This is a genomic window from Phnomibacter sp., from assembly GCF_036803085.1.
Taxonomy (GTDB): Bacteria; Bacteroidota; Bacteroidia; order Chitinophagales; family Chitinophagaceae; genus Phnomibacter.
In genome coordinates this window covers 1-57671 of the sequence record NZ_DAIRUZ010000010.1, presented here as the reverse complement: position 1 = coordinate 57671, position 57671 = coordinate 1, and the positions used below count along the sequence as shown (strand labels likewise).

At 47.2% G+C, this 57671-nt stretch carries 44 protein-coding genes (1 of these 44 running past the window's edge); 25 read left to right on the top strand and 19 right to left on the bottom strand.

What is annotated here, in order from left to right; genetic code table 11:
* Window positions 1–1548, top strand: partial view of a family 10 glycosylhydrolase gene (locus V7Q13_RS16615; protein WP_333801794.1) — the 3' end only. The gene continues 2979 nt to the left of window position 1, outside the view; the window shows 1548 of its 4527 coding nt (coding positions 2980–4527); the start codon falls outside the window, past its left edge; its stop codon occupies window positions 1546–1548.
* Between the two features lie 65 nt (window positions 1549–1613).
* Here V7Q13_RS16615 and V7Q13_RS16610 read toward each other — a convergent pair whose 3' ends face one another.
* Together V7Q13_RS16610 and alaS are read right to left on the bottom strand one after the other, a co-directional pair.
* Window positions 1614–2192: a hypothetical protein gene (locus V7Q13_RS16610; RefSeq protein WP_333801793.1), complete on the bottom strand. Its 579-nt coding sequence runs from the start codon at window positions 2190–2192 to the stop codon at window positions 1614–1616.
* Between the two features lie 79 nt (window positions 2193–2271).
* The gene (alaS, locus tag V7Q13_RS16605; protein ID WP_333801792.1) at window positions 2272–4902 is read right to left on the bottom strand and encodes an alanine--tRNA ligase; all 2631 of its coding nucleotides are present in this window, start codon (window positions 4900–4902) and stop codon (window positions 2272–2274) included.
* 162 nt (window positions 4903–5064) lie between these two features.
* Here alaS and V7Q13_RS16600 point away from each other — a divergent pair, with 162 nt between their 5' ends.
* Both V7Q13_RS16600 and V7Q13_RS16595 read left to right on the top strand, forming a co-directional pair.
* On the top strand, window positions 5065–6036 hold the full coding sequence (locus tag V7Q13_RS16600; RefSeq protein ID WP_333801791.1) for a M23 family metallopeptidase: 972 nt from the start codon (window positions 5065–5067) through the stop codon (window positions 6034–6036).
* 124 nt (window positions 6037–6160) lie between these two features.
* Window positions 6161–6664 carry a hypothetical protein gene (locus V7Q13_RS16595; protein WP_333801790.1) on the top strand — a complete coding sequence of 168 codons (504 nt, stop codon included), beginning with the start codon at window positions 6161–6163 and terminating at the stop codon, window positions 6662–6664.
* A gap of 3 nt (window positions 6665–6667) precedes the next feature.
* Here V7Q13_RS16595 and V7Q13_RS16590 read toward each other — a convergent pair whose 3' ends face one another.
* On the bottom strand, window positions 6668–7150 hold the full coding sequence (locus V7Q13_RS16590; RefSeq protein WP_333801789.1) for a hypothetical protein: 483 nt from the start codon (window positions 7148–7150) through the stop codon (window positions 6668–6670).
* 171 nt (window positions 7151–7321) lie between these two features.
* Between V7Q13_RS16590 and trmB the strand changes: the two genes are divergently transcribed.
* From trmB to V7Q13_RS16575, 3 genes are read left to right on the top strand one after another with little or no spacing between them, the layout of a single operon-like run.
* Complete coding sequence (trmB, locus tag V7Q13_RS16585; protein ID WP_333801788.1) at window positions 7322–8050, top strand: tRNA (guanosine(46)-N7)-methyltransferase TrmB; 729 nt, start codon at window positions 7322–7324, stop codon at window positions 8048–8050.
* Window positions 8047–8253 (top strand): DUF5522 domain-containing protein, encoded by a 207-nt coding sequence (locus tag V7Q13_RS16580; RefSeq protein ID WP_333801787.1) that lies wholly within the window; start codon window positions 8047–8049, stop codon window positions 8251–8253. Before trmB ends, V7Q13_RS16580 begins: the two co-directional genes overlap by 4 nt.
* Entirely contained in the window at window positions 8171–8605 is a 435-nt protein-coding gene (locus V7Q13_RS16575) for an MGMT family protein (protein WP_442958265.1), read from the top strand. The genes V7Q13_RS16580 and V7Q13_RS16575 overlap by 83 nt, the downstream gene beginning before the upstream one ends.
* A gap of 3 nt (window positions 8606–8608) precedes the next feature.
* On the opposite strand, the gene V7Q13_RS16570 is transcribed toward V7Q13_RS16575, so the two are convergent.
* Both V7Q13_RS16570 and V7Q13_RS16565 read right to left on the bottom strand, forming a co-directional pair.
* Window positions 8609–9310, bottom strand: a complete 702-nt coding sequence (locus tag V7Q13_RS16570; RefSeq protein WP_333801785.1) for a LolA family protein — start codon at window positions 9308–9310, stop codon at window positions 8609–8611.
* A gap of 97 nt (window positions 9311–9407) precedes the next feature.
* The gene (locus V7Q13_RS16565; RefSeq protein WP_333801784.1) at window positions 9408–10460 is read right to left on the bottom strand and encodes a hypothetical protein; all 1053 of its coding nucleotides are present in this window, start codon (window positions 10458–10460) and stop codon (window positions 9408–9410) included.
* Window positions 10461–10623: 163 nt separating this feature from the next.
* Between V7Q13_RS16565 and V7Q13_RS16560 the strand changes: the two genes are divergently transcribed.
* On the top strand, window positions 10624–11106 hold the full coding sequence (locus tag V7Q13_RS16560) for a hypothetical protein (protein WP_333801783.1): 483 nt from the start codon (window positions 10624–10626) through the stop codon (window positions 11104–11106).
* Window positions 11107–11273: 167 nt separating this feature from the next.
* On the opposite strand, the gene gpmI is transcribed toward V7Q13_RS16560, so the two are convergent.
* Window positions 11274–12797, bottom strand: a complete 1524-nt coding sequence (gene gpmI, locus V7Q13_RS16555; protein WP_333801782.1) for a 2,3-bisphosphoglycerate-independent phosphoglycerate mutase — start codon at window positions 12795–12797, stop codon at window positions 11274–11276.
* Between the two features lie 580 nt (window positions 12798–13377).
* Here gpmI and V7Q13_RS16550 point away from each other — a divergent pair.
* The 6 genes from V7Q13_RS16550 to V7Q13_RS16525 all read left to right on the top strand — a co-directional run bounded on the left by V7Q13_RS16550 (window position 13378) and on the right by V7Q13_RS16525 (window position 18584).
* Complete coding sequence (locus V7Q13_RS16550) at window positions 13378–13992, top strand: YceI family protein (RefSeq protein WP_333801781.1); 615 nt, start codon at window positions 13378–13380, stop codon at window positions 13990–13992.
* 124 nt (window positions 13993–14116) lie between these two features.
* On the top strand, window positions 14117–14989 hold the full coding sequence (nadC, locus tag V7Q13_RS16545) for a carboxylating nicotinate-nucleotide diphosphorylase (protein WP_333801780.1): 873 nt from the start codon (window positions 14117–14119) through the stop codon (window positions 14987–14989).
* Window positions 14990–15124: 135 nt separating this feature from the next.
* Complete coding sequence (locus V7Q13_RS16540) at window positions 15125–15484, top strand: translation initiation factor (protein WP_333801779.1); 360 nt, start codon at window positions 15125–15127, stop codon at window positions 15482–15484.
* Entirely contained in the window at window positions 15484–15714 is a 231-nt protein-coding gene (locus V7Q13_RS16535) for a hypothetical protein (RefSeq protein WP_333801778.1), read from the top strand. Before V7Q13_RS16540 ends, V7Q13_RS16535 begins: the two co-directional genes overlap by 1 nt.
* A gap of 231 nt (window positions 15715–15945) precedes the next feature.
* Complete coding sequence (gene pckA, locus V7Q13_RS16530) at window positions 15946–17559, top strand: phosphoenolpyruvate carboxykinase (ATP) (RefSeq protein ID WP_333801777.1); 1614 nt, start codon at window positions 15946–15948, stop codon at window positions 17557–17559.
* Between the two features lie 95 nt (window positions 17560–17654).
* Window positions 17655–18584, top strand: coding sequence for a 1-acyl-sn-glycerol-3-phosphate acyltransferase (locus V7Q13_RS16525; protein WP_333801776.1), 930 nt, complete (start codon window positions 17655–17657; stop codon window positions 18582–18584).
* A 210-nt stretch (window positions 18585–18794) separates the two neighbouring features.
* Here the strand turns inward: V7Q13_RS16525 and V7Q13_RS16520 are convergent, their stop codons facing one another.
* The gene (locus V7Q13_RS16520; protein ID WP_333801775.1) at window positions 18795–20849 is read right to left on the bottom strand and encodes an OPT family oligopeptide transporter; all 2055 of its coding nucleotides are present in this window, start codon (window positions 20847–20849) and stop codon (window positions 18795–18797) included.
* Between the two features lie 89 nt (window positions 20850–20938).
* A complete protein-coding gene (locus V7Q13_RS16515; protein WP_333801774.1) occupies window positions 20939–22450 on the bottom strand; it encodes a peptide MFS transporter in 1512 nt (503 codons plus the stop codon).
* A 120-nt stretch (window positions 22451–22570) separates the two neighbouring features.
* On the opposite strand from V7Q13_RS16515, the gene purD reads away from it, so the two are divergent.
* Window positions 22571–23839, top strand: a complete 1269-nt coding sequence (gene purD, locus V7Q13_RS16510; RefSeq protein WP_333801773.1) for a phosphoribosylamine--glycine ligase — start codon at window positions 22571–22573, stop codon at window positions 23837–23839.
* A 212-nt stretch (window positions 23840–24051) separates the two neighbouring features.
* Here purD and V7Q13_RS16505 read toward each other — a convergent pair whose 3' ends face one another.
* A complete protein-coding gene (locus V7Q13_RS16505; protein ID WP_333801772.1) occupies window positions 24052–27171 on the bottom strand; it encodes a S41 family peptidase in 3120 nt (1039 codons plus the stop codon).
* A gap of 134 nt (window positions 27172–27305) precedes the next feature.
* Between V7Q13_RS16505 and V7Q13_RS16500 the strand changes: the two genes are divergently transcribed.
* Together V7Q13_RS16500 and V7Q13_RS16495 are read left to right on the top strand one after the other, a co-directional pair.
* The gene (locus V7Q13_RS16500) at window positions 27306–28862 is read left to right on the top strand and encodes a M20/M25/M40 family metallo-hydrolase (protein WP_333801771.1); all 1557 of its coding nucleotides are present in this window, start codon (window positions 27306–27308) and stop codon (window positions 28860–28862) included.
* A 141-nt stretch (window positions 28863–29003) separates the two neighbouring features.
* Window positions 29004–29927, top strand: a complete 924-nt coding sequence (locus V7Q13_RS16495) for a hypothetical protein (protein ID WP_333801770.1) — start codon at window positions 29004–29006, stop codon at window positions 29925–29927.
* A gap of 55 nt (window positions 29928–29982) precedes the next feature.
* On the opposite strand, the gene V7Q13_RS16490 is transcribed toward V7Q13_RS16495, so the two are convergent.
* Complete coding sequence (locus V7Q13_RS16490; RefSeq protein WP_333801769.1) at window positions 29983–32151, bottom strand: S9 family peptidase; 2169 nt, start codon at window positions 32149–32151, stop codon at window positions 29983–29985.
* A 153-nt stretch (window positions 32152–32304) separates the two neighbouring features.
* Here V7Q13_RS16490 and V7Q13_RS16485 point away from each other — a divergent pair, with 153 nt between their 5' ends.
* From V7Q13_RS16485 to uvrC, 7 genes are all read left to right on the top strand, one after another.
* Entirely contained in the window at window positions 32305–32826 is a 522-nt protein-coding gene (locus tag V7Q13_RS16485; RefSeq protein ID WP_333801768.1) for a heme-binding domain-containing protein, read from the top strand.
* Window positions 32827–32888: 62 nt separating this feature from the next.
* Window positions 32889–33368, top strand: coding sequence for a hypothetical protein (locus V7Q13_RS16480; protein WP_333801767.1), 480 nt, complete (start codon window positions 32889–32891; stop codon window positions 33366–33368).
* Window positions 33369–33488: 120 nt separating this feature from the next.
* Window positions 33489–35726: a TonB-dependent receptor gene (locus V7Q13_RS16475; RefSeq protein WP_333801766.1), complete on the top strand. Its 2238-nt coding sequence runs from the start codon at window positions 33489–33491 to the stop codon at window positions 35724–35726.
* A 170-nt stretch (window positions 35727–35896) separates the two neighbouring features.
* A complete protein-coding gene (locus tag V7Q13_RS16470) occupies window positions 35897–36469 on the top strand; it encodes an RNA polymerase sigma factor (protein WP_333801765.1) in 573 nt (190 codons plus the stop codon).
* 60 nt (window positions 36470–36529) lie between these two features.
* Window positions 36530–37930, top strand: a complete 1401-nt coding sequence (locus V7Q13_RS16465; protein WP_333801764.1) for an outer membrane beta-barrel protein — start codon at window positions 36530–36532, stop codon at window positions 37928–37930.
* Between the two features lie 58 nt (window positions 37931–37988).
* Window positions 37989–38588, top strand: coding sequence for a hypothetical protein (locus V7Q13_RS16460; protein WP_333801763.1), 600 nt, complete (start codon window positions 37989–37991; stop codon window positions 38586–38588).
* Window positions 38589–38617: 29 nt separating this feature from the next.
* Window positions 38618–40423: an excinuclease ABC subunit UvrC gene (uvrC, locus tag V7Q13_RS16455; protein WP_333801762.1), complete on the top strand. Its 1806-nt coding sequence runs from the start codon at window positions 38618–38620 to the stop codon at window positions 40421–40423.
* Between the two features lie 48 nt (window positions 40424–40471).
* Here uvrC and porN read toward each other — a convergent pair whose 3' ends face one another.
* The 9 genes from porN to V7Q13_RS16410 form a co-directional block, all read right to left on the bottom strand.
* Window positions 40472–41482 carry a type IX secretion system ring protein PorN/GldN gene (gene porN / locus V7Q13_RS16450; RefSeq protein WP_333801761.1) on the bottom strand — a complete coding sequence of 337 codons (1011 nt, stop codon included), beginning with the start codon at window positions 41480–41482 and terminating at the stop codon, window positions 40472–40474.
* Between the two features lie 81 nt (window positions 41483–41563).
* Window positions 41564–43087: a type IX secretion system motor protein PorM/GldM gene (gene porM / locus V7Q13_RS16445; protein WP_333801760.1), complete on the bottom strand. Its 1524-nt coding sequence runs from the start codon at window positions 43085–43087 to the stop codon at window positions 41564–41566.
* A gap of 74 nt (window positions 43088–43161) precedes the next feature.
* Entirely contained in the window at window positions 43162–43932 is a 771-nt protein-coding gene (porL, locus tag V7Q13_RS16440; protein WP_333801759.1) for a type IX secretion system motor protein PorL/GldL, read from the bottom strand.
* Window positions 43933–44230: 298 nt separating this feature from the next.
* Window positions 44231–45529 (bottom strand): type IX secretion system lipoprotein PorK/GldK, encoded by a 1299-nt coding sequence (gene porK, locus V7Q13_RS16435; RefSeq protein WP_333801758.1) that lies wholly within the window; start codon window positions 45527–45529, stop codon window positions 44231–44233.
* A gap of 237 nt (window positions 45530–45766) precedes the next feature.
* Complete coding sequence (locus V7Q13_RS16430) at window positions 45767–47833, bottom strand: thioredoxin domain-containing protein (RefSeq protein ID WP_333801757.1); 2067 nt, start codon at window positions 47831–47833, stop codon at window positions 45767–45769.
* A gap of 154 nt (window positions 47834–47987) precedes the next feature.
* The gene (locus V7Q13_RS16425) at window positions 47988–48791 is read right to left on the bottom strand and encodes a uroporphyrinogen-III synthase (protein ID WP_333801756.1); all 804 of its coding nucleotides are present in this window, start codon (window positions 48789–48791) and stop codon (window positions 47988–47990) included.
* Between the two features lie 40 nt (window positions 48792–48831).
* Window positions 48832–49770, bottom strand: a complete 939-nt coding sequence (locus tag V7Q13_RS16420; RefSeq protein WP_333801755.1) for a DUF4271 domain-containing protein — start codon at window positions 49768–49770, stop codon at window positions 48832–48834.
* A 55-nt stretch (window positions 49771–49825) separates the two neighbouring features.
* Window positions 49826–51586 (bottom strand): BamA/TamA family outer membrane protein, encoded by a 1761-nt coding sequence (locus tag V7Q13_RS16415; protein WP_333801754.1) that lies wholly within the window; start codon window positions 51584–51586, stop codon window positions 49826–49828.
* A gap of 153 nt (window positions 51587–51739) precedes the next feature.
* Complete coding sequence (locus tag V7Q13_RS16410) at window positions 51740–55414, bottom strand: CHAT domain-containing tetratricopeptide repeat protein (protein WP_333801753.1); 3675 nt, start codon at window positions 55412–55414, stop codon at window positions 51740–51742.
* A 417-nt stretch (window positions 55415–55831) separates the two neighbouring features.
* Between V7Q13_RS16410 and V7Q13_RS16405 the strand changes: the two genes are divergently transcribed.
* Together V7Q13_RS16405 and V7Q13_RS16400 are read left to right on the top strand one after the other, a co-directional pair.
* Window positions 55832–56710 (top strand): DNA-methyltransferase, encoded by an 879-nt coding sequence (locus tag V7Q13_RS16405; protein ID WP_333801752.1) that lies wholly within the window; start codon window positions 55832–55834, stop codon window positions 56708–56710.
* A complete protein-coding gene (locus V7Q13_RS16400; protein WP_068248337.1) occupies window positions 56670–57416 on the top strand; it encodes a PmeII family type II restriction endonuclease in 747 nt (248 codons plus the stop codon). Before V7Q13_RS16405 ends, V7Q13_RS16400 begins: the two co-directional genes overlap by 41 nt.
* The last annotated feature ends 255 nt before the right edge of the window (window positions 57417–57671 follow it).

Below are 57671 nucleotides of genomic sequence, written 5' to 3'. Positions count from 1 at the left end.
CGGGCCAAACAAAGCACTCCAACATTGGCATCCAACCACGTGGCCGTGCAACATCCTGAATGGACATTTACATCGGGCACACTCACCATGCTCGACCCGGGCCTGCCTGCCGTGCGGCAGCACATTGCAAACGTGATTGGCGACATTGCCAGCCGTTACGATGTTGACGGTATTCACTTCGACGATTATTTCTATCCCTACAGCGGCATGGCTTCGCAGGACCTGGGCACATTTGCCAACAACAATCCGCAGGGCTTTACCGATACGGCCGCATGGCGCCGCAACAATGTAAACACCCTCATTGCTATGGTGTATGACACCTTGCAAAGCATCAATGCCTCCATGCAAAAAAATGTGGTGTTTGGTGTGAGTCCGTTTGGCATTTGGAAAAGCGGCACTCCTGCAGGCATTACAGGCACTTCGTCTTACAGTGCACATTATTGCGACCCCATTGCATGGCTGCAAGCAGGTAAAGTAGATTATCTGGCACCGCAGTTGTACTGGAAAATTACCGGTGCTCAAGACTTTGACAAACTCAGCAAATGGTGGAACGACCGTGGTCAGGAGTATGGCCGCCATATTTACCCCGGCCTTGCTTTGTACCGTATGGATGATGCCAGCAACTGGGCTGCTGCCGAAATATTGTCGCAAATCAATATGACCAGAGACAATAACCGCCCACAGGTTTTTGGCAACATCATGTTCAGGGCAGCGCAGCTGAAAAACAACAGCAAAAACATCAAAACAGAACTGCGTAACTCCGCATTCCGTTATCCATCATATGCACCGGCATTTGCGTGGAAAGATGCTGTTTGCCCAAATGCGCCTTCACAAGTAATGTTCGACGGCGACACATTGCGCTGGCAAAAACCACTAGTAGCGGCAGATGGCGATACGGCGGTGAAGTATGTTGTATATCGCTACGAAAACCAAGGCGACTTATCGCAAATGAAACAGGATGGCGCCAGAGTGGTGGGCATTGTGAGCAGCAACAAATTGTACCTGCCCAATGCGGGTTATGCGTTGTATGCCGTATCTGCCTTGGATGACAACAACAACGAAAGCGATGCTACCCTCAGCAGCTTCAACAATGTGGTGTTGTGTCCGAATGCCAGCACAATGCTGCCTGCGTTAGTAATGGGCAGTACATACCAATGGCAGCAATGGACAGGCGGTAGCTGGCAATCAATCACAGACAATGCTACATTTACTGGCACACAAAATGCAACCTTGCAGTTGAATCAATTGCCGGCCAGCATGTATGGCTTGCAACTGCGGGCTGTGGCCAATGGCACTGATGCAGGGCCGGTTTACACTGTTACATTCGGCACTAACTGGACAGGCAGTAGCAACGCAAACTGGCACAATGCGGCCAACTGGAGTTGTGCAGCCGTGCCCGATGCGACTGTGGATGTGATTGTGCCGGCGAACATTACGGTGTTTCCTGTTGTCAATACAAGTGGTGCTGCCGCAAGAAGCATACTGCTTCGCTACGGCGCTACCTTGCAAGTAACGCCGGGCTACAGTATACAAGTAGGCATACAATAAACAACGGATTTAATTTACATAAATGGGCCAGTTACTTGAACTGGCCCATTTACTATAATATGCAACTAATCGGCAGGATATACATTATCCGCCATTTTCCATTTGCCTTTTTCTTTTACAAAAGGCACGAAAGACCATGACCGGTCATTTTCTTCGGCTCCCTTGTACAACTCACTGCCAATGCGGAGTGTAGCCGTATTTTCTTTTATAACGACCTCGTATTTATTCTTTGGCGAAGTATACCACTTGATGGTGTATTGAATCGATTCCTGTCCGCCAGCCCAACGGTCATAATCAAAACCTGCCGGTATTTCTTCTTCCGGATAAGCTTTGAAATCTTTTTCTGCCTGCTGAAAATGTTTCCGCTCTGCTGCAATGTATGCAGCCCCAACCATGGGTACTTTACTACGCAAAAACGCAAAGTATTTTTCTACCTCTTTCCATTGAATTCGATACGGTGGTGCGTTGTCTTTTCCCTTGCCTTTGTACAACTCAAATTGATTGAACGCCTTTTCGTTTTTCTGGTAAAACTTCAAGAACGAAAAGAAGGTCTGCTTGATTTGTTGCTGTTCAGCTGACAGTTTTTGCCCTTGGGCGACAGCTGTGCAGCAGAAAAACAAACAGCTAAAAAAAATTGTACGCATGGTATTTTCTATTGCTGTAAATAAATACAAAAAACACAATCATCAAATACCCTTTGGTACGGATAAAAAAAGAGCCGCTTTACAGCAGCTCTTTAACAATGTTTATCACTTGTGCTAAGTTAGACGCATCCTGCCCACCGGCTGTAGCCAGATTTTTTTGACCGCCGCCGCCACCTTTAATGATGGGCGCCAGGTGTTGTTTGATGATGGCACCAGCATCCAATCCTTTTGCAGCTACCACATTGTCGGCAATGCTCACTGCCACAAACGGCTTGCCGTCAATATTGGCCGCCAGCACTACTACAAAATCGTTGAGGTGATTTTTCAGGTCGAAGCAGAGCTTCTTCAATGCATCAGCGTTACCTACTTCTACTATGTCGCCAATGAAGTTGATGCCGTTGATGATTTCATCTTTTTGCAAGAGCTCATTGCGCACCGCCACCAATTGGCGGGCTTCCAGCATTTCGATGTGCTTTTTCAGCTGTGCGTTTTCGGTGAGCAGTTTGTCTACGGCTTTGATAGGATCTTTTGCCTTCAGCAAATTGCCGATCTCTTTGATGTTTTCGAGGCTTTCAGAGAAATAACGGAACGCTGCAGGACCGGTGTATGCTTCAATACGACGCACACCCGCAGCCACCGCCGATTCGCTGGCGAGGGCAAACAAACCAATCATGCCGGTATGCATTACATGTGTACCACCACAAAGTTCCACTGAGTAGTTGGGATCAATAGTCACCACCCGTACCACATCGCCATACTTTTCGCCAAAGAGGGCCATGGCACCACGTGTCAGCGCTTCTTCTTTGGGTAATGATTCGATGATGACAGGAATGTTTTCACGGATTTTATCGTTCACTATTTTTTCAACGCTGCGGATTTCTTCATCGGTCATTTTGCTGAAATGCGAGAAGTCGAAACGCAGGTATTCATCATTCACCAACGAGCCTTTTTGTGCCACATGCGTACCCAACACCTGACGCAATGCTGCATGCAGCAAATGCGTAGCCGTGTGGTTGTACATGGTATTCAACCGACGTTCGGCATTTACCACTGCCCGTACATCGCCGTTCAATTCTGCAGGCAGGCTGTCTACAAAATGTACGATTAGGTCGTTCTCCTTTTTGGTGTTCACCACCTGAATAATTTCATCACCAAAATGCAATGCACCGGTATCACCTACCTGGCCACCGCTTTCGGCATAGAAAGGTGTGCTGGCCAGCACCAGTTGGTATTGGTCTTTGCCCTTGGCACTTACTTTCCGAAACTTTTGTACATGGGTACCCACGTTTAAATCGGCGTAGCCTACAAAGCCGAGGCCGGCTGTTTCGTTTACAATTTGCCAGTCGCCCGTATCTAAAGTAGTGGCAGCACGGCTACGGTTTTTCTGTTCGAGCATGGCTGTTTCAAAACCGGCTTCATCTACCTGCAGGTTGTTTTCGGCAGCAATAAGGCGGGTTAGGTCCAGCGGAAAACCGAAAGTATCGTAGAGTTCAAAGGCTTTGTCGCCGGCAATTACGCTAGTGCTGTCTTGCATCAGTTCAGCAATGCGCTTCAAACCTTTTTCGAGAGTAGCGAGAAAGGTTTGTTCTTCCTCCAGCACTACTTTACCAACAAAGGCTTCCTGCTTTTTCAGTTCAGGAAAAACATGCTCAAACTGTGCCGCCAGCACGGGCACCAATTGATGCAGCAGCGGCTGCTTGTAGCCGAGGTAAGAATAGTAGTAGCGAACAGCACGGCGCAATATGCGGCGGATAACATAACCGGCACCGGTATTGCTGGGCAGCTGACCATCGGCAATGGTAAAGCTGATGGCACGAATATGATCGGCCAATACCCGGAAGGCCACGGCTTGTTTGCTATCGCTGAAATCGTATTTGGCACCGGTAATGTTTTCTACCGCCGCAATGGTGCCGGTAAACAAATCGGTATCGTAGTTGCTGGTTTTGCCCTGCAGCACCCGCACCAGGCGTTCGAGGCCCATGCCGGTATCTACGTGCTTGGCAGGCAGTGGCTGCAGGCTTCCGTCTTTCAGGCGGTTGAACTGCATGAATACGTTGTTCCAGATTTCAATCACCTGTGGGTGGTCGTTGTTCACCAGGGTTTTGCCATCTACGGCAGCACGTTCTGCATCGGGGCGACAGTCTACGTGTATTTCGGTACAGGGGCCGCAGGGGCCTGTGTCGCCCATTTCCCAAAAGTTGTCTTTTTTATTGCCCAGCAAAATGCGGTTGGGGTCAATCCATTTGGCCCATTCAGTAGCAGCTTCTTCGTCTTTCGGCAGGCCTTCTTTTTCATCGCCTTCAAACACGGTGACGTACAACCTGTCTTTGGGAATTTGATACACGCCGGTGAGCAGTTCCCAGCTCCACGCAATGGCTTCTGTTTTAAAATAATCGCCAAAGCTCCAGTTGCCCAGCATTTCAAACATGGTGTGGTGGTAGGTATCTACGCCCACTTCTTCCAGGTCGTTGTGCTTGCCGCTTACCCGCAGGCATTTTTGCGTATCGGCCACCCGCTTGCTGGCAGGGGTTTGGTTGCCCAAAAAATAATCTTTGAACTGGTTCATACCCGCATTGGTAAACATGAGGGTAGGATCATTTTTTACCACAATGGGGGCACTGGGCACAATGCTGTGCTGCTTCGAAGCAAAAAAATCGAGAAACTGCTGGCGTATTTGAGCTGCGGTCATGCTGGTAGATACTTTGGTCATTTCAATATTTTGCCGTCGGCGTAAGAAATTGGTCAAAACAGACTCCTAAAGGCTATTTTTGACTGCTTTGCCTGGCAAGGTGCGCAAAGGTAAAAGATTAGCAGCCGTGATGAGGGTCATTTTTCCCTGCCGGAAAAGATGACGACAACGCCATAAGAACCAGTGAAAAAAATCAAGTACTTCTATAACACGCATACGCTCCGCTACGAAAAGCTGGTGACCCCCTTGCGGGTGAAACTGCTGCGGATATTCGGGTTTATTGCGGCAGCACTTACCACCTCCTTTATTATTGTACTCATTGGTCAGCGGTATTTTCCCAGTGCCAACGAACGTACCCTGATGCAGGAAAATGCCAACCTGCGCTACGGCTACAAAGTGCTGGATAAACAAATAGAAGAACTGGAACAGCGGCTGGCCACGTTGGAAAAACGGGACAATAATGTGTACCGCTCCATTTTTGAATCGAAGCCGATACCCGACAGTGCCCGGGCCAAAATGCTGGAAGAAATAGCCGAGCTCAAAAAAGTGAGCAGCATGGGGCAAGACCAGCTGATTACCGACATGGCCGCACAATTGCAGCGCCTCTTCAACCGCATGAATGCGCAGCAAACCTCATTTGGCAGCATCGAAAAAATGATTGAACGGAAGGAAGACCTGCTGGCGGCCATCCCTGCCATACAGCCCGTGGCCAACAAAGACCTGGAGCGGGTAGCCAGTGGTTTTGGCTACCGCATCGACCCTATTTATAAAGTGCCGAAAATGCATGCCGGCCTCGACTTTACGGCCCCTACCGGTACGCCTATTTATGCTACTGCCGATGGCCGGGTAAAAGAAGCCAACTTCAACACCGGTGGCTACGGCAACCACGTGGTAATAGACCACGGCTTTGGATATGAAACCTTGTATGGCCACATGGTGCGCATCAAAGCCAGAGCAGGGCAAACCGTAAAGCGGGGCGAAGTGATTGGCTGGGTGGGTAGTACGGGCAAAAGCACCGGTCCGCACCTGCATTACGAAGTCATCAAAGGCGGCACCAAAATCGATCCCATCTACTTTTTCTACAACGACCTGACACCGGAACAATACAACCGCTTGTTGCAACTGGCGGCTACGCGGAACCAGAGTTTTGATTAGGTGGTTCCCGGGGTTGATGAGTTGATCAGTTGATGAGTTGACAAGTTGAGGGATTGCCCTACTTTCTTATTCCTTATTTATTATGTCTTATTCATCATTCATCCTTCCCCATTCATCATTCCTCATGCCTCTCCACACCTTACTGCTCGAAGACAACCACAAAACACAGGTGGAGAAAGTACAACTATGGGTAGGTGATAACGCATGCAGATTTACGCAGTTGATTGAAATAGTAACAGGTAAAGACGAACGCATGGCCCGCCGGGCAGCATGGCCCATGAGCTATGTGGCCGAAGCACATCCGCAATTGACTATACCGCATTTACCTGCATTGATACACCTGTTGCATCAACCCAACATACACAACGGTATTACCCGAAACATTATGCGGCTTTTACAGTTTGTAGCCATACCAGAACCATTGCATGGAGAAGTGATGGACCGTTGTTTCCGCTTCATAGCAGACCTGCAGGAAAAGCCCGCCATCAAAGCATTTGCGCTGACGGTGCTGCATAACCTGAGCCAACACTACCCCGAAATTGTGCCCGAAATAAAAGCCATCATTGCCGACCGTTTGGATTATGAAACGCCGGCTTTTAAAGCAAGAGCGAAAATATTTTTTCGTTAGCCGTCATGGCAATTCTATCGATTGCAATCTGCGCCTGTAATCATACTGCAAATCTTCGTGCAGGCCTTTGATGAGTTTGCTAATTTTTTGTTGTTGGGTATGGGCCATTTTGTCTACCAAAGTGGAATGCGTAATGTGGTGCGGCAGCTGCAACAGTTCTTGTAAAAAATGCAGGTGCAAGGCTACTTCCATTTCTTTATTGGCGGCATAGCGGGCTACTTTGTTCACCTGCCGCAATATTTTGCGGATGCTTTTTTTGGCAAAAAATACAGTGCTGGTATTTACTTGTGCAAAGCCCTCACTGATGGCCTGCTGCACCTGTGCGGTGTAGCCATCAGTATCGGCCGACTCAAACAGCAGGTAGCTCAGCAGTTCCTTATTGTCTTGCTTAAAACGGGCCAGCCGCAGGCACAGTACCAGCAACTCTTCTTGCGGCAGTGTTTGCAGTTCGGCTTTCAGTTCGGCTAAAGATGCAGGTTTGAGCATGGCGCAATTTAAGTTGGATGGCGGGAAGGTTGGACTCGTAGTAAATAAGGAATAAGAAATAAAAAACAAGGAATAAGAAAGTGGGGCAACTTGTGATCAAGTCAACTTGTGAACCCTGGAACTTGTGAACTTCTTACCAACCCAAACCGCTCCCCTTAACTTTGCCGCCTTATGGGCCAAAAGAAACTCATCCGCTTTGCAGCTATCAAGTCGTTTACCAATGTGCTGGAGTACCCCGAAAATATGCCGGGTACCTGGAGCAGCTTTTTTGCCAGCCCTCAACCGCTTACATTGGAGCTGGCCTGTGGCAAGGGCGAATATGCCGTTGGGCTGGGGCAAATGTTTCCGCAACGAAATTTTTTGGGTGTAGACGTAAAAGGCAACCGCATTTTCATAGGTGCAAAACGGGCTCTGGCTATGGGCTTGGGCAATGTGGGTTTTATGCGTACCCAAATCGACCGCATCGATCAGTATTTTGCTCCCGGCGAAGTAGCCGAGATCTGGCTCACCTTCCCCGACCCGCAGCTGCGGACCGGCCATGCCCGTAAGCGGCTCACCCATCCCAACTTTTTGCGGAAGTACCAGCGTTTTTTGCAGCCTGGCGCTACCATTAATCTCAAAACCGATTCACCGGTATTGCATGCCTTTACCTTGCTGGTGATTGAACATTATGGCTGCAGCTTGGTTACAAATTACACCAACGTGTATGGCGAAGCCACCGAGCCGGAGTTGTTGACTATTCAAACCCATTACGAGGGCCTCGACATTGCACAAAGTGGTACTATTTTTTACCTGCGGTTTCAACTGCCCGATGTAATTGATGCTACAAAAGACGAAGCATTTAAACAGCGGGTGTGGGAGCTGGAACAAGGAACACAAGCATCGGCAACAGATTTATGAAAGTGCAACTCATAGAGGGCGAAGATTATTATTACAGCCCCGAAGGATACATGGTGCTCACAGAAAAATACCACCTCGAACGTGGGGTATGCTGTGGCAATGGCTGCAGGCATTGCCCCTATGCCTACGAACGGGTACCCGAGCCCAAACGCAGCCAATTATTATCTTCGGCCAATGGCGGCAAAAAAATCCAGCAAGACTAACATAACTCCACAAGCGTTACCCAGGCAGCACAGCTTTTTCGAAAATGTGTGGGACGTGGTGCGACAAATACCCAAAGGCCGGGTTACCACCTATGGCGCCATTGCCAAATACTTGGGCAGTGGCATGAGTGCCCGCATGGTAGGCTGGGCCATGAATGCCGCCCATGTACTGCCCGATGTGCCTGCGCAACGTGTAGTAAACCGCATGGGCATGCTGAGTGGCAAAATGCATTTTGGCACCCCCACCCGCATGGAAGAATTGCTGCAAAAAGATGGCGTGGCTGTACAAGAAGATGTAGTCGTCGATTTTGCCCAACGCTTTTGGGACCCGACTATTGAGCTGGTTTTGTAACAATCATTTCCCCGAAAAAAAAGACTCCGGCACCCCTTTGTTGATGACATAGTTGTCGTAGGTCAATTCAACATAGCCCTTCTTGTTTTTCAGCTTGTTGGTATCGGGTTTTTCGCCATCGTCAAACTCCAATGTTACGCCTTTGGGTAGTTTGTAATCCTTGGTATTAAAGCTGAACACCGTTTTGTCAGGCAATGCATAAGCAATCCATTTGCCGTAAAATAATTCTACATCGTAGGTGCCGTTTTCTTTGGTGGTCGTAGTTGATTTTTTGATGAGCAAATTCGTTTCATCAATGTACAAGGTCGTGAGTACCACATCGCTGTTATTGTCGGCCGGCAGCACTTTCACCACTTTTACGGTTTGTCCTTGCACGGTGGCAGTACCTGCATCTAGTGCCACAAAGTTTTTATCGTTGAGTACATTTTGCATGTTCACACTTACGCCGCCCTTGGGCAAAATGCTGATGCCTTTTTCTTTGGAAATACGAAAGCGGTTGGGCTTTTTAAAATACACATTCACCTTGGCCACAGGTACTTTTAAAAATGCCACATCCGTCCGCAGCCTGCCAGTGGCACTGTAGTCATTTACCTTTTCCAGTTTGGCTTTCAGTTTAAGTATCAGGGCGGTGGCATCCTGCGCCGTTGCTACCAATGATGAGGCCATTAAAACAACAGTCGCCAGTAACCGATATCGAATTTTCATGATGCAAAGAAAGATTAAAAACAGGGACCAAGCGCCTCTGCTGCTATGTAACATCGTTGCGTCGCATTTCGTTCATCGGCAGTGCTACTATTGAGCATCACTCCTTCCGAAACCGGATGACCGCGGTGGTTTTCTCCGTGCTTTCCAGCCGGGCAGTGTAGCGTTGCCCGTTGATGTAGGCCATCATAAAGGAAGTATTCGGGGGAATAGCGCCAAGGTTTTCCGCCACCATGCTTAGCTCCGCATCGGCAGGTACATCTTGCACGGCCAGCTTTATTACAAAAGGCAGTGCACTCAACCGCACATGCTCAAACAATAAGCGGCCATTTAAAAACAATGAAATGCTATCGCCATCAATTTCGGCATTGTCGAAAAACTGGAGTTCTACACTATCTCCGGCTAAGGGCAAAGTGGTTTGTACAATCCTTTGGCGGCTATCAAACTTTTGCTGAATGGTTTGTACAACAGGCGGTGCCACTACCACAGGTGTTGGTGGCTGGGGCTTTTCTGCCACCGGCGGAGCGGCTACCACAACTGGTGGGGCAGGTTGAGGTTGAGGTTGAGGAGCGGGTTTGGTTTGAACGATTACTGGTTCGGTTGGTGCTGGCGGCGTTGGTTTTGGTTGGCGTTGCTCGGTATCGGCAGCGGCTATTAAGTCGGGGTCGGCACCACCATACCACCAGTTGGCCAGCAGTTCATCCCAGCCATCTGCAAACAATGGCGCTTCCATTTTATCCAAATGCACTTCCAGATCATCGCCGTTTTTGGTTTCGGCCACCCCATCCAGCTTCATGATGCCAGCACCCGGACAATTAAAATCGGTTTGCATGGCCAGCGGCTGTTGGTTCACCGCACTAAAACTGGTTTTGGGCCCCTTCGATTCCAACAGCACATCATCCCACCAATGCAGGCTCGCATCCTGTGGGTCCAGATATCCTTTGATGGCGTAGCGATAATACTGCTGCGCATTGGCATAATAGTACGAGGTACCGGTAAGGCTATCGCCCTGCCGCACCACTTTTACTTCCAGCTTGTAGGTAGTGGTAAATGGCGGACGGCCTTTTTGCACTTTGCCCCGCCACACACCTGTGATGGGTTGGGCAGCCAACGCCAAGGGGAAAAACAAGAAAAACAGGATGCGCAATAACATGCAGCAATAAACGCTTTTTCTGGCTTTCTATTTTGCAAGGCTTGTATCAAAATCAATACTGATTCCAGTACGATTCTTCCACAAAGCAGTGAATGCCTCGATCTTCATCTCAATTTTCAAACCAATTCTCTCCGCAAATTGTATATCCTCAAAATCTGTTTGTATGGCTCATCCCAACCTGGCATTGATAGACGCCCTTCGTGAAACCGCCCGCCGGCTGCGCCAGCCCGATACCAAATATGCATGGGGCAACCATGGCAGTTGTAACTGTGGCAACCTGTTGCAAACCATCACCCGCCTCGATGAAAAAGAAATCATGCACTTTGCCCGCAGCGGCGACGGCGAGTGGACAGAACTGGCCGAAGAATATTGCGGCGTAACCGATGCGCCTGTGGGATTGCTCATCAGCAAGCTGCAGCAAATTGGCCTCACCCCCAGCGATATTCACAACATTGAATACCTCGAAGACAAAGAAGTGTTGCAAGCCCTGCCCGGCGGCTTTCGCTGGCTCAGCCGCAACCAGCGGGAAGATGTGATTGTATACATGGACACCATGGCCCAACTGCTCGAAGACAAATTGCTCCGCCTCGTACACGTATCGTTTGATGAATTGATGACGATTGAAAAAGTGGAAACGGTGGCGTAACAAAGTCGCTTCTCTTTGAAGTACTTTTTTTATGAGCCCAACTGAAGTACTACTATTATACTTCGTTGCGTCGCACACTTCAACGTCATTGCTACTATTGAACTTTCAATACAACAAAAAAGCCGCATCGACTTAGTCGAGGCGGCTTTTGTATCTAAACATATACATTAAGCACTCACCAACACCTCACCCGTCATTTCTTTCGGAATGGGCAGGCCCATTACTGTTAAAATGCTTGGAGCAATATCGCCCAGTTTGCCGGGCTTCACGGCGCCCTTCCAGGTATTGCTGATCACAAACAGCGGCACCGGATTGAGGGTATGCGCCGTGTTGGGGCTGCCATCTTCATTCACCAGGTAATCGCTGTTGCCATGGTCGGCCGTAAGGAAAATGGTATAGCCATGCGCCAGACCCGTAGTTACCACCTGACGAACGCAATTGTCTACTGTTTCGGCGGCCTTGATAGCGGCTTCCCATACACCGGTATGGCCCACCATATCAGCATTCGCAAAGTTGAGGCAGATAAATGCCGACTCTTCAGTTTCAATTTCGGGCAGCAGCAAAGCGGTCACTTCATTGGCACTCATTTCGGGCTGTAAATCGTAAGTGGCCACTTTGGGGCTTTGTACAATCAACCGCTTTTCACCTTTAAAAGTAGCTTCGCGGCCACCGCTGAAGAAGAAGGTTACATGCGGATATTTTTCGGTTTCCGCCATGCGAATTTGCTTCAAACCATTGGCGGCAATTACTTCACCCAACGTGTTATTGAGGTTATCGGTTTCAAACACCACGTTTACACCTGTCCAGTTTTTGTTGTACTCAGTCATGGTGGTGTAATGCAGTTGCAGCTTGTGCATACCAAAGTCGGGGAAATCTTGCTGTGTCAGCACTTCGGTGATTTCGCGGCAGCGGTCGGTACGGAAGTTGAACACCAGCACGGCATCGCCTTCCTGAATGGTCGCCACGGGTTTTCCGTCGGCATCCACCATCACCGTTGGCTTAATAAATTCATCGGTTACATCAGCTGCATACGCTGCTTCTACGGCAGCAATAGCACTGGTAGCTGTTGGACCTTCGCCTTTTACCATGGCATCGTAGGCCAGCTTCACCCGCTCCCAGCGTTTGTCGCGGTCCATGGCGTAATAGCGGCCATCAACCGTAGCAATTTTACCTACGGTAGCATCGAGGTGCTGCTGCAAATCTTTGATGAAACCCAGGCCACTTTTCGGGTCACAATCGCGGCCATCGGTAAAGGCATGGATGAATACATTCGACAAACCTTCTGCCTGGCACAGGCTTACAATGGCTTTTACATGGTTGATGTGGCTGTGCACACCGCCATCACTCACCAGGCCTACGAGGTGGAGCGGCTTGTTGTTTTCTTTGGCATAGCGGATGCTGTTGAGCAACACTGCATTTTGCTGAAACTCGCCACTGCGAATGGCCACGTTAATGCGTTGCAATTCCTGATACACAATGCGACCTGCACCCAAATTGAGGTGGCCCACTTCGCTGTTGCCCATTTGCCCGTCGGGCAGGCCCACGGCTTCACCGCAGGTAATGAGCGTCGTGTTGGGGTATTGGCTGTATAAACTGTCTACAAAAGGGGTATTGGCGGCACGGATGGCGTCGCTGGCGGGCACCTGGCCCAGGCCCCATCCGTCCATAATAACGAGCATGGTTTTGTTCATGAGATATCGATTGCTGTTTGGTTGTAATAAATGCTATGCCAGCGTTTGGCGCTGCTTAAGCCGTGCGAATTTACCTCAATTGGTTGGGGTAAAAACATGATTTTGAACAACCGAATGAGTAGCACGGATTTTTCGAATCGGCACGAATGACACGAATTTTTGTTTTGAGAAATGATGGGACGCGGATTTGGAGGGATGAATAACAGATTTACACAGATTTTATCAGATTCTTCAACTCCTCCTTGCTCTCCGTGGCCTCTGTGCGAACAACTCAAACGCTGAAGGCCGAAGTCCAAAAGCACTGTGCGAAATACTGGGACGCGGATTTACACAGGAGAGCAAAGGATTTTCACTGATGGAATTATAATCCTCTGAGCTCTCTGTGTCCTCTGTGCGACAAAACCTCAAACGCTGAAGACCAAAGACCGAAAGCGAAAACCCTCCTCCCCAAAACTGTTATAGAAATTTTCACAAAGAGAAATTTGGTTTGTATGTACAAACATCACAGTTTTGCACTCAATACATGTACATACATGTATTTCCAAACAACCAATCATTCAAACCATTCAACACTAAAAAAATGAAACAAATCAAAGCAACCTTCGCAGCCTTCGCTATGTTGGCCATCAGTTCTGTAGCCTTTGCCGGCGGCGGTAAAGCCACCAACGGTAAATATGCCGTAAACACTGCCCAGACCAACCTGGTGTGGAAGGCAGAAAAAGTAACCGGTAAGCACGACGGTACCGTGAAGCTGAGCGGTGGCGAAATCACCGTAGCCAACGACAAACTGGTAGCAGGTTCTTTCACCATCGACATGACCACTATGGCTGTGGTTGACATCAAAGATGCTAACATGAATGGCAAACTGCTCGGCCACCTGAAAAGCGACGACTTCTTCAGCGTAGACAAGCACAAGACTGCCACTTTCGTAATTACTTCTGTAACACCTGCCAGCCAGGCCGGTAGCTACACTGTAAAAGGTAACCTCACCATCAAAGGCATCACCAAGCCCATCGAGTTTCCTGCTGCCATCATCATGGATGGCAAAACCCTGAAGGCTACTGCTACCATCACTGTTGACCGCACCAAGTTCGACATCCGTTATGGTTCTAAGAGCTTCTTCGAAAGCATTGGCGACAAAGCGATCTACGATGATTTCATCATCGAATTGCAATTGGTAGCCAATACCAAGTAATTTAGACGCGGCCGGGAGTCGTTTCATTACGGCATCCATCCATCAGAGCAAACAGGTAATACGCAAGTATTGCCTGTTTTGCTTTGGTGCATACAACTACCTTTGGCCCCTACAAATGTTGGCTATGACGAGTATAGAATTTGATCAGAAACTGGCCCACCTGGTACAGGAAGCATTGGCAGAAGACATAGGCGATGGCGACCACAGCACCCTGTCTTGTATTCCCGCTTCGCAAAAAGGAAGAGCAGTGCTGCGCATTAAACAGCAGGGCGTATTGGCGGGTGTACAGGTTGCCGAAAAAATATTCCGACTGGTAGAACCCGATGTACTTTTTCACCAGCACAAACAAGATGGCCAACACATGCAAAATGGTGAAACGGCATTTGCGGTGGAAGCCTCCATTCATACCATCCTCAGCTGCGAAAGACTGGTGCTCAACTGCATGCAACGCATGAGTGGCATTGCTACGCTAACTGAGCAGTATGTAAAAAAACTGCAGGGTTATAAAACCCGCATTCTCGATACCCGCAAAACCACGCCCAATTTTCGCCTGCTCGAAAAAGAAGCGGTACGCATTGGCGGCGCCGTTAACCACCGCTTTGGCTTGTACGATATGATCATGCTGAAAGACAACCACATTGACTATGCAGGCGGCATTGAAGCAGCCATTGAACGTGCATGGACTTATGTAAACGAACACAAGCCAGGCATGAAAATAGAAGTAGAAACCCGTACGCTGGAAGATGTAGCATTGGTGGCCAAAGTGGGCCGTGGCAAAGTGTTTCGGGTAATGGTCGATAATTTTCAACCGGCAGATATTGTAACTGCGCTGCATATACTGGGCGATGATTTTGAAACAGAAGCCAGCGGCGGCATTACACTTGACAACATAGAAGCTTATGCTGCAACGGGTGTAGATTATGTGAGCACAGGAGCACTCATTCACCAGGCCAAAAGTTTAGACCTGAGTTTGAAAGCGCAGATAAGGAATGGTTGATGGTTGGTGGTTGATAGGAAATACAATTGGCAAAAAAAGCTAAAAGCGGAAGGCCGTAATATTCTTTCACCAGTCAAACACTGTGTACCTCTTGTTTGTACTCATTTACCTCTGTGGTAATTATCCTCTTTTTCCATGGCACAAAAAAAGAAACTCAACAGCCTCTCCGATTTGGGCGGCCTTGTATACAGCACCGACCCCAATTTTAAACCCGTGGAGGATGAAATACCAACAGCATTGCTGCCTGCAGCACAACAACGCCTGCGCATTTGGTTTGAAACCAAGCATCGCGGTGGCAAAGCTGTGACCATTGTTGCCGGTTTTGAAGGCCCCGATGCCGACCTGGAACAACTGGGCAAGCAACTTAAGCAAGCCTGCGGTACCGGCGGCAGTGTAAAAGAGGGTGAAATACTGGTACAGGGCGACCACCGCGACAAAGTGCTGCAATGGTTGCTGAAAAATGGCTACACCCAAACCAAAAAAGCCGGTGGCTGATGGACGCACATGAAGTGGATAAATTACATGCCTTGCTGGCTTTGCTGCAACTGATGTTGCTGCCGGCAATGCTGATGCTGCTATCGGGTCTTATCGTGTGGTACAAAGCACATCAGATACAACAAGAAAGCCGCATCCGCATTGGCAAAATGCTCACCATGTTTGGCAGCATTTTACTCGCTATTGTCCTCATCACTTCCTCCTTTTTACAAATGTTGCTCAACAGATAACTTACACCCGCATAAGCGAGTGTGTAAGAAGTACACCCCAAAAACTTTCTACGTACGCAAACGTTTGCATAATAAATTTCGGAGGCGTCTAATCCATTTCTAAGAAATTTTGGAAATCCATCAATGGATATTCAGAATCGTTATACGGTTATTCAATTTTGAGGGGCTAATAATTCAAAGCGATTGTACAGCCCTTCTACATTTGCCCCTCAACGATTGCTTGCTTTTGCTATGGAACAAACCATTGCCCGAAACATTATTTCCCTGAAACACCTTGGCATCCGCACAGGTCAGATTCACTACCAGCTTAGCCCCGAAACACTTACCGAGCAAACCTTGCTCCAGGGTCAGGGTGAGATTAGCGCTACCGGAGCGTTGTGCATCCGTACCGGAAAATTTACCGGTCGCAGTCCGCAGGATAAGTTCATTGTGAAGGACGCCCTCACGGCCAACACCGTTCACTGGAACAATTTCAACATGCCCATTGATGAGCAGTACTTTTTGCAGCTGCGCCAAAAAATGGCCGGCTACATGAGTGAGCAACCAGCGCTTTGGGTACGAGATGGATACGTATGTGCCGACGACCGTTTTCGGCTCAACATTCGGGTGATTAACGAACATGCTTGGAGCAACCTGTTTGCCTACAATATGTTTATGCGGCCTACGCAGGAGGAGCTCAAAACATTTGAGCCCGATTGGATCATCATGCAAGCCCCCGGCTTTGAAGCCGAGCCTAAGCTGGATGGTACCAGAAGTCCGCATTTTGCCATCATTTCATTTACCCATAAAATGATTTTGATTGGTGGCACCGGCTATACCGGCGAAATGAAAAAAGGCATTTTCACCATCCTGAATTACATATTGCCCCAGCAGCAACAAGTGCTGAGCATGCACTGCTCGGCCAACGTAGGCCGGCTGGGCGACACTGCCGTCTTTTTTGGCCTGAGCGGTACCGGAAAAACAACGCTGAGTGCCGACCCCAACCGCCAGTTGATTGGCGATGATGAACACGGCTGGACAAAAGATGGCGTCTTCAATTTTGAAGGTGGTTGCTATGCCAAGTGCATTGACCTGACTGCCGAAAAAGAGCCTGAAATTTTTGCCGCCATCAAGCCCGGTGCCTTGCTGGAAAACATTGTGTTTGTGCCCGGCACCAACGAAGTAGATTTTGCGGCCAAAGACATTACAGAAAATACCCGTGTCAGTTATCCGTTACATTTTATCAGCAATGCCAAATCGCCGGCAGTAGCGGGTATCCCTCGCAATATTTTCTTCCTCACTTGTGATGCCAACGGTGTGTTGCCACCCATTAGCCGCCTTACCCGTGAGCAGGCCATGTACCATTTCATCAGTGGCTACACAGCCAGAGTGGCCGGTACCGAAGCTGGTGTAACCGAACCAAAGAGCACCTTCAGTGCCTGCTTTGGCGCACCGTTTTTACCGCTGCACCCCGGCAAGTATGCCCAAATGCTGGGCGAAAAATTGCAACAACACGATGTGAATGTATGGCTCATCAATACAGGCTGGATAGGTGGTGCGTATGGTACCGGTAGCCGCATTAAATTGAGCTACACCCGTGCCATGATTACGGCAGCACTGAATGGTGAACTCGATGATTTGAAATATGAGTTGCTCCCCTACTTCCGCCTGCAAGTGCCCATGCATTGCCCCGGCGTACCTTCCGAAGTGCTGAACCCACGTAAAAACTGGCCTGATGCTGTAGCCTACGATAAGCGGGCTGCTGCACTGGCCCACGACTTTGTACAAAACTTTGAAAAATATGCATCCGGTGTAACGGCAGAAATTTTGGCTGCTGCACCAGTGTTGCACAACGACCAGAACTAAACGACTTTTCGATTGCTTGTCTCCTTTTATTCGGGCCCCGCTTCTGCGGGGCCTTCGTTTTTTCCCGAATAATGATTTGCCTTACCTTTCGGCGTATGCTCTACGGATTTGTAAAAGTGATGGTGAGACTGGCAATGCCTTTTGCGGCCAGACGCATTCGCATTTTACATGCAGAGCAATTGCAAACGCCCGGCCCCTTGCTGTTGGCCGTTAATCACCCCAACTCCTTTTTAGATGCCATATTGCTCGGCGCCTACATGAAGCATCCGGTGCACTTCATTACCCGTGGCGATGTATTTAAAAAGGCTTGGGTAAGAAAGATGTTGCACCTGCTCAACATGATTCCCATTTACCGCATCCGCGATGGCAAACACATGCTAAGCCTGAATGAAGAAACCTTTGTAAAGAGTGTAGAAGTACTGCGCAACAATGGCATCCTCCTCATTTTTGTAGAAGGATTTTGTGAAAACCAAACTACACTGCAACTACCGCTAAAAAAAGGTGCACCCAGAATTTTGCAAGCTTGCTGGCAGCAAGGCATTCCTGCAAAAGTACTGCCCGTGTGGCTGGAGTATTCCAGTTTCAACCGTATTGGAAAAACCATCGACATACGGTTAGGGAAAGTGTTTGGCAGCGAAATAGCCAACGACCTGCAGAGTGCTACCTGCATGGCGCAAATCAATCAACAAACAGAACAACAACTGCTGCATTTGTGCAGCGAAGTTCCTTTTGTGCATCAGCCACCTGCTTTTTGGAAACGGGTGTTGTTGTTTTTGCCGGCCATGCTCGGGGCTGTGTTGCATGCACCATTATACATACCGCTTACTGCATTTGTGCAAAAAGTAAGCAAAGACAATGTGCACTACGACAGCATTCTACTCAGTATATTATTTGTGTTGTACCCTTTGCTGCTCTTGGTTTTCGCAGCAGCGTTGTATGCTTTTACTGCACAGTGGCAAGCATGGCCAATGGTACTGCTCGGCTTGCCTGCATTGGCGCTGAGTTATATCCATTGGAAAGAATAATGCTTTTTTATAGTCCTCGTCTACTGTTGAGGATTTGGAGGTTGACAGATTTCAACTGCCATTTTACTCAATTACAAATAGCGACAAAAGTCGCTTAACTAGTGCATCCCCTACAGGAGTCAGCAACGATGAAAAATGGGTGAATGCATCCAGCGACACATCCACCCATTTACTATTGACTGATTGATTTATTCACTCATTTATCTACCATCATTCCTTTAATGATTCTGATTTGCTCATGCCAATGCGGTAGAGCATAAAGCCCATCCCCACAAAGCACAACACGCCCAGCAAGAAGTAGCCATTTTCGCCAAGCATGCTGGTAATTCCGTGTTCAAGATTGACACTGCTAATGAAATTCTTCATGCTATCGGGTGCACTCATAAAGGCAATGATAACACCTGCCAATGCACCACCAGCTACCAGTCCTGTGGCAAACAAATTGCCTTTACCCAAATCTTCTTCTTCGGCAGTTTCAACCACACCTTTTTTCTTTTTGCGCCAGTCTACAATACCCCGAATAGCACCGCCTGCAAAAATGGGCAAAGTGGTACTCAAAGGCAGGTACACGCCTACTGCAAAACTCAGACTCTTGATGCCGCACAATTCCATAGTGATGGCAATAGCGACACCTACCAACACAAATTGCCAGTCGAGGTTGAACGACAAAATGCCTTTAATCAACGTGGCCATGAGTGTGCCTTGTGGTGCAGGAAACTTATCGGTACCAATGGCATGCGTAATACCCTGCGACAACATTTCGGCTGTAGGTGTATCCAAAATTTTGATGGTAGCACCAATGGCAATGGAAGAAACGATGGCGCCTACAAACAAAGCCAGCTGCTGATATTTGGGCGTTGCCCCCACGATGTAGCCCGTTTTCAAATCTTGCGAAGTAGCACCAGCATTGGCAGCAGCAATACAAATCAAACCGCCCACAACAAGTGCCATCGGTTCGTACACTTTACCTGTCCAACCGACAGTAATAAAAATCAAACAAGTACCCATGATGGTCGCAATCGTCATGCCACTGATGGGGTTGTTGCTCGAGCCAATCAGACCCACAATACGGGAAGAAACGGTAACGAAAAATGCGCCGAAAATAATCACCAACACGCCCAGCAGCAGACGACTGAAAAAGTTGTCGCCGGGCACAAAAGGCAGTGCTGCCAAAATGAGTACCAGTGCCAAACTACCAATCAACACCACTTTCATACTCAGGTCTTGTTCGGTACGTTTTACAGCAACAGCTGCATCGCCTTTTTCTTTCATAGATCCAAGGCTGCCTTTGAAAGAAGAGATGATGGTAGGAATGGTTTTAATCAATGTAATGAAACCACCCGCAGCCACGGCGCCTGCACCAATCTGACGTACGTAAGCACGGTAAATAGCCGCTGAATAATCCGAGAAAGTATGTGTCACAGGATCCCAACCACCGGCACCGCCGGCCTTATCCAAACCACCGAGGTAGCCCAGCTTTACCAGTTGCGCTGCTATCACGTCAGCCGGCACCAGCGTAGCCAGCAAGGGTATCAAAGCCATCCAGGCTATCACCCCACCTGCCACCAACACACCACTGATTTTTGGCCCGATGATGTAACCCACGCCCATGTACTCCGGCGTGATTTCGCCACTCACTTTGGCACTGGGAAAATATTTGTTGATTTGAGCCGTCATGGCCTGAGGTGTTTCTGCAATTACATGAAACAGCTTTTGCAAAAACGCATACGCAAAAGCGAAGCCAAGGCCAACAAATGCAGTCTTCGCAATGTCGCCACCTTTTTCGCCGGCCTTGAGTACACTGGCACAAGCGGTGCCTTCGGGATAAGGCAACGTGCCATGTTCTTTTACAATTAAAGAACGGCGCAGTGGAATCATCATCAGCGTACCCAGCATGCCGCCAAAAATGGCGAGGGTCAAAATGGTGATGTAGCGGAAAAATTCTTTGCTCTCCGGATCACTCAAAAACAAAAAACCCGGCAGGGTAAACACCACACCCGCCGCAATGCTTTCGCCGGCACTACCAGTGGTTTGGATGATGTTGTTTTCGAGAATGGTGGTTTTGAGCAAGCGCCTTCCCAAGGTAATGGCGATAACGGCAATGGGAATAGAAGCACTCACAGTGAGGCCAGCTTTTAGCGCCAGGTACACCGTAGAGGCGCCGAAAATAATGCCGAACAAAGCACCCATGAGAATACTCTTGACCGTAAACTCCGGAATCCTTGCTTCATCGGGTATGAAAGGTTGAAATTTCACATCACTCATACAGCAAATTTTTAATAGCGAGAAAGATAGGGAAATAAAAAATGGAGACACCTGAGGTATCTCCATTTTTACGATGCTTGATGCAAGTCTTATTTCACACCGTGCATGAGCTTTTGAAACTTCTTAGAGAGAATGAACAACACCAGCGATGCTACGCCCGACATAATCACAAATACCATGAAGAAGTCGTGCAGGTTTTCAATTTTGAAACCGAGCAACTGCGTTGTCTTTCCTGCCTCGGGGTACAAGGCACTTAAAACACCAGCCAGTTTGTTGGCAGCGGCATTTGCCAAAAACCAAACCGCCATCATCAGCGATGCCAACTTAAATGGTGCTAGTTTATTTACCAATGACAAACCAATGGGCGACAAACAGAGTTCGCCCCATGTATGTAACGCATACATACTTGTGAGCCACAAGAAACTCACCTTTACACCGGGTGCCACATTGTTTACACCAAAGGCAATCACAAAAAAGCCAATGGTGAGCAACATCAAACCGATGGCCATTTTGGTGAGTGCTGATGGTTCGATCTTACCCATTTTTACCCATAACCATGCAAACAATGGTGCAAAGCTTACAACGAAGATGGAATTGAGAGATTGAAACAAACTAGCTGGAATGGTCCAGAAACCGAGGTCACGATTTGTTTGCTCATCGGCAAAGAAATTGAGCGAAGCACCAGCCTGCTCAAACGCACTCCAGAAAAACACCACAAAGAAAGAAGCGACAAATACTACAACCAGTCTATCCTTTTCAATCTTCGATAAAGTTTTGTCAGAAAAAATTATAAAAGCGATAAACACCACACAGGCTATCAGCAAATAACTAAGGAAGGGAAAGATTTTTGCGTCGGCATACAAAATACCAATCATGACTGCGGAAAAAACAACCAACCCAACAGCCATCAAAAATGGATTGATAACAGACTTGGCCACACCTGCAGGTGTTAAGCCGAGCACTTCTCCATCGGGTCCTTTTACATATTTTTTGTGTAGCAGCAACTGTACAATTACGCTGATAGTCATACCAATACCGGCCACCAAAAATGCCCATTTGAAATCGAAGGGATTGCCTGTATCACCAACGAGACCACACAAGAAAGGTCCGAGTGCACCACCCACGTTGATACCCATATAGAAGATGGTATATGCAGCATCTTTTCTGTTGTCGCCATCAGGATAGAGCTGGCCCACCATGCTGCTGATATTGGGTTTGAAAAAACCATTACCGGCAATCATCAATCCAAGACCTGTGAAAAATAAAAAGGTGGCCAGCGAAGAATTGGTAGCATACACAGAGGCACAACCGAACAACACAAATTCGCCCAAAGCCATAAGAATACCACCCGCAATAATGGAACGTTGGTTGCCCCAAAAACGATCGCTGATGAAACCACCAATCAATGGTGTGAGGTACACCAGCCCGGTATAACTACCGTATAAATTGGATGCAAAAGCTTTATCAAACATCAGGGCCTTCGTCATAAACAGAATGAGGATGGCCCTCATGCCGTAGTAGTTGAAGCGTTCCCACATTTCCGTTGCAAACAATACACCAAGCCCTATGGGGTGGCCTTTTTTCGTAGCAATGTCACTCATACGTTGTTTTTTGTTTTGATGCCGGCCCGTTTGGCGGCGGCGGCCCAAAATAGGTAGAAAATGCACACCACGGGCTGATTTTAGGCTACTTTCGCAGCCAATTATTACCGCACTGCAATCATGAACATACTGCTACTTGGCGCCGGCGGCCGCGAACACGCCCTGGCCTGGAAAATGAAACAAAGCCCCTTGTGCCAGCAACTCTTTATTGCCCCCGGCAATGGCGGCACCGGCAACATCGGCACCAATGTTCCTATTGGCGTCAATGATTTTGCAGCCATCGAAAAATTTGTGGCTGACAATCACATCGACCTGATAGTAGTAGGCCCCGAAGATCCGCTGGTAAATGGCGTGTATGATTATTTTACAGCCAAAGGCGTAGCCGTGATTGGCCCTTCGAAAGAAGCGGCACAATTAGAAGGCAGCAAAGCATTCAGCAAAAAGTTTATGCAGCGTCAGCAGATACCTACTGCTGCGTACGCTGAATTTACCGCCGATAATTTTGAAGACGGCAAAACCTATCTGGCACAACACAGCCTGCCCATTGTACTGAAAGCCGACGGATTGGCCGCAGGCAAAGGCGTAGTGATTTGCAGTACCCACGAAGAAGCGCAACAAGTGTTTGCCGAAATGATTTTGCACAAACAATTTGGTGACGCCAGCAGCCGTGTAGTAGTAGAACAATTTTTATCAGGCATTGAAATCAGCGTGTTTGTATTGACCGATGGCAAAGACTACAAAATCATTGGCCATGCCAAAGATTACAAACGCATTGGTGTAGGCGATACCGGCCTTAACACCGGCGGCATGGGCTGTGTGAGTCCTGTGCCTTTTGCAGATGATGTGTTTATGCAAAAAGTAACCGACCGCATTATTGAACCCACCATCAATGGTTTTGCCAAAGAAGGGTTGGTGTATAAAGGCTTTGTGTTTTTTGGTTTGATTAATGTGGGAGGTGAACCGTATGTGATTGAATACAACTGCCGCATGGGCGACCCCGAAACGGAAGTAGTAATGCCCAGGTTGCAAAGTGATTTGGTGGAATTGTTTGTACAGCTCAACAACGGCACTCTTGCCAGTGCATCAGTGAAGATTGATGATAGAGCGGCGGCCACGGTGATGGCAGTGAGCGGCGGCTACCCCGGTGATTATGCCAAAGGAAAAACCATGCAACTACCCGCAACGCTACCAGCGGATACCATGCTGTTTCATGCAGGTACGCAGTTGAAAGAAGACGGCACTTTGGTAACGAGTGGTGGCCGTGTGATTACAGCTACTTCATTGGCACCTGCCATTCAGGAGGCTGCTGCACAAGCCAAGGCTTGCATTGCACAGGTGCAGTTTGAAGGCATGTATTTCAGGAATGATATCGGGTACGAATTCGAGTAACGAGGTTTTTCGCACAGAGGTTAGGAGGACACAGAGATGTATGGCCTTCGGCAATTGAGCATTATGATTTTGTACAGAGCTAAGTAGGGTACGGAGTTTTTTTGCCTTTAGCCTTCTGCTTTAAGCAAAAAAAGAGAACGGTCTAATAGCCGTTCTCTTTTTTAATTCGTGTTATTCGTAACACTTCGTCCAATCCGTGTTACTCATTCGTGTTACTGTTTCTTCAGCTGCTCCAATATCAGTTCAATGGCTTTATCGAGTTGTGGGTCGCGGCCATTGGCTTTGTCGTCGAAATTGTTGAGCACTTTTACATCGGGCTGCACGCCGGCAAATTCAATGTCTTTGCCATCGAGTGTATAGCAGCCCCAGCTAGGCAACCGCAATGCACTACCATCCACCAAATTGGTACCGGTGGTAAACACAATCCATCGGTAAGTTTCATTGCCCACAATCGTTCCAAGTTTCAACGCTTTAAAACCAGTCGCCGTCATTTCTGCATCGCTCAGACTTTGCTCATTTACCAATAATACAATGGGTTTATCGGCGGGTGCAAAATTGCTTTGGCCAGTAAGTGAACCATTGCGATACTTCCAGCGCAGATAAGTTTTCTGTGTCAAAAACTTCAATACCTCATCGTGTACATTACCACCAGTGTTGTAGCGTAAATCCAGTATGAGTGCATCCTTCTGATAGAAGTCGCGGCCCATATCTGTGAGGAAGGTTTCCAACTCTCCAGTGCCCATGTTTTTCATGTGGGTGTAGGCAATGCGTTGGTTGCTCTTACTGTCTACTCTTTGTTGATTGGCATCAATCCATTCTTCGTACAGCAATCCGCTTATGTTATTGGTGGGATGAATGCTAACAGTGTATGTGCCGGCAGCATTTTTAAAACTGAGCCGCATTTCTTTATCTGCCGAGGGCTGCGTAAAATAACGACTGCGGTCTTGTTGCGGATCTATGGTTACATCATTCACTTTTACCAATACATCACCGGGCTGAATGTTGATACCTTTTTTGTCGGCAGGGCCACGGGCAATAATGCGTTTCACGGTGTACGGTTTGTCTTGCTCAAATACAATGCCCGGTTCCACTGTGCGGTTTTGCAGCACTACATTTTCATCATCTCCAAAAGTGCTGAAGCCTGTGTGGGAGGAGTTGAGTTCACCCAGCATATCATTGAGCAACACCCGCAAATCCAAGCGGGTATTTACATAAGGCAAATGCGCAGCATATCTGGCTTTGATGGCTTTCCAGTCAAGGCCCCGGAAACTGTCGTCGTAAAAGTTTTCTTCCATTTGCGCCCAAGCTTCAGCAAACATTTGATTGAACTCCTCAGCCAGATTGCGCCGGAATGTGTAATTGATAGTAATGGGTTCAGCTTTGTTGGCATCGAGATTGAGGCGGGCAATATTACCCCGCATCAATACAAAGTATTTACCATCGGCACCAATCACTTCGTAGCCAAAACCATCTGCGCCTTGTATGCGTTCTGTTTTGGGTTGCTCAAACGGTTCGTAGGTTGTTTTCCATAATGAAGAACGACCTTCTGCATGATCACTCACATACAGCACCATTTGCTTCTCTCCTTTTTGCAACACCGTCACCAGGTATTGATTGCCTACCGCAGGCCCTACCATTTCCATCCGTTCCAAAAAGCGCTGCGTGTCGATGCGTAAACTGGCTACACTGTCTTTCTTTTTCGTGGTGTCTTTTTTCTCTTGCTGAAAAAGTTCATCTACTTTATCCTGCCGATAAGGATCATCAAATTTTTCCAACGCTACCCGATACACTCTTGCCGGCGACAAACCAAACGGATACGCTGGTTTCAACGGATTGCTCACAAAGTAGAGGTACTTGCTATCGGGGCTCCACATGGGGTCGGCTTCTGTTACGCCAGTGTTGGTGAGGTTGGTTGTTTTGCCTGTTTTCAACTGATGTACCACAATGTCGGTTTCAAAATTGCGGTACACATTTAGCGTCAGGTATTCATCATTTGGCGAAAAGAAAGGCACACTGCCGCGGTTGCCCCAAATCTCATCTTTCAGCACGGTGCTGATGGCGTATGTTTTTGTGTCAATCAATTTCACTTCACCACGACCACTGATGTATGCAGCTTGTGTACGCTTACTGTTGAGCGATAAGAAACGGGCATTGGCTGCATCTTGCGCCAGCACTTTTACTGCACTGCTGCCATTGGCTGCTACCACACAAGGATTGCTGTAGCCGTTGATGGTTTGCAAAAACAAGAGTGTTTTATTATCGCTCAGCCATTTTACTTCTGTAGCTCTTTCTGCATTACCCTTGTTAATCATGCGTACAAACTTGCCTTCTACATCACTCACAAACAATTCGCCACGGCTGGTAAATGCCAGCTTCTTACCATCGGGCGACACATCAAACTGCGTAATCTCTCCGGCTAATGAAAAGTCTTTGTCTTTGGGCAAAACATAGTTGCGGGTGATGCGAATGTCTACTGCTGTGGCTTTGTCTTTTGCTACGTCATAACTCCAAATCTGATAGTCTTTTTCAAACACCACTTTGCTACCATTGGCAGCCACTTGCGGCCATTTGATGGAAGTGTTGAATTTGGTAAGCCCTTTCTTTTTGCCCGCAGTTAGTGTATACAAATTGTATTCGCCATTCGCTTCATCACTAATGAAATACACATTGCCCTTTTGGTCGATGGAGTGGGCAAAATCTTTACCGTTGTAATCGGTGTATTTTTTGAATTGTTTGGTTTGCGGATTGTACGATTGAATGTCGGGTGCAAAAGCGCCTTTGTATCTTTTCCGGTAAGCCTGATTGGTACTTTCCCAGCTATCGGTAAAATAAATATCCTTCGATTGTGGATGCTCCCACAGGTTGTGATCGTAGCTGAAATAATAATCGCTCAGCACCCGAACAGGCGTGCCGCCTTGTAAAGAAACTTTGTATCCCGACTGACGGCTGTCTCTACCACTGGTAAAATAAATAAACTGGCTATCCCAGCTCCAGCTGTCTACATCATCGCTACTGCTGTGCCAGGTGAGTTGGCGAATTTCGCCACCAGCAAATGGCATCACAAATACATCTGCGTTGCCAAACTGCCTGCCGGTAAATGCCAGCCATTTGCCATCGGGCGAAACCCTTGCATTGGTTTCATAACCGGGCATGGCCGTAAGGCGCACAGCGGTTCCACCAGCAGCCGGCACCGACCAAATGTCGCCTTCGTAGCTAAACAAAATGGTTTGCCCGTCGGGGGTAAGCGATGGATACGCCATGAAATGTGCAGCGTTGTTTTGTGCCATCACCTGCGACGCAAAGAGCAGGCAGCACCAGAGGATGTGTTTCATATACAATGGGGATTGGTTCCGAAGATATTGCGTAGCCTTGATAAGCTTGAAGGATGATGACGAAAATTGAAGAGTGGCAAGCTGCTTGAAATTGCCGGTGCTGACGTCTTATGAACAAAATAACCTACACCGGTATGAAAAGATTTTTGCTTACTGCTGTGCTGTTGCCCGCCCTGATGAGCAACAACCTGCAAGCTCAAAACAAAGACTCACTTATGGTGGCAGCCATTGTGAAAGAAGCCACCAGTAACTCACAATTGCAACCACTTGGACAAGAACTGATGGATGGCATTGGTCCCCGATTGGTAGGCTCACCCAAAATGCAACAGGCGCATGACTGGGCAGTGGCCAAATACACAAGTTGGGGCATTGCAGCCCGCAATGAAAAGTGGGGCGAATGGCGCAGCTGGGAACGTGGCATTACACATATTGATATGATTGCTCCTTGGGTAAAAACCCTTGAAGGCACACAGCTGGCATGGAGCCCCAATACAGGTGGCAAAGCCGTTTCCGGCGATTGCATCATCATTCCCGAAGTGAAAGATTCGGTTGCTTTTCAGCAATGGCTGCCCAATGTAAAAGGCAAGTTTGTACTCATTTCTATGGCGCAGCCCACCGGCCGCCCCGATTACAACTGGGAAGAATTTGCGCTGAAAGAATCGTTTGAAAAAATGAAGAAAGACAGGGCTGCGCAGCAGGATGCCTGGCGTAAAAGATTATCGGCAACAGGCCTCAATGCCAAGCAACTGGCACAGGCACTTGAGAAGGCCGGTGCCATTGGTATCGTTGCCTCAAACTGGAGCAATGGCTTTGGCGTCAATAAAATTTTTGCAGCCAACACCAGCAAAATTCCAACCGTAGATGTGGCGCTGGAAGATTATGGTTTGTTGTATCGCCTCATCGAATCGGGCAAGGCACCAAAACTGAGTGTACGTGCCGATAGCAAAGACCTTGGCATGGCGCCAACATACAACACTGTAGCCGAAATAAAGGGCACACAAAAACCCAACGAGTATGTGATGCTGAGTGCCCACTTCGACAGTTGGGATGGTGGCACCGGTGCTACTGATAACGGCACTGGTACATTGGTGATGCTGGAAGCCATGCGCATTCTGAAAAAGGTGTATCCCAACCCCAAGCGAACCATTTTGGTTGGCCACTGGGGCAGCGAAGAGCAGGGACTGAATGGTTCCCGTGCTTTTGTAGAAGATCATCCGGATATTGTCAGCAATCTGCAAGCGTTATTCAATCAGGATAATGGCACCGGCCGCGTAGCCAACATTGGTGGCGCAGGTTTTGTACACTCTTACGAATACATTACCCGCTGGCTGAGCAAAGTGCCTGAGCCCTACAAGCAAGGTTTGGAAACCCGCTTTCCTGGTTCACCTGCTGGCGGCGGTTCCGACAATGCTTCGTTTGTAGCAGCGGGTGCTCCTGCATTCAGCCTTAGCTCACTCAGCTGGAGCTATGGCAACTACACCTGGCATACCAACCGCGACACCTACGATAAAATTGTGTGGGATGATGTGCGTAGCAACGCCATCCTTACTGCCATTATGGTGTACATGGCCTGCGAAGACCCCAACACTACCAGCCGCGAAAAAATTATTCTGCCGCCCAACCCACGTACCGGTCAGCCCGGCGAATGGCCTGCCAAACGCAGCCCAACCCGCAAAGGCGGTGTAGAGTAAAACTTATTTACTCCATGCATCAAACGGCAGTACGGGTTTGCGTACTGCCGTTTTTATTGTCCATCATCCTTGCCATTTATACAATTTCTCATGCTCCGCTATCAGGTCGCATTTACATTTATATACCAGCACTGTAAGCGTATGAAACTTGTTTCGGGTATAGTGGTTTTTGTATTGGTAAATGCGGCTTGCCTGCATGCACAGCCCGTCTTTTTTCAAACAGGCAAAAAGAACCAACAACATTTGGTACAACTGACACCAGATACAGCTTTTGTTTATTCCATTGGTATCTTTTACGACAAAGCCGGTACAGGTCCTGCCGTTAGTTTTACAGATACGTTGCTGCGCCACAATGCGAATCACTACAGCGGCTCAAGGTTTAGCATCATGCAGGATGCCAATGCTTTGCGATTGTACAAGAACAAAAAAGAATCGTGGCCTTTGATGGCAGTTGCAGACAGCACGGTGTATACAATTTTGAATGAAGCGCTACTACTGAAGTCTTATGTTTTGTTGAGTGAACGCATCAATGCAGCTTTTCCATTACAGCATTATTCTTTCCGCAATGGCTTTGCTGCTTGGGATGCATGGCCGGCAAAAGCCATGCCTCATCCAGCATTCAACACACTGCTAACCAGCCAGCTTCAATTAATCTATGATAGCACAGCGGTAATGCACAATCGCCACACCAAAACACTTCACTTTATTCAAACAACAGCCGGTAATATTTCTTACGAAACTTTTAAAGACAGCTTGCAGTCTTTGCCTAAAGAATATCGTTCGCAAAGCAGCTATTTTTATGAAGCCGTAAATGTGGTTGCAAAGCATCATCCGGTGTTTGTGTATCAACTGGCAGAAGATGATCCACAAGATCAGTCCATCATTTTCATGTCTGTCAATCATGACAAAAAACTGGTAGCCGCATTGCAGCAAGTACGTGGCCATGATGCTACCCGTGCCGCATTTATCAAAGATTACAAGGCCGGAAAACGAATGCCGTATCTGATTGTTGGCGTGTATTTACTGCTAGGCGGATTGCTCACCGTATTGATTGTAACAACTTAAGTAAATAAAAAAGCCTTCCGAATCGGAAGGCCTTTTTTGTTGCACAAACTGTGCATTACCTCAATATCTCTTTTGGCACTTCTTTCTCCAGCAAATGCTGGTAAATGAACTTCGTTTTCAAATTGGTGAAGTGGTTGTTGCGGGCAGGCATAAATCCCCATCCGTGACGGCCGTTTGGATACAACATGAATTCAAAGTCTTTACCCTTGTCTTGCAAGGCACCAATGAGCTGAATGCTGTTTTGCATGTGCACGTTATCGTCCATGGTACCATGTACAATTTGCAGCATGCCTTTGTATTTGTCTACATACTGCATCACACTGGTTTTCTTGTAGCCCTCCGGGTTTTCGCCGGGGGTATCCATAAAGCGTTCGGTGTAGTGGCTGTCGTACAAATGCCAGTCCGTTACGCTGCCACCTGCCATGCCATGTGTAAATACATCGCTGGCATAGGTAAGTGCCATACAGCTCATGTAGCCACCGAAGCTAAAGCCGGTGATGCACACTTTTGTTGGATCGGCCATGCCCTTATCAATGAAGTATTTGGCCATGGTGCGGAAGTCTTCAATTTCCAGAATACCCAGCTGGCGATGGATTTCTCCAATGGCAGCTTTGCCAAAATGACCACTGGCACGATTGTCGAAAGTAACCTGCAGCAGGCCTTCGCTGGCATACCACTGCCGCTGGCCATTCCACTGCCATGCATCGGTTACTTGTGAGGCATCGGGGCCACCATACACATTTACCAGCATGGGATATTTTTTGCCCGCTACATAATTGGTTGGATAGGTAACGATGGCCGGCAAATCATATTTACCATCAGCACTTTTAATGAAGATGAGTTCTGTTTTGGCAAGTGTATAATTGCTCATGGCACTGCCGGCAGTTTTGCTCAGCTCACGTACCAGCTTACCTTGATTGTTCACAATAGCCATACCGCCAGGGTCGGCTATGTTGCTGTAAGAAGTAATGAGGTATTTGTAGTTGGGCGAAAACACAGGGCGGCTGTGGTTGTAGTTGCCAAACGTAAGGCGGGTCATTTTTTGACCATCCAACGAAGCTGCATAAATATCACTCCGTGCAAAACCATCTTTGCCACGAACCCTGATGTACAGCGTTTTCGTTTTTTCATCGAGGCCCAATACTTCCTGCACGGTAAAGTTGCCGTTGGTGATGTTGTTTTTAAACACACCATCGCTGCTGTACACGGCAAAATGCTTCCAGCCGCTTTTGTCGCTCATGATAATCATGTCGGCACCGCCGTTGATAAACGTAAGCCGGTCATCTGCTTCATCCAGGCTAATCCATGTTTTTTGTGTTTCGAAATACACTTCTTTTTTAGAAGCATCTTTCGGATTGACCGCAAACATGCGGAGTGAATCCTGACCGCGGTTTTGCCACTGTACATACAAGGCACTGCCATCGGGTTTCCATTCGGGCCAGCCCAGTTGGTGGTCTACCGCACTGTTGAAATCAACCCAGGTAGTGCTGCCGCCGGTGGCTTGTACAAAACCGAGTTTTACATCGGGGTTGGGGTCGCCGGCCTTGGGGTAGCGGGTTTCTTCGAGGCTGCCGTGGCTGCCATCGGCGTTGTACAGCGGAAACATGTTAATACGGCTTTGATCAAAACGCATGTAAGCAAGCGTCTTGCTATCGGGGCTCCACCAAAAAGCACGGAAGGCCGTGGGGCGACCAAAAATTTCCTCCCAATACACCCAGCTGGCATAGCCGTTCAAAATCAAATCGGTACCATCCTTGGTAAGGCGGGTTTCTTTGCCGCTGGCTACTTCTACCGTATACAAATCATTGTTGCGGGTAAAGGCCACAAACTTTTCGTCGGGGCTGAAAGTTGGATTTTTCTCCACCGCCTTGTCAAACGTCAGTTGTTTTTCACCAGCTGTGCTGCGCAAAAAAATGTCGTTGTTTTTGATGAACAGTGGTTGCTCTGGCCGGCGCTGCGAAGGCATTTTATAATCGGCGGCCGGCGCCATGGTTTTACCGGTTTTTATTTCCAAAATGTATGGCCGTGCCGCACTGTCCGGTGCAGGTTTACCATACAAGATCACCTTCTCATCGTCGAGCCACTCCAGCACTTGCACAGGAGCATTGTAAAAATTGGCGGGCAATTGGTTTTTCAGCAGGTTGTCTTTTGTAAATGCCTGCTGGGCCATGGCCGATGATCCGCCGAGTGCTGCCAGCAGCAGCATGGGAACGAACTTTCTCATGAGTATTTGATTGAAGCTTATGTTTTAGACGCCAATGGCTACAGCGGCCATCAGGCGGTAGCGAATGTATGCAAACGCAAACAGAGTCTTATACACGAACGGACAATATTGCCCACCTATATGCCGTAATATTGTGTAGCTAAAAACCTCTGTATGGAAAACAAGCCTACTGCCGCCGCACCCAAAAAAAACTGGGTTAAACGCATCCTCATGATATTGTTGATTATCCTGTTGGGCATGCAATTTATACAGCCCGGTAAAAACAACCAGAGCATGGATATGACCAACGACATCAGCAAGGTGGTAACCGTGCCCGATACTGTGCATGCCTTACTGAAAACCGCTTGTTACGATTGCCACAGCAACTTTACCAACTACCTCTGGTACAGCAATTTGCAACCTGTAGGCTGGTGGTTGAAAGATCATATTAACGAAGGCAAAGGACACCTCAACTTTCAAGATTTTGCATTGGTTAAAGCCAACGATCGCTATCCCACTGTTGCGCTTCGTCAAGATCATAAATTGGACGAAGTGATAGAAACCGTAGAAAGTGGTGAAATGCCTTTGAAATCATACACGATCATTCATGGCGAAGCCAAGCTGACTGTTGCACAACAAAAAATGATTGTCGACTGGGCCAAAGCTGCCCGCAAAGAATTGCAGGCCAAACCTTGATGCACCGGCTTCGTACAATAAGCAGGTATAGCGTATTGCTGTTGCTTTTAGTGGCAACGGCCATGCCGTATATTCTTACCATTATGTTTTGGGCCGAAAGGCACGCCATCCGCGAAGCGATGGAACGAAAACTGCATGAAACACACTTGGTGGAGTTGCGGCTTGCAGCCCATGAATACAGCTGGATAAAACCCGGCAAAGAAATCAGGTATCAAAACAGAATGTTTGATATCAAAACACAACAACAGCAAGGCAACATCAGCATTTTTACAGGTTTGTTTGATGATGAAGAAAAAGCATTGCTGTCTTTTTTTGAATCCTTACAACAAAAGAATACACAGCATCATTACGGACAATCTGCCTTACTGTTGTATGCAGCCATGGGCAGTTCTGCACCACTTTCTATCTTCAGTTATGCAGCGTATCATGAGTCTCCAACAGCTTTCATTTATGGCTGTTTTAAACATAGCCCTTTGAGCAAAGGCTTTGGCCTTACGCCAGAGCAACCACCCAGCGTTGTTGCTTCTTTTCTTTTAATGTAAAGTCGCTGCTGTAGTTGCTGAATACCTGCAAAACAGCAGCATAAGCTCATTGTATTCTTTCACAACGATACACGGCGAACCTGTATGGCGTCGTGTATGGTTACATATATGTATTACTACATGCAACCAACTACTTATTGGAAAAATATTGCAGTACTATCGGGCTTGCTGTTGGCAGCCAGTATGGTACATGCGCAAAAAAAGAAAACGGTATACCAACCGGAAGGCGATACCAGCCTGCAAGAAGTGCTGATAACGGCTACCAAGTTTCCTGAACGAAAAAGAAACGTGGTACAAAAGGTAGACATCGTTAGCAAAGACTTCATCAAGCGGGTCAATACACAAAATACCGGCGACTTGCTGCAGGCAACGGGCAATGTATTTGTGCAAAAGAGCCAGCAAGGTGGCAGTAGCCCTGTCATTCGTGGTTTTGAGGCAAGCCGGGTATTACTGGTGCTGGATGGAGTGCGAATGAACAATGCCATTTATCGAAGTGGGCATTTACAAAACGTCATCACCATCGATCAAAACATGCTCGAACGGGTAGAAGTACTGTATGGCCCCGGCTCTACGCTGTACGGCAGCGATGCCTTGGGTGGTGTAGTGGCTTTTAAAACCAAAGACCCTACGCTGTCGAAAGTGGCCGGCAAAACGGTAGTAAGCGGCAATGGCTTTGTACGCTACACCAGTGCCAACCAGGAAAAGACCGGTCATGCCGATGTGAGCATTGGCGGACAAAAATGGGGCGCTATTATCAGTTTTACCTATAGCGATTTTGACGATCCACGGATGGGCAACAACTATCCTGACAAGTATCCCAATTTCGGTCGACGATCGACTTATGTGCAACGCATCAATGGTGTAGACAGCATTGTAAAAAACAACGATGACCGGATCCAGAAATTCAGCGGTTATCAGCAGTGGGATGTGTTGGGTAAACTATTGTACCGGCCCAACGATAAACAATCGCATACCCTCAACATTCAGTTGAGCAACAGCAGCGATGTGCCCCGTTACGATCGTTTGCAAGATGTTCGCAATGGCAATCTGCGGTTTGCGGAATGGTATTACGGGCCGCAAAAACGCAACCTGTTCAGCTACACATTCGATGCGCAGCTCAAAGGTTTTTTCAATCAGTTGCGGATTACGGCCAGCTATCAGGATATTGAAGAAAGCCGTTATCAGCGAGACAGAAACAACCTCAACCGGCAAAACCGCATTGAACGGGTGAAAGTGGCTGGTTTGTACGCTGATCTTAAGAAAAACTGGGGGCGACACGAACTGCACACCGGTATCGACCTACAGTTAAACGATGTACGCTCCAGGGCATTTACCCTCAACATCAATACCGGTGCCACTGGCAGCCTCGACACCCGTTATCCCGAAAAAAACAAGTATAACTCACTGGGTATTTATGCACAGCATTTGTACAAGTTTACAAACGACAAATGGGTATTGAACGATGGCATCCGGGTACAGTCTACCTGGCTCAACAGTACTGTAATCGACAACAACACGGCGTTCCGTCCATTCACCAACCTCAAACAAAATCCGGTGGGTGTAAGTGGCAATCTGGGCCTCGTGTTTATTCCTGTCAAAAATCTCCGCTTTAACGCTGGGGTAGCCACCGGCTTCCGTTCGCCCAACATTGATGACCTCACCAAGATATTTGAAAGTAGTACCGCCAGCCGGCAGTTGGTGGTACCCAACCCCGATATCAAACCAGAGAAAACCATCTCACCAGAGTTGGGCATCAATGTAAAAGCAGGCAAATGGTTGCGTTTCGATGCATCGGTGTATTACACTTGGTTTAAGGATGCCATTGTAAAAGATAAGTTTCGGGTAAATGGTCAGGACTCAACAGTATACAACGGCGTGAAATACCAAACACTGGCTGCACAAAACAATGCCAAAGCAGGCCTCTATGGTTTCAATGCTGCGGTAACCTTGGTGCCGGCACAGGGTTGGGAATTGTACAGCACCATCAACTTTACAAAAGGAATTTACACAAAGCCCAATGGCACAGAGGTTCCGTTGGATCATATACCGCCGGTGTATGGCCGTACCAGCCTGCGCTATAATGCCAACCGCTGGAGTGCAGAGGTGTGGGCCATGTACAATGGCTGGAAGAAAATTAAAGACTACAACCCCGATGGTGAAGACAATGCCCAGTATGCCACAGCCGATGGCATGCCTTCATGGGCAACGCTCAACATTCGGGGGCAATATCAATTATCTCCCAAGCTGAGCCTGCAAGCCGCACTGGAAAACATTACCGACCGCAACTACCGTGTATTTGCATCGGGTTTTTCAGCACCTGGCCGAAGCATCATTGTATCACTTAGAGCCAGCTTGTAGCAGGCAGATTTGCTGTGCACTTAAAAGGTCCGCTCAAAAGGCGGGCCTTTTGCTTTTTACAGAAATGCTAATTCCTTCGGCACCAGCCATTTTCTATGTGTTTTTTTGCTGTCTTGCAGCAGATAAGGGCAAAAAATGTCTACATTAGTGTAGTTGACCAACAGCTACACATGACCGAAGAACTTCTCATTGCAGGATGTATTGATAACAACCCACTGGCCCAAAGGGAACTGTACAACAGGTACAGCCCTAAAATGCTGGCGGTATGTTATCGGTTTGCGCATTCAAGAGAAGATGCAGAAGACATGTTGCAAGAGGGCTTTATTAAGATTTTTTCTCAGATACACACTTTCCAATTCAAAGGTGCATTTGAAGGTTGGATACGGCGCATAGTGGTACACACTTGTATCAACGTGTTGAAACGCAACAAAAAATTTAATGACGCCCTGGATATAGACCATGCTATGGAAGCACAATCGAGAGATAACATTCCTTCGATATTGCAGGCCAAGCAAGTGGTAGAATGTATCCGCATACTGCCTACGGGTTATCGCACTGTGCTCAACCTGTATGCTATAGAAGGATTTAGTCATAAGGAAATTGGAGAAATGCTGGACATAGGCGAGAGTACCAGCCGAAGCCAATATACCAGAGCCAAGGCCATGCTGGAGCAAATGCTGGTGAAACGCAATATTCTCGATAAACCAACACTACAGCCAGATGCAATAATTGCCTTTAGCTAACTGACTCCGGCAGCGATGCTACTTGCAAACAGTAAAAGATAAAGAGACAAGAACACTGCTATGATGAACAAGCAATACCACGACGAGTTGGAGGGTTTACTGTCGGAATCGGCAGACGACCTTCGCATGTATCCGTCGGACAGGGTATGGCGAAACATCAACAAAGAATTACATGGCGATAAGCAATGGCCCGCATTAAACTTTGGCGCAGTATTTACAGGTGCCCTTGTGTTGGCAGCGCTGCTTTTCTTTCAGCCCGATAAAGATTTGTTTACCATAAAACCACTTACTGCTGCGCAGCAAAAAACTGCACCGGCGGCAAGGGCAGCTGCATTCAAAGTGGCTGGCAGGCAAATTGAACCTGCTTATGAAAACACACATCAGGCTATTATACATGCACCACATGCAATGGCAACATCGGACAATTCGGAACCAGCATCTTTAGTAGATACCAGTAATTTGATGGATGCAAATACTACCGCCGCCGCATCAACTGTTGAGTCTGCAAATGTGATTAACCAAACGGGCATACCGCAATCTGATGTTGCACTTACGACAGCAGAAGAATGGCAGCCATTGTCATTGTCAACGCTCACTGCAGGCGAATCTATCGTTACCGGGTCTTCCATAAACTCAATTTCCCCTAAAGAGGAACGCAACGAAACTCCAGGCATTTTTCCTGAGCTTACCACGGCTCAAAACAGCCCTGTACTGGCAGCTGCCCTTCAAAAAATGGCAGCCAAAAAAGGACGCTGGAGTGTACAGTATTATGCTACGCCCAGCTTTAGCTACCGTTTACTATCAGAAGAAAAAAGCCAGCTGGCCAACATGCTCACTCCGGCCACCAGTATAACCCTGGGCAGTATGGTACAGCACAGACCTAAAACCGGCGTAGAAGCCGGCGTATCATTTGCCTACCGCATTACAGAAAACTTGAAAGTGAAAGTGGGCTTGCAGGCCAACTATCGCCGCTATGCCATTGAAGCCTACAACACAACTACAAGGCAACCAGCTGTGCTTATGATGGATCAGGGCCAGCGTGTTGATACCTTAATGATGATGACAGATGTAAGTACGGTAGCCACCGGAATGCCAATCGAAATGAGCAATCAGCTGATGCAACTGAGTGCCCCAATCGGATTTGAATTGAGTATGGCTGATTTTAAAAACGCAAGGTTTGTGGTGGCAGCTTCTATTCAACCCACATACAATATTGGCCAGCAATCCTGGTTAATTTCGGCAGACTACCGCAATTATGTAAAGCAACCATCGCTGCTGCGCAAATGGAATATCAATACAGGTATTGAAGCGTTTATGCAGTTCAATGGCAAAAAAGGAATCAGCTGGCAAGTGGGTCCGCAAATCCGTTATCAGTTGTTGCCCGGTGCCGTACGCAGTTACCCTGTACGTGAGCACCTTATAGATTACGGTGTGAAAATTGGCGTTTCAAAAACGTTGTAATCCACTGCATTGAAGGTAATTTAGCTGCCTTGCTTTTACACTCAAGCAAGGCTTTTTTATGCGCAATTTTTTAGCTATCTCTATGAGCTTCGCCCTGCTGTTGTTGATGGCTTGCAGCAATCCTGTTTCAACGGCTGCTCAAGATGACAAAGCGGCAACAGACAGCAGCGCCACGCAGCCGCTCTACCCTTTTTCGCAATATCTCCAACATGAATTGGAATACATCGATTCTATGCCATTGGCAGTGGAGAAAATTGTACGGCAAGAAGGCAAGACTACCGACTCTCTTATCATTGATAAAGCAACATTCAAATCGGCCATCGCTTTTTTTACCAGCATTGATCCCAATAAAACAGATCTTCGGTCGCAGTATACTGAAACCTCTTTCAACGATCTCAGTACTGAAGCCATCACCTTTTCAATCAGTTCTAAAAATGCTACGCTGCCACTGCAGCAGGCCGATATTTTACTGCACCCAACCACACAACAAGTTAAGTCGGTAGCCCTGAGCATTGAACAGTCATTTGCTGACAGCAGCGTTTCTACCAAAGTACTGTGGAAGCACCACATGAAATGTCAATTGGCACAAACCATTCAATACAAAGACGGCCGCAGCATCAACCGCATCACCGAATATGTTTGGGATAAACCTTTTTAATACTGTAGCACATTTATCTGCGTACCGTTATGAATGCTGAAACGTTTAGAAAAATTGCTCCCACCATACCGCATCAACCCGGCGTGTACAAATACTTCGATGACCGCGACCACATCATTTACGTAGGTAAAGCAAAAGACTTACGCAAAAGGGTCAGTTCTTATTTCAACAAAACATACGCCGGCTACAAAACACATGAGCTGGTACAACGCATTGTTCGCATAGAGTTCAATGTGGTCGATACCGAGCAGGATGCTTTCTTTCTGGAAAATGCACTCATCAAGCAATACCAACCCAAGTACAACATAGATCTGAAGGACGATAAAACGTATCCGTATATCGTTATCAAAAAAGAACCTTTCCCCCGGGTGTTTCTTACCCGCAGAAAAATTAATGATGGCAGCGAATACCTTGGTCCGTTTACTTCTGTAGCAAGAGTAAGAGAGCTATTGTTGTTTATCAAGCAACACATACAACTGCGTACTTGCAAACTACCATTGACGCAAAAAAACATAACCGCCAAAAAGTTTCGGGTTTGCCTCGAATATCATTTGGGTAATTGTAAAGGGCCCTGTGTTGGTTTTCAAACAGAGTTGGAATACCGCGAAGGCCTCAACAGATTGAAGCAGGTGCTGAAAGGCAAGCTCGACGAAGTAGTGCAGTATTACAAGGAAGAAATGCGCCGCTATGCTGAGCAGCTTGAGTTTGAAAAAGCTCAAATCACCAAAAAGAAACTCGAACACCTGGAGCAATACCAGGTAAAATCTGTGGTGGTAAGTCAGCAGGTAAATGATGTAGACGTGTTCAGCATTTACAAAGCTGATGACATTGCCTATGTCAACTTTTTGATGGTGAGAAGCGGCACGATTGTACAAACGCATACGCTGCAACTAACGCCACACCTCGATGAAACTGAAGCAGAAGTACTTTCATTTGCCATTGCCCGTATCCGTGAGTCGTTCGATAGTGATGCAACAGAAATAATTGTACCCCTGGCATTGGAATACGCCGATGCAAGAGTGCAGGTGACCATTCCCAAGCTGGGCGATAAAAAGAAACTAATCGAACTCAGCCAGAAAAATGTGTTGCTCTTTAAAGATGAAGTGAAGCGGAAGAAGCTGCTGAACATTGAAGAAAAAACGGAAGACCAACTGCTGGATATTTTGGAAGAATTGCAAGATGCATTGAGTTTGCCCGAGTTGCCGCTCCACATCGAATGCTTCGACAATAGCAATTTTCAGGGTAGTTATCCGGTGAGTGCTATGGTGTGCTTTAAAAACGGTGCGCCATCCAAAAACGACTACCGCCGGTTTAATGTAAAAACGGTGCAAGGCATTAACGACTTTGCCACTATGAAAGAGGCCGTAACCCGTCGCTACAAGCGGCTGAGCGAAGAAGCGGCCGAGCTGCCCCAGTTGGTGATTATTGATGGCGGCAAGGGACAGCTGAATGCGGCTCTTGAAGCCATTGAAGAACTTGGGCTCTCCGGGCAAATAACATTGGTGGGATTGGCCAAAAACATTGAGGAGCTGTTTTTTGCCGGCGACCAGCAATCCATCAAACTCAACTGGAACAGCGAGGGGTTAAAACTTGTGCGCCGCATCCGCGATGAAGTACACCGTTTTGGTATCACGTTTCACCGGCAAAAACGAAGCAAGGGCACGTTTAAAAATGAACTGGAAGACATTGCCGGTATTGGCAAGCAAACAGCCACTGCCTTGCTCAGGCATTTCAGATCGGTGAATAAAGTAAAGCAAGCCGACCTGCCTGCGTTAGAAGCAGTGATTGGCAAGCAAAAAGCACAGCTAGTTCTGGCTCACTTTGCCCCAAAATAAAAGCCGATGCTGTGTAGCACCGGCTTTTGTATTTCTTTTCCGCTGGAGTTAATATGACCACTGGTTTTGTTCCCAGTTGAAAATCGTTTCTCTGATATTTTCACCTTCCAGCAAACGCATCAGCGGGTCTGCAATGTAGCCAGACAATGCTTTGTCGAAGGGGTTGTTGAGCGTTGACTTGGTGATGTAGCTGCTGAAATAGCGACTTTCAAAAATCTCCTCCCAACTCATACGCATACCCATGTTGCGAGGGTTGTATGCTTCGTACTTTGCCAATACAGGTCGCAGTTCAGGATAATACAACCAAAACAAGGTGTACGAGTCACGAAAAGAACCATCGTCATTCAATACGGCACGTACGGGTGCAATACCCAAAATGCGGAAATGCAAGCGGCTGGTTTCACGGTCGAAAATGATTTCCTCCTTTATACGGTAGGCAATAATGGTGTTTTCATTAAACTCATCACGAATGGTGGTATCCTTCATAATGCCTTTAGACATATCCGGGTCGAGTGCCAAATCTGGTTTAGAAATGGTATACTTTTTGCCCATGAGCATGGTAGCGATATCTTCAGTTTTCAACGGTGTAGTAAAACGGTCGTTGGCATTGCTGAATGCAGTGATGTCGCCATCCTTAATGTGACGCAGCAAAATATTGAAGAACTTCTGATTGCCATTGTCTTCATCGGCTTCGTATGTAAAAGGAAGGTTCATTTTTTCCTTTACATTGATTTCACGCCAAACAATTTGCTTGTACACCTGGTCATCAATACGGATATGGTCGTATTGCAAAGGTGTTTTATCCAGCGTCAGGTTGCCTTCCACGGTTGAGGTAGGCCTACGGGAAGGAACCACAGCCTTTACAGGAATGGTATCTTTCTCTTCCACTTTTGGCGTATCAACCACAGGAGCCACCACGGGGGTGTTTACCACAGCTGGTTGTTTGGTGTTGGTGGTTTTAGGCTTTGCCTTCTTCACAGGCTTTTTCTGAGCCAATGCATCCTGCGTGGCCACCAGGCCAGCCAGCAACAAAACCATCCAGGAAATCCGCTTCATCATGAGTTCAAAATTTGAATATCTGAAATGCTACAAGCCTTTGTGAAAAGGCCTGTAGCAAGTATAACGCTTTCGTCAAAAAACTTATTGTAGCTGGAAAGCGATAGAAGGCAGCTTTCTGCTCTTGCCATCTGGTCCACGTGCAAAAATATCATCAATAAATACAGTACTACCAGGTTTACACTGTGAAATTACGGCATTGCTACCCCATTGTGCACCAGTAATATTCACGGGTGTGTACTGGCTAAAACCTGCGCCGTTACCGGCAATGGTGTAGCTCAATACAGTAAATGGTGCGTCAAACTCCGAATCTTTCAATGCGGCACGTACACCACCCATGGCTTTGAACTGTGCAGCAGGAATTTTACCGCCGCTGAGTGTACCCACCAAAGGCACTGGATCGGGCAGCAACTTGGCACGAATCGGGAAAGGGAATGTTTTGCCATCCACAGAAATGGTCAATGTAGCAGGGCCTGTTTGGCTGGGCTTTACAATGTACTTATCACCGCTTCCTGTAATAGCACCAGCACTGAAAGTAACACGGGCACTTTCCCGCTTACCGCTACCGGTAGAAATGGTTACCGGGTTATCAACGCCTACGTACATTACGTTCATCTTTTCGAGGAAGATAGAAGCGCCGGAGGGCTGTCCAACCGTGTAGTTTACCTGGGCGGTTTTAGTCATCGTTTCGCCAGTGTTCGGGTCTTTAAAAGACACCGATACAGGAATGCTACCGCTGCTGCTTACTGTTGTGTTGTAACGGGCAAAACCACTATCATTAGCCACCTGGCTTACACCATTGATGCTGATGGTTGGTTTGGCAGCAGAGCTGAACGTACCAATACCCGCTTTAATTTCCAGTGGCTGGCCTGGCAGCAGGTAATTGCTGCTTTGGCTGGTCAGGATTTCAAACTTGTCGTACACAACTTCTACTTTACCAATCTGATCCTGGCAGTATTGTGCCATCATGTTACCACTGCGCAGCACATCATTCTGAAACTTGCTCAAAATAGTGATGGCCGCTACTGAAGGCGTCATGTGGAAATAGGCGTCCGTCCAGGTTTTGTTGTTCTTGTTCTGTGTTTTAGGTACAGACACATCAATGGGAAAATCGGGCAGTGCCTTTTTAATATCAGCCGCAGGAACAATTGCTTTGAGGTCATTCAGGAACTTTTGCAAAGCAGCCTGCAATTTGGGGCCCTCGCCTTTGCCATTGGCACTAAACAGGCGGGTAGGTGCGTCCAAATCGTCTTCTTTGTAAATGTCTTCGCCATTCTCGCCTTTGTGCAAGCCAGATTCCATTTTCAATGAATCTTTTAAAGCGTCAATTTGAGCAGCCAATGCATTGGCAAGGCTGATAGCCTGCTTGGCACGGGGCTCCCAAATAGCCACTTTAGCAGCCAGTTCAGGCTTTTTGCTTTGCTCGGCCAGTGAGGTGGTAATTACATTATTCGAACTTTTGATAACGCCATTCGAACTCTGGAGGCTACTGTCTACCACTTTAAAGGCATTCAATATCTCGTTCGAAACGTTCAACGCCAGAAGTGCCGTCAGTACCAGGTACATCAGGTTAATCATCTTCTGCCGCGGCTCCTTAGGTAAAGCCATAAATTATGTTGAATTTTCGGGTGATCTAAACGATGAATCTATCTAGGTAGGTTGTGGTGTAGCTTGTACAAAGCTTAACCACGACCCTGCATAGCCGTGAGCATGTTGCCATACACACTGTTCAGCTTGGCCAGGTTGCCGGCCAGGGTTTGAATTTGTGCCTGCGCCTGCTTGGCATCTTCAATGCTGGCACCCATTGCAGAAGATACTGCTGTAAGGTTGCTGAAGTATTGATTCATTGTTTTCAGGTGGTTGTTGCTGTCTTGCAACTCCAACTGATATACCGCATTCAATTCAGAAAGGTTCTTCGTAAGTGTTTGTACCTGCGTATGGAATTGGGCAGTGCTTTCGCTGGCGCTGTTGAAACTGTTCATAGCACCTACGGTTTTATCCATAGCGCCTTTTACGTTGTTCATGGCATCAGCGGCTGCCTTTGTATTGGCAGAAAAATCACCGGTACTTTTTACCACATCCCCTATTTCGCCCATTTTATCTACTGTAGAACCCAGCTTTTGGAAGCCATCGCTCAATTTTTGCAAGTTAGCAGGGGTAATGTCTGCATTTTTCAGCATTTCGTCCAATGGCTGCAAAGCACTTGGCGGCCCTGCCAACTGCATGTCTTTAGGCAAGTGCATTTCATGATCGTCCATATATGGATAAAGAATGTACAACAAACCGTAACCGAGGAAGATGGCTGATTCCACTGTAAGACCGATTTTCAGCATCAGGTCTGCATATGGCGAGTGAAGGAGTTTTTGCAGGGCACCGTAAATAACAACTGCGGCTGCGATGGATACACCAACGTCAAACCATTTACTTACTTTAGGTGGGATTTTAGCTGCCATTGCTTGTTCTTTTTGATTATTTGATTAAATGGGTTGGAAATATTGCTTTGTGTTTTAGCACATTTAGCCATTGGTTATTACCAACAATCAGCAGGCAGCTTTATGCTACAACTGTTGCCATTGGCAAGGTAGTTTCAGGTGTTTGAGGTAATAACGGTGATAGTTTTCCAGCCACTGGCACCGTGTAAAAACATCGTTGTCGCATTTCATAAAAAAGCAGTACACCAATGTTTCGAGTAGTACTTTTTTTATGCTACCCGGACAATTACATATTGCCTATTGTATTCATTGCAGATACTTATTTCAGCTTCTGTGTTTTACCGCCTTGACCAAACACGGGCAAGTCAATAACAGTACGGAAACCAATATAAGATTTTGCTGTATCCTGATATTCGTAAGCTCTGGCACCAGTTTGAAGCGCTGCGCCTACATCTTTCCAGCTACCACCACGTACCACTTTACGCTTCATGCGTGGAGGGTCAGAGTCTTTAGCATTCCAGCGAATGTCAGGGTTCATGTCGTGTTGGAAAGTATAACTGCCTTCGTAGTAGAGTGAAGATGTCCATTCGGCTACGTTGCCAGACATACAGTACAAACCAAAGTCGTTGGGCCAGTATGCATCGGCACGTACGGTGTAGAAACCACCATCTTCGGGATAGTTGCCACGGCCGGGCTTAAAGTTGGCGAGGATACAACCTTTGCGGTTGCGCAGGTACATACCACCCCATGGGAATGGAGCTTGCGAACGGCCTCCACGGGCTGCATATTCCCACTGTGCTTCGGTAGGCAGGCGGAAATCTGATTCAGTGCCTTTCTTTTTACTATCCAACCAAGTGTTGAGGTAGGTGCTGCGCCAGTTGGCAAAAGCAGTGGCTTGCTTCCAGGTTACACCAACCACAGGGTAGTTGCCAAAAGCAAAGTGGCTGAAATATTTTTTGGTCATGGGTTCGTTGTAGCTATAGCTAAAATCACGCATCCAAACCAATGTATCGGGGTAAGCTTTCTCCTTGTACTTTACGAGGAAAGTACTGCGGGGCTTGCCCTTGTTTTCTCTTTTAGCAGCTTCTTTCAGGTCGAAATACTCCACCTGATATTCAATCTTCTCCGGATCGATTTCCTTCTTGCCATAAATACGGTCTGGCGGAGGAATAATCATGGGATCCAATTTTTCAATAGTGGCTTTATCGCCCCACTTGATGGTTTTGGCTTTTGCCCAATCGATATAGTCAATACCATCTACGTTTTTCACGTAGCCAAGAATTTTGGCTGCGATAGAATCACGCACCCAAAACACGTACTGGCGGTACTGGTTATTGGTAATTTCGGTAGCATCCATCCAGAAACCCTGAATAGATACCTGCTTGTTGCGGGCTGTCAGCGCATAAGAAACATCTTCGTCGCTAGGGCCCATGTGAAAGGTGCCCGGTGGTACAAATACCATACCAATAGGACGTGTAAGACCTGGCTTGGCAGCTGGAGCTACGCCATGAACCTGCCCATCATTTGGCAGGCCTTTCGATTTTCCGAGTTTGCCGCAGCTCATTACACTAAGGATGAGCACAAACAGGGCTGTAAGTTGGATGAGGTGTCGTTTCATTTTATCTAATAACCAGGGTTATTAAGCGCCAAAAGTAGGGATTCATTGATGGTATTTAGCATCCCAACCCTCGCAAAATATTGTTTCCGATATGCCACGGGTGCATGCATTTGCTCACACCTGTGGATACTGTAACGCAGTCAAACGTCAAAAATTGCACCAAAGTATATGTTGCACCATTTTTTTTTAGCAAAAGCAAAACATTTTGCCACTTTGCTCATACGAATGTCAGCGTTTTTACTGTAGTGTAGCCAAAAATGCCGCCACACTGCTTACAGGTTGCTGACAGGTGTACTGCTTACATGCATACAAAAGGGTATTGCCGGTAGCAGGTTTGCCAGCCAGTAATGGCCAGTTATCCAAAGGCATAACCGATTGCTGTACCAATTTGTTGGGGATAAAACTGCCCAATACTTCCGCAGCCATTTGCCTGGCATGGGGCCCTACAATTGCCAGTTCGTGCATACCGTACACTTGCGTTTGCAGGCACATAGCCCAGTTGCCAAAGCTATTGGGGTAGCGGTTTACTGCTTGCTGCACCGACGCCAGCATGTTGATGGCTCTTTCCGTCCATTCTGTACGGTTGAACAAAATGCCCAACTGCAGCAGATTGCTGGCCATTACGCTGTTTCCCGCAGGGGTAGCGCCATCGTAGGTTTCTTTTTTGCGTACAATAATATCTTGCTGCCATGCCGGGGTAAAAAAGAAAAACGGGGATTCATTATCGCTGAAGTCGCGGAAAATGAGTTCGGTAATGCGGCCCGCATTCTGCAGATAGTCGGTATTACCCGTGCAGGCCTGCAACCACAACAGTGCGGATACATAACAGGCCAAATCATCGAGGAAGACCGGGTTTTGGGCTAATCCGTTTTTCTCGTTGTGAAAATATCTTCCGTCTTCATGACGCATGTATTGTTCAATAAAGGCGGCGGCTTTTTCGGCCATGGCCAAATAATTGATTTCCCCTGTAGCGGCCCAAGCCTTGCAACTGGCTTCAATCATCATGGCGTTCCAACTGAGGAGCTTTTTATCATCGAGCAGTGGCTTGATGCGCTGCTGGCGATGGGCCAGCAGCTTCTCACGGCTTTCGGAAAGCGAAGCATGGGCAGCATCGGCTTCCCAGCCAGAAGCAGCAATAACTTCTTCCACTGCAACGGGTGTCCACAAAATATTGGTCGCTTCCCAGTTGCCATGTTCCGATACATCGTACACGGCACAAAACAAACGGGCCGCTTCTGCATCATCAATCACAGCTTCCAGTTCAGTTTTCGACCAGGTATAATATTTTCCTTCCACGCCTTCACTATCGGCATCGTAAGCACTGTAAAAACCACCTTCGGCCGATTGCCACTCCTGCTGCACAAACCGCATGGTTTGATGTATGACCTGTGCATACGCAGGTTTGCGGGTAAGTTGGTAAGCCTCGCTGAGTACCCCCACCAACAGGGCATTGTCGTAGAGCATTTTTTCGAAATGCGGTGCCAGCCAGCGGGCATCGGTGCTGTAGCGGGCAAAGCCGCCGGCCAAATGATCGTAAATGCCACCTGCCATCATTTTTTGCAAACTCAGTTCTGCTTGTTTCAGCAGGTCTGCTGGCGCAAATGGCAGGCTGGCCGTGTCCTTCTTTTGTTGTAGAAAATGAAATTGCCGAAGTAAAAAACCAATCGTCATGGTTTGCGGAAATTTGGGTGCCTGACCAAATCCCCCCCAGGTTGTATCGGCACTTTTGAGCAACTGCTGCGCCATGGTCAGCAGGTTTTCTTCCGATATGCCGGCGTTGCTTGTTTGGCTATTGCCAAAAAGGTTGGCATTTTGTAAATGCGCTGTCAGGTTTTCTGCCTGCGATAGAATTTCGTGGGGCTTTTCTTTCCATGCGGAGGAGATGGCATGCAATACTTCCCGCCAGCTGCTGCGGTTGTAAGCCCGTACCGGAGGAAAATAAGTGCCACCATAAAAAGGCAATGCGTTGGGCGTAAGAAAAACATTGAGCGGCCAGCCACCACTGCCGCTGATGGCCTGCACGGCATCCATATACACTCCGTCGAGATCGGGGCGTTCTTCGCGGTCTACTTTAATGTTGATGAAATGACGGTTCATGATATCTGCGGTAGCCGCGTCTTCAAAACTTTCCCGCTCCATTACATGGCACCAATGGCAGGCCGAGTAGCCAATGCTGATAAGGATGGGTTTATTTTCTGCCAAGGCCCGGTCCAATGCTTCTTGCCCCCACGGATACCAATCTACCGGGTTGTGGGCATGTTGTTGCAAATACGGACTCGATTCTTGTGCTAAGCGGTTGGCCATACATTGTATTTACTACAAAGATGTACCTGCGCAGCTGCCCGCTATTGTGAAAAAAGAAAAAAGCCGGCCACAGCGGCCGGCTTTTTATAAGAAGATGATGGCAGAGTGCATTTCTCTTTTAAAAGTGAAAAAGAACTGCCCCCATACAGGTGCGTTATTTTTTAGTTTTTAGGTACTCCGCTAAAAAACGATCGAGAGCAGTAATCATGCTGGGCGACTCTGGCGTGGGTGCTTTTATTTGCAACTCCAAACCGGCTTCTTCAATAGCTTTGAGGGTATTGCCGCCAAAGCCACCAATGAAAGTGCCGTTTTGCGTAAATTCAGGCAGGTTGTCGAACAGGCTGCGGACACCACTGGGGGTAAAAAAGCACATCACATCGAAATGCTTTTCTGTCAACAGGCCTTTTACATCGGCACTTACAGAGCGGTACATGTAAGGGGTTTCAAATCCTACCTTATTATTCTTGAGCCAGTTTACAATGTCATTGTCCTGCTGGTTTTCGCTGCAGGGATACAAAAAGCGTTCGTTCTCTTTGTGCTTGTTGATGACATCAAACAAAGTTTTGTTGGTACCATCGGCACCATAAAAAACTTTTCGCTTGCGGTACAAAATAAATTTTTGCAAGTACAAGGCCACTGCTTCAGTAATGCAGAAATACTTGGTATCCTGACTCACGGTCAGGCGCATTTCTTCGCACATCCTAAAGAAATGATCAATAGCATTCCGGCTGGTAAAAATGATTGCCGTAAATGAAGAGATGTCAATCTTTTGACGCCGAAACTCCTTTGCAGGTATGGCTTCCAATACAATGAATGGCTGAAATTCGAGCAGTACACCATGTTTCCTTTCCAACTCAAAATAAGGCGACTTTTCCGAGGTTGGGCGAGGTTGGGTAATGAGAATTTGCAGGGGTTGTTTGGTGGCCTTGGTGCCGCTTTTCGCTCCTTTTGTGCTCATGTGTTCACACGGTTGCTTGTTCTAAACTTTTAAATCTTTCCTATCCTTTTATCATCGATAACATCACCTTATAAATTATAAGGACAGGGATGATTTCGAAGGCGCAAAGGTAAAGGAAAAAATGCATGGGGATAATACGGACATGTTGGCGCAGCAATGGCATGGCCAAAACATAGCGGTACAAAAACAGAAATGCCACGCCAAAAAGGCTTACCACCAACAGCACCGATTGCAAGGCAGGCACACCCAAAGCCAGTGCTACACTGGCAGGGAGCAATAAAATGCCCACCACTTTATTTACCAGAAACACCATGAAGTTGTAGGTTTCTGCCAGCTCACGATAGCCAAAGAGCCAACCACTCAATGCAGTGCTGATGTACTTAACGATATAGACAGCAGCTATAAAACCAATGCAGAGCAACAGCATTTTCCACCACAGCATATTGGCAGGTAACCAGCCTTTGTAAAAAGCCAGGTGATACAAAAAAGTACCGGCCGATAAACAGAAAAACAGGTTCATGAGCAGCGATGCCAGGCGGTTTTGTACCAGCTGCTCCCGCAACGACTTTTGCTGAATGGCCGTATGGGTAAAAATGCGGATGAGATCAGTAAAGTATTTGGCAAAACCCATACGAATGATGCCCAAGAGCAACAGCAAACCCGCCAGCCAATAAAACACCCGGTCTTGCTGGGGCGGCTCAAAATTTGTTTCGAGGCGGTAAATAACCGGCGATTGAATGGGGAGCAACGGATGCAATTGATAGAAGTACGGCAACAAAGTATCTGGCTGTACCATTATGGGTGGCGGTGGGGCCACTATTGCAGGCAAGGTATCGGCCACTTGTGCAGCGGTATCAACTGCGGATGTTGTGGGCAGTGTATCGCCTACTGCTGGTTGTGACCATGCAGATAGCGATAGACAACAGCAAATGCTGCATACCAACATGCTCATCCATCCTATTGCTGCTGCTTTTTTCATTCGCGGCAAAAATACCGTTGGCCACGGTACGCAGCGTTGGCGTTTTTTCTGCTGTTTAGAAAAAGTTGACAAAACCAATATGGATCTTCGATTGGCGCAGGTTCAGCGGTTGATCGTGGCGCTGGCCCACCGCCCAGCTGATGTTGACCTGACTGTTGCGGGTTTCCAAATTGAGCCCAAGCCCTGCCCCCCAATACTGATGGCGAAAGGATCTTGTTTGGTCTTTGTAGGCGGCGGTGCCAAAATCGCTAAATGCAAACAAGAAACTGTTTTGCCCCGTGAGGTAGCGGTACTCTACCGTGGCCACCGCATAATCGCTGGCGTAAATAGATTCTTCATCAAAACCCCGCAGCAATTTATTGCCGCCAATTTGAAACAACTCGTTGCGGTAGTAACTACCACTTTGCAACCAGCCTGCCTGCAAGCATGTTTTCAATACCGAAAAATTGCCCAACGAAAAAAACCGGGCCAGTTGCGCCTTCAACCGCAGCTGATGCGTTTTCATTTTTACCGTATCGTAAAGTGATGCATACTTGAAGCCCGGCCGGTTGCGGTCTTGAATGCTCACCACTTCATTGTTTTGCCGAATGCGTTTGATACCCGCCATGGCCGTGAGCAATACTTGCGTACCCCGCCGTGGATTGAAACGGTAATCTGTATTGTTGTACCCCCACTCTGCTCCAATGTGATGAATGCTGAAATCGGCAATATCGGGCAGGGCCAGTGTTTGCTTAATGCGGTTGGTATCGGCAAAACCCACGGTGTTTTGTTGCAGCAGGTAAAATACTTTGCCTGTTTGATAGCGGTCTATTTGGTAGGGAATGCCCAACCGAAACTGCAGGTTTAAAAACTGTGTGTCTTTTTTTAGTAGATCAAATTTCGTTTCTACACCCGCCTTCGCCCACACAAAAGGTTGTTCATATTGCAGGTTGATGCGGGGCGATTTGTATTGTAACTGTTGCCAATTGATGCCGAGTGTTTCGCCGCCGGCAAAAGCATTGCGCAGCAGTATTTGCACATCGCCGGTAATCATGGCTTTGCTATCGGGTGTTTGTACACTTTGCGGCATTACACCCAGCAGCACATTGATGACGTTGCTGCGCCGTGGTTGCAGCTGCACTTGCAGCACACTACCAGTGCCCAGCATCTGCAATTGCGAAGGTTGCGCTGGCTGAGCAAACAATAGTTCATTGAGCCGGGCATCTGTTGCGTCAATCGTTTGCTGACTGTAGGGCATTCCGGGCTGCATATTGAGATACTTGTACAAATAATTGGGGCGCAACCTTGGCTTGCCCGTTTGCTGTATGGAATCAATTTTGTACAGCGGGCCGGTGTGCAAATGCAACAAGCCACTGATCCATTGCTGCTGTAGCTGCACACTATCCCAACTGGCGTATGCAAATGGATAACCAACATCGGCAAGATGTGCTACGAGCTTGCGTTGAATGCTATCGGGCGACCAGGCAGTGGCTTGCTGTGAGTTGCCCCCGGCATGTTGCCACCAATAAGTGGCTACTGAATCCATGCGAAGTTCTTGCCATCTATACTGCGGCCCCTGGTACAACCATACCTGTGCCATGCTACTATCGGCGGCTACCGAATCGACACTGGCAGCGAGGTAGCCTTTGCCCAGTAACTGCGCCGGTAGCTGGGCCACATATTGCAGGGCCAATGCTTTGCTGGCAAACTGTGTTTTCAAACCTTTGGCCAGCACAGTATCTACTGCATGAAACTGCAGGACATAACGCTGCTGCGACCAACCGGCCACCACCGCCATACATAACCCACACAGCAATATCCATTTCCGCAATAGCATGACTGTAAAACTACAGGGTTGGGGAGATATTGTGTGGAGATGCATATTTGTTATATCGGCGGGTGCTCTCACCCACCGATATACTTTTATGCAAGTTTTTCCGGATTCAATCCAGTGTAAATTCTCAAAGCATCTAAGTAATCAGTAGCGTCTTTACTCCATCAGCACAAATGCCGCCCACGAAAATGGCGGATACTTGGCCCGCATGGTTTGCTGTGCCTGGTAAAATGCTTTACGCGGCGTAGCACCTTGCAGCAATTGCGTATAAAACAGTTGCATCAGCTCCATGGTTTCTGCATCGGGTACCTGCCACAAACTCAGCAGCATGTTTTTTACACCTGCCATTTTGAGTGCCCTTTGCAAGCCAAACACACCTTCGCTATCCTGCACATCGCCCAGCCCTGTTTCGCAGGCACTCAGCACTGCCAGCTGTGTGCCTTGCAGGTTGGTTTGTGCTATTTCATACGCCGTTAGTATGCCATCATCTTTGCTGCCAGCCACGCTTTCGCCCGACCAGTATTTGTTGGCTCCAGACATCACAATACCGCTGCGCATCAACGGGTTTTGCGAACGGGCAAAACTGTTTTGCCCAAACACAACTGACTGAGAAATATCAGCAGCATTACCAGCCGGCGGATCGGGCAAAAAGAAACCATGTGTAGCAATGTGCAGTATAGCAGGCGCCTTACCATTCAGTTTTTTAAATGCTTCTTCTGTAGCCTGCATACCTGTATCAACCGTTACTTTCAGGCCTTTGCTTGTTAGCAATAGCTGAAGCGCTTCAATTTCTTGTTTGGTGCCTGGCAATGTTTGCCACGCACCGCTGCTGGCAGGAGCACTGCCAGCGTCGAAATTGGCATAGCCCTGCAACACTGCCGCACCCAATGCAGCACTTGCATTTTTTTGCGTTGCAAGCTGTCGCACCGAAGAATACTGCTGCAACTGAAAGCTATCGAGCAACAATGCATTGGCCGACAAAGGCAATGCAGCAAAAGCTACTTTGTGCAACAAACCATCGGGTGCAAAGCTTACAATTTTCACCCCTTTCAATTGCGGCATCAATGGCTTCCAAATGAGGTTGTATAAGCTATCACCAGTAAACACCGGCGCATTGGTTTGCTTGCTGGTAATGCGGCTTCGGTACAGCTTGCTGATATTCGTTTCTTTACTATTGCTGTTGCCACCACTCATGCACCACTGAACTTGTTTTTCTGTACCCAATGGCAGCAACACAGGCGGGCCATTCTTTTTAATAACAATGGCACCGAAGTAAATGGTATCGGTGTAGTTGTTGCTGCCAAATTTTGGATAGCGCAAAAACTCAACCGCTGCTTCACCGGGCTGCAATGCTTGCTGTACCTGCTGCCACGTTACAGCACTTTGTGTAGCCAACACATTTTGTCCTGCTTTTCTGTTGATGGCCTGCTCCAGGTTGTTCGATAAAATGCCAAGGCTGTCGGCTGAGTAAGTGCGTTCTTCCATCGGCAGTGCCGATTGCTGCATGTACAAAGTGCGGGATGTTTGCCATGCGTCCAGCATTTGCTGCAGCTGCGGGTCATTAATGCTGCGGGCTTTTTTTAAAGCACCGGCCGCATTGTTCAGTACGAATCCTTTCAACCGTAATTGTTGATTAACCATGGCAGAAACCATGGCGGTATCTGGTGCAGCTGTAGCCAACAGGAGCGATGGAAACAACTGGAAAATGTACGCTTGCTGTTGCCAATAAGCTACCTGATCTTTTTCGCTGAGGGCATACAGGTTTTTTTGATAATTGGCAGTTTGTAACTGCAGCGATTGATGCAGGTATCGAATGGCGGTTGGCAAGCTTCCTGTTTGTGCTTCTAACGACGACAGATTGCTGTAAATTTTCGCCAGCATTTCTGCAGAATCGCCCAATGTTTTTTTGGTGATGATTTCCAGTTCCTTGGCCATGGCTCTTGCGGCATCGTATTGCTGCAACTTCATGTGAGCTACCATACAATTATTGCCTGCCCGAATGTAACCCAGTGAGTTTTTGCCGCTGCTTTTGGTAGTATATGCCATTGCCTCCCGGCCATACTTCAAAGCAGCATCGTACTTGCCCTGGTTCATGTTGTTTTGGCAAAGATTGCTCAACACTGTTTCTAGCACGGTGCTGTTTTGCACACTGTCTTGTTGAATCATGGTGAGCAGTTGCTCGTATAATTTGGTGGCGGTGGCATTATCATTTTGCTGCTCCATCAGCAGCGCTACATTGTTGATGGTAGTAAGGGCAATATTGGAAGAAAGCATGCCCCGCATTTTCAAAATTTCAATACTGGCAGCCAGCAGCTTATCTGCATCCACAAACCTCGATTGCATAATGAGCACTGATGCCAGGTTATTCATGGCAATGGCACACTGCGGATGATCGTAACCCAGCAATTGCTGACGGATGATGTATGATTGGCGCAGCACTTTTTCAGCCGCTGCATAGTCGCCGGTTTCATGATAAATGAGACCGAGATTGGATAAAGTGGAAGCCGTGTTAGCATGCAGCTCACCAAATATTTTTTTATTGATAGCGAGTGCCTTTTCGCAGAGCATCAAGCCCTCTGCACTGCTACCCATTTTGTGTTTGATGAGGCCCTGCACTTCGTAGCCTGTAGCAGCAAGGCTCGTTTCTGGGCCCGAATATTTGGTACTGATAGCCAGCCCCTGTGTGGTATGAGCCATAGCCGCCGACAGTGCATTGATTTGATATTCTACATTGCCAAGCGTTACCAATATTTCTGCACTGCTCAAATATTCTTTACCATATTTCTTTTCATAAATACCCAGTAGCTGCAGTAAGTTTTTTTGTGCAGGCAATAATCTGCCAGCCGTTACATCGGTATAAGCTTTGCTGCGCAACACAGTGGTGTACAAATCATCTTCCTGCAATCCGGCTTGTTGTATCAGTTGCAGCGATGAATCATAATATTTATCAGCTAGATCAAAGCGGGCCATATCGCCGTACAGGTTGGCCAGTATATGATAGTTGGCAGCTTGGCCATAATCATCTGGCGTGGTAAGTTGGGTGCGGATGTTGCGGCTTTGCAGAAGGTATTTTTCAGCTACTACAAACTCATTTTTTATACGGTGCAAATCAGCCAGCATATCGAGCATGGTAGCGTACGTGCCGGATATGTTGCCATGCACTTGTTCGGATAACACTGCCACCTGCCGCTGCCGCTGCAGTGCAGAATCTGTGAGCTGCTGGTTGCGAAATGCTACCACCAGATTCACCAATTGATTGAGGTATGCCTCATTCGCTTTGCCTTCCTTTTTTTCTATCACGGGCAGCATCGTCCGGCTTACATTTTCAAGGTCTTTTGTATATTCAAATACTTTCAGCACCTCACTTACATTGCCCGCCACTACTACCAGATTGTCGTATTGATCTTCGGGATACTTGAGGAAGTAATTGTACGATTGTACAAAGTAGTGCAAGGCCGAATCGTACACCGGCAGCCGCAGGTACACATTGCCAATAGCATTGTTGCAGAGGCCTACTTCAATAATATCTTCTCCGGCTACGGTGGTGTAGGTTTTTTTGGCCAGTTGAAAATAGCGCAAGGCTGGCGGCAGGTTATTATCGTGGTCATACGCATTGGCCAGGTTTTCGGCGGCAATGGCGTAGTTGAGGTGGGCATCGCCAAATTCTTTTTTAGCAAGTAGCAAGGCTTTTTCGCCAATGGGAATGGCGGCTTTGTATTTGCCTTGCTGGTACAACTCAATAAACTGATCGTTTAACTGCTGAAAGGTTTGCGCCTTACTCAGCAGCGACAAGAGCAGTACCGTTGCCAACGCCATCCAATGCTTTTTCATAAGCAGCCGTTTTAAAAAAGGTAAGTAGAGGAAAGGTACAACTTACAGCTGTCGGTGAGCTTCATTAGCCAACGGCGGTTTTATGCAAGGTATTCCGGATACAGACGGCTGAATATAAAGACAGGTGTGACACGGCTACACGGAAGACTAGCGGAAGATGACTAGACAGGTGGAAATAAAAAAAGATTGACTGGTAGCACCAACAATACAAAATGTATAACCGGGTGGATTGTACTAATAACAATACAAAATGTATAACGCTAGAACATTGACAATCAATAATGTTTCATTAGGCGTTTTTGGAAATAGTATCATATATTTACGTGTTGCACGCCATTTTCCGTGACGCCCTAAAATTACTAAGATTTTTGGCATTAGGGGACAAAGGCTTTATATTTGTACAAACAGGACAATATCATGGAGATAAGAACAGATTTATTTTTAGGCGACAGCAAAACGATGCTCAAAAAACTTCCCGACAACTCTGTTGACCTAATTGTGACATCTCCCCCATACGCTGACCAGCGTAAAGGCACTTATGGCGGTATTCATCCCGACAAATATGTTGAATGGTTTCTCCCAATAACAAAAGAACTTCTTCGGGTTTTAAAACCAACAGGAACTTTTATTCTTAACATAAAGGAAAAAGTTGTTGAAGGTGAACGTAGCGTTTATGTAATGGAATTAATTCTTGAAATGCGTAAGCAGGGTTGGCTTTGGACAGAGGAATTTATTTGGCACAAAAAGAATTGTTACCCTGGCAAATGGCCAAATCGTTTTCGTGACGCATGGGAAAGACTTCTGCAATTCAATAAGGATAAGAAGTTTAACATGTATCAAGAGGAAGTGATGGTTCCAATGGGTGAATGGGCAAAATCAAGGCTTAAAAATCTTAGCGACACAGATAAAATAAGAGATAACTCAAAAGTAGGTAGCGGTTTTGGTAAAAACATTTCAAACTGGCTTACAAGAGATAAAGCTTTTCCAACTAATGTTCTCCATTTAGCAACAGAGTGCAGTAACAAAAATCATAGTGCTGCTTTTCCTGAAGAACTTCCTGAATGGTTTATGAAGCTGTTTACAAAAGAAAAAGACACAGTACTTGACCCTTTCATGGGTTCGGGAACAACAATTTTAGTTGCCAACAGAATGAAACGACACTCAATTGGAATTGACATAGTTCCCGAATACTATGAGATGGTTAAAGAACAAGTTAAACCAGTGGAATTATATTTATTAGAGCCGACAGTAAAATATGAAACAGCTAAATCTAAAAGACGTTACGCAGTACGTTGAAGAAAACATCGGGACCTTTCACCAAAAAAGGATTGCCGGACTGAATGACTTGAAGCTGAGGAAAGTTTTGGGAAAGAAAAATCCTTACCTCTTTAAAGCAAAATATATTCTGACAGCACAGGATATTATAAAGAGTTTGACCGATGCATTTATTTCATCACAGGAAGAAACAATTTTCGGTGATTGGCTTGAAGGGCTTGCAATTTTTATCAACGGCAAAGTATATGACGGTCGTAAGTCAGGTATTCCCGGTATTGACTTAGAGTTTGACAAAGACGGTGTTCGCTATATTGTAACTATAAAATCTGGCCCGAATTGGGGCAACAGTTCACAAATTGGTAAAATGCGGGCGGACTTCAAAACTGCACAGAAGACACTTCGTACAAGTAATTCACAACTCAACATTACAGCAGTAAACGGTTGCTGCTATGGCAGGGACAACAATTCAGATAAAGGCGACTATTTCAAGTATTGTGGTCAAAAGTTTTGGGAGTTTGTTTCGGGTGACACAGACCTTTATACAAAAATCATAGAGCCGTTAGGACATCAAGCTAAAGAACGAAACGACGACTTCATTCAATCGTATTCGCAAATGATAAACAAATTTACAAAAGAATTTGCAGACACATTTTGCATGGATAACGGTTCAATAGATTGGGACAAACTTGTACGCTTTAATTCAGCGACTATAGCTCCGAAAAAATAAAACGGCGTGCAACAAAAGGTTTGGCAAAATACGGGCAGACGTAAGCCGTGTTTCAACTTTTGGTAATTCTGTTGGGCTTCATATCCAACTTGACGAATAACATTGAGCTTTAGTTCTTATCATCAATAACAAAATAAAACCCAGCAGCGGTTTGCCGAGGCGGACGTAATTCTATTACCCGTACTTCGCCAAGCCCTGTTCGTTAGTGGCAATGCCAAGCCAAAACAAGGAACAATGAAACCTGAATTGAAAAGG

What these genes read in the sequence shown, in the direction of transcription:
- V7Q13_RS16590 (WP_333801789.1), bottom strand. Translation starts at nt 7,150, where the DNA reads ATGCTCAAACCTGCATCTTTAGCCGAACTGAAAGCCGAACTGCAAACA.
- uvrC (WP_333801762.1), top strand. Translation starts at nt 38,618, where the DNA reads ATGAATGCTGAAACGTTTAGAAAAATTGCTCCCACCATACCGCATCAA.
- porK (WP_333801758.1), bottom strand. Translation starts at nt 45,529, where the DNA reads ATGAAACGACACCTCATCCAACTTACAGCCCTGTTTGTGCTCATCCTT.
- porM (WP_333801760.1), bottom strand. Translation starts at nt 43,087, where the DNA reads ATGGCTTTACCTAAGGAGCCGCGGCAGAAGATGATTAACCTGATGTAC.
- V7Q13_RS16495 (WP_333801770.1), top strand. Translation starts at nt 29,004, where the DNA reads ATGAAACTTGTTTCGGGTATAGTGGTTTTTGTATTGGTAAATGCGGCT.
- V7Q13_RS16415 (WP_333801754.1), bottom strand. Translation starts at nt 51,586, where the DNA reads ATGCTATTGCGGAAATGGATATTGCTGTGTGGGTTATGTATGGCGGTG.
- V7Q13_RS16475 (WP_333801766.1), top strand. Translation starts at nt 33,489, where the DNA reads ATGCAACCAACTACTTATTGGAAAAATATTGCAGTACTATCGGGCTTG.
- trmB (WP_333801788.1), top strand. Translation starts at nt 7,322, where the DNA reads ATGGGCCAAAAGAAACTCATCCGCTTTGCAGCTATCAAGTCGTTTACC.
- V7Q13_RS16570 (WP_333801785.1), bottom strand. Translation starts at nt 9,310, where the DNA reads ATGAAAATTCGATATCGGTTACTGGCGACTGTTGTTTTAATGGCCTCA.
- purD (WP_333801773.1), top strand. Translation starts at nt 22,571, where the DNA reads ATGAACATACTGCTACTTGGCGCCGGCGGCCGCGAACACGCCCTGGCC.
- porL (WP_333801759.1), bottom strand. Translation starts at nt 43,932, where the DNA reads ATGGCAGCTAAAATCCCACCTAAAGTAAGTAAATGGTTTGACGTTGGT.
- V7Q13_RS16560 (WP_333801783.1), top strand. Translation starts at nt 10,624, where the DNA reads ATGGCTCATCCCAACCTGGCATTGATAGACGCCCTTCGTGAAACCGCC.
- alaS (WP_333801792.1), bottom strand. Translation starts at nt 4,902, where the DNA reads ATGACCAAAGTATCTACCAGCATGACCGCAGCTCAAATACGCCAGCAG.
- V7Q13_RS16425 (WP_333801756.1), bottom strand. Translation starts at nt 48,791, where the DNA reads ATGAGCACAAAAGGAGCGAAAAGCGGCACCAAGGCCACCAAACAACCC.
- V7Q13_RS16535 (WP_333801778.1), top strand. Translation starts at nt 15,484, where the DNA reads ATGGACGCACATGAAGTGGATAAATTACATGCCTTGCTGGCTTTGCTG.
- V7Q13_RS16410 (WP_333801753.1), bottom strand. Translation starts at nt 55,414, where the DNA reads ATGAAAAAGCATTGGATGGCGTTGGCAACGGTACTGCTCTTGTCGCTG.
- V7Q13_RS16505 (WP_333801772.1), bottom strand. Translation starts at nt 27,171, where the DNA reads ATGAAACACATCCTCTGGTGCTGCCTGCTCTTTGCGTCGCAGGTGATG.
- V7Q13_RS16400 (WP_068248337.1), top strand. Translation starts at nt 56,670, where the DNA reads ATGAAACAGCTAAATCTAAAAGACGTTACGCAGTACGTTGAAGAAAAC.
- V7Q13_RS16580 (WP_333801787.1), top strand. Translation starts at nt 8,047, where the DNA reads ATGAAAGTGCAACTCATAGAGGGCGAAGATTATTATTACAGCCCCGAA.
- V7Q13_RS16405 (WP_333801752.1), top strand. Translation starts at nt 55,832, where the DNA reads ATGGAGATAAGAACAGATTTATTTTTAGGCGACAGCAAAACGATGCTC.
- porN (WP_333801761.1), bottom strand. Translation starts at nt 41,482, where the DNA reads ATGATGAAGCGGATTTCCTGGATGGTTTTGTTGCTGGCTGGCCTGGTG.
- V7Q13_RS16520 (WP_333801775.1), bottom strand. Translation starts at nt 20,849, where the DNA reads ATGAGTGATGTGAAATTTCAACCTTTCATACCCGATGAAGCAAGGATT.
- V7Q13_RS16540 (WP_333801779.1), top strand. Translation starts at nt 15,125, where the DNA reads ATGGCACAAAAAAAGAAACTCAACAGCCTCTCCGATTTGGGCGGCCTT.
- V7Q13_RS16470 (WP_333801765.1), top strand. Translation starts at nt 35,897, where the DNA reads ATGACCGAAGAACTTCTCATTGCAGGATGTATTGATAACAACCCACTG.
- V7Q13_RS16595 (WP_333801790.1), top strand. Translation starts at nt 6,161, where the DNA reads ATGCCTCTCCACACCTTACTGCTCGAAGACAACCACAAAACACAGGTG.
- V7Q13_RS16550 (WP_333801781.1), top strand. Translation starts at nt 13,378, where the DNA reads ATGAAACAAATCAAAGCAACCTTCGCAGCCTTCGCTATGTTGGCCATC.
- V7Q13_RS16575 (WP_442958265.1), top strand. Translation starts at nt 8,171, where the DNA reads ATGCCTACGAACGGGTACCCGAGCCCAAACGCAGCCAATTATTATCTT.
- V7Q13_RS16460 (WP_333801763.1), top strand. Translation starts at nt 37,989, where the DNA reads ATGCGCAATTTTTTAGCTATCTCTATGAGCTTCGCCCTGCTGTTGTTG.
- nadC (WP_333801780.1), top strand. Translation starts at nt 14,117, where the DNA reads ATGACGAGTATAGAATTTGATCAGAAACTGGCCCACCTGGTACAGGAA.
- V7Q13_RS16610 (WP_333801793.1), bottom strand. Translation starts at nt 2,192, where the DNA reads ATGCGTACAATTTTTTTTAGCTGTTTGTTTTTCTGCTGCACAGCTGTC.
- V7Q13_RS16480 (WP_333801767.1), top strand. Translation starts at nt 32,889, where the DNA reads ATGCCGTATATTCTTACCATTATGTTTTGGGCCGAAAGGCACGCCATC.
- V7Q13_RS16490 (WP_333801769.1), bottom strand. Translation starts at nt 32,151, where the DNA reads ATGAGAAAGTTCGTTCCCATGCTGCTGCTGGCAGCACTCGGCGGATCA.
- V7Q13_RS16465 (WP_333801764.1), top strand. Translation starts at nt 36,530, where the DNA reads ATGATGAACAAGCAATACCACGACGAGTTGGAGGGTTTACTGTCGGAA.
- V7Q13_RS16515 (WP_333801774.1), bottom strand. Translation starts at nt 22,450, where the DNA reads ATGAGTGACATTGCTACGAAAAAAGGCCACCCCATAGGGCTTGGTGTA.
- gpmI (WP_333801782.1), bottom strand. Translation starts at nt 12,797, where the DNA reads ATGAACAAAACCATGCTCGTTATTATGGACGGATGGGGCCTGGGCCAG.
- V7Q13_RS16565 (WP_333801784.1), bottom strand. Translation starts at nt 10,460, where the DNA reads ATGTTATTGCGCATCCTGTTTTTCTTGTTTTTCCCCTTGGCGTTGGCT.
- V7Q13_RS16525 (WP_333801776.1), top strand. Translation starts at nt 17,655, where the DNA reads ATGCTCTACGGATTTGTAAAAGTGATGGTGAGACTGGCAATGCCTTTT.
- V7Q13_RS16485 (WP_333801768.1), top strand. Translation starts at nt 32,305, where the DNA reads ATGGAAAACAAGCCTACTGCCGCCGCACCCAAAAAAAACTGGGTTAAA.
- V7Q13_RS16420 (WP_333801755.1), bottom strand. Translation starts at nt 49,770, where the DNA reads ATGAAAAAAGCAGCAGCAATAGGATGGATGAGCATGTTGGTATGCAGC.
- pckA (WP_333801777.1), top strand. Translation starts at nt 15,946, where the DNA reads ATGGAACAAACCATTGCCCGAAACATTATTTCCCTGAAACACCTTGGC.
- V7Q13_RS16430 (WP_333801757.1), bottom strand. Translation starts at nt 47,833, where the DNA reads ATGGCCAACCGCTTAGCACAAGAATCGAGTCCGTATTTGCAACAACAT.
- V7Q13_RS16500 (WP_333801771.1), top strand. Translation starts at nt 27,306, where the DNA reads ATGAAAAGATTTTTGCTTACTGCTGTGCTGTTGCCCGCCCTGATGAGC.